Below are 48389 nucleotides of genomic sequence, written 5' to 3'. Positions count from 1 at the left end.
GTTCCGATGGCCGAGACCGGTTGTCTGCGCAGTGACAGCCACGTGGGCACGAGAGCCGCTCCGAAGGCGAGTGCCCCGGTTCCGCAGGTGATCGCGCAGGCCGGCGGTGGTGTGGGACAGCAACTGCTGCCTAGTGGTCATGGATGGTCCTCCCAGGGGTGAGCGGTGCGTCCCGCGCGGTGTCCCGGCCCTGGTTGGACACCTCACTCCTTCTCGGGGACGAGCAGTACGGCGATACGCGTGTGGTGCACCACCGCGTCGGTGACGCGCGGAGAGAGCCAGGCCCCCAGGCGCGTGCGGGAGTGCGGGCCGAGGACGATCAGATCGGCGTCGTACCTGCGTGCGGCGGCGGCGATCGCCCCCGGGACGTCCGACAACAGCGCGTCGACGAGTTCGCCTTCGGCTTCGACGCCGTGCCTGCGCAGGGTCGCCACCGCCTCCTCGAGGACCTTGTGGGCGGTGGCGTCGTCCTCCATGCCGACGACGGTGTCGTAGACGACGTCCGAGGGGTCGACGTGCAGGACGCGGACCGACGCGCCGGTGCGCGCGGCCAGTTCGGTGGCGGTGCGGACGGAAAGGTGGTCGGTGCTGCTGCTGTCGACGGCGACCATGATGCGTCGGAACACGGTAGGACTCCCTGTTCGGCCCGGGCCGGTCAACGACCCTGGGCGGGCTGGACGGATTGGGCGGATCGAGCGGATCGGGTGGCGGTGGCGCCCGCGTGATCGTCGTGCCGCTGGGCGACGTGCGCCCGCTCGCGTTGGGCCAGGGCGACCACGGCAGAGACGGCGAGGAGGATCACCGACAGCCACAGTCCCTTGGCGATGCCGCCCGAGGTGTCCGACATCAGGCCGGAGATCAGCGGGCCGACCGCCTGACCGACGCTGAATGCCACGGTGAGCAGGGCGATGCCGGACGTCCAGGCGTGCGGGGGCAGTGTCCGCCGGGCGATGACGGTCACCGCGGTGGGTCCGGCCATGAAGCTGCCGCCGAAGATCACTGCCGAGATGATCGCCGCTACCTGGCCGTGCCAGAGCAGGACCGGCAGCACCCCGACGAGCACCACGGCGGAAACCGCCGCCGGGGCCAGGCCGCCCTTGAGCCGGCCGATCACGCGGCCCCACACCAGCAAGGTCGCTGCGGCCGAGGCGGCGCCGAGCACGATGAAGAACGCCGCGGTGGACCACGTCCCCAGGCCCTGGCTGTGCAGCAGGGCGATGACGAACGTCATGTACGAGACGTAGCCGGCCCCGAACAGCACGTACCAGGCGAACGTCGGGGTGAGGAACCTCAGGCCGCCACGCTCTTTGCCGGCCGCGGTCGCGGCCGCCGCGGGAACGTGCCGGGACGCCCACGCCGCCGGCCCCGTGGCGAGCAGCGCCAGGACGCCCATGAGCAGCCAGCCGCCCTGCCAGCCGGAGGCGCCCCAGGCGGTCAGCGCCGAGGGCACCACGACACCCGACAGGACGACCCCGATGCCGACTCCGGCCATGTAGGTGCCGACCATCGTGGCCGAGCGGGCCTGCTTTCCGCCGGTGTGGACCCGCGACGCGAGTGCCGATCCGACGACGAAGGTCACCGCGGTGGCCAGGCCGCCGACGAAACGGAAGACGGACAGCGCGGCGAAGCCCCCAGTGGCGGCGGACGCCAGCAGCGCGACTGCGCTGAGCGCCATGCCCCACACGAACACCCTCCGGGCACCGAAGCGCCGCGACCACCAGGCCGCCGTGCCGGCGCCGAGGATGTAACCGAGCGCGTTGGCGGTGTTCATGGCGCCTGCGGCAGCGTAACTCCAGCCCAGCGTTTCGCGCATGGCGGGCAGGAGCAGGGCGTAGGCGAACCGGGTGAAGCCGAGTGCCACCACCGGCCCGGCCGCGAGGCCGAGCGCGATGAGCGGTTCGGGTACCGCTCTGCGGGGCTGGATCGAGGTGTCGGTCATTGCACACTCTCCCGTGTGACGAAGGGGGACGTGGTGCCCGCCGCGGCAGGCGTGCCGTGGGGCGGGGGCGCCGGGGAGCGCCTGATGGGAATGTCAACCGGCCCAGTGCGCGGGCCGATGCCTGCCGGAAGGGACCACTGACCCTCGAATCGGGTCATCGCGGTGCCTGCCCGAACTCCATCCGGGGAGGGGGGGGCGCCCCGGGCAGGGCGGAGCGGACCGCGGCGAAGAGCACGGCGGCGATGAGTGGCGCCGGCGCGTACACCCACAGCCACCCGGTGTCACCCGCGAGGAGCCCGGGACCGAACTGCCGGGCCGGGTTGAAGCTGCCGCCGGCCCATCCTCCGGTGAGCAGGATCAGCACCGTCACGGCCGCGCCCGCCACCAGTGGGACGCGTGGGGCCGGGCCGGGCCGGGCGGCGACATGGGTGACCGCTGCCAGCAGCAGCGCGGTGGCCACGGCCTCCGACAGGAACACCAGGGGAACGGGGACGCCTTGGGCGGCACGGACGGCCGCGAAGTCCGGTCCGGGCCCGGCCAGTGCCCCACCCCACAGCAGCCGGCCCGCGGCCACTCCCGTCACGGAACCGGCCAGTTGCGCCACCGCGTAGGGGGCGAGGTCGCGTCCGGGCAGCGCGCCCATCAGCCAGAAGGCCACCGAGACCGCCGTGTTCATGTGCGCGCCCGAACGTCGCCCGAGCGGGGAGAGGATGAGCAACCCGACGGTGGCACCGCTGACGACGGCGTCCACCACCAAGCGGCCCCCCTGTGACGGCACCGCTTCGGCGAGAGGGCTTCCGGGACCCGCGAGCCACCGGAACAAGGTGGCCATGACGAACAGCAGAACGGCGGTCGCGGCGAACTCCGCGAGCCAGGCTTGCCAGTGCGCGCCTCCCCCGCGGGTGTCGCGGTCGGCGCGGGAGGCCATGCCGTCCTGCGACGTACCCGTGCCGTTGTCCGGCGCCCGTGCGCCCATGCGGTTCCTCCCGGTGATGCGGTGCGGGCGGGGGCGCCCACGGCTTCGCGGCCCGGCAGCGCGCCGACCGCTCGCTCCCACGATCCACCGCGGGATTGCACGGGTGTTGCACACCGCCGACCGCCACCGGGCTGCAACGCGCGTGCAAGCCGGCCGCGAGCCTGGATCCCGGGGCGACGAGCCCCACGGACCGAGCGGCGGCCGCATGCCGGTTTGCCGGCCGTGAGGAGAACCGTGGTGCCGATCTCCGCGACGCGTACGGGGAGTCGGTGATCGTGCGGCGCAAGCCGACCGCGCTGGGCATCGACCACGACGATGTGGCAGCGGTCCTGGAGGCCGAGGGCGTACGGCGGTTCACCGAATCCTGGCCGGACATGGCCAAGACCGTGCGCGCGGAGCTGGAGGAGGCCTGCTGACCGCACCGCGTGTCCCGATGCGTGGGAGGTCTGTCCCATACTCCGGTGGTGCCTGTCGCGGCGCCCGCCGAAGGTGGGGCCGGGTGGTGACGTCCCGCCGCCCGCGTTCGACAGAGAGCCGTCCCATGACTTCCACCACCCGTGCGTTCGACCGGAGGCGGTCCGCGGGCCCGATCCGTCTGCGGTTGATCGGCCCCCTCGACCTCGTGGATCCGGGAGCCGACCGACGCCCCGTGATTCCCCGGGGCCGGGCCTCCCTTCTGCTCGCTTTGCTCGGTGTCCGCCGCAACCGGGTGGTCGCCCTCGCCGAGGTCGTCGACACTCTGTGGCCGCAGGACCCGCCTCCGGCGGCGGAGCAGATCGTCGCCTCGCTGATCAGCCGGCTCCGCAAGATCACCGGTCCCTGCCTGGAACGCGTCGGTTCCGGTTACCGGCTGGACACCAGCGCCTGGCAGGTGGACGTGGACGAGGCCGCCCGTCTCGTGTCCGTGTCCGAACGTCACCTCGGGGCTGGGCAGAGCGCCGTCGCGGACGTCGCCGTACGCCGCGCACTCGAGATGCTGACCGCGGGCCAACCCCTGGAGGAGTTCCCCGCCGAGGAATGGACCGAGGAACTGGTCCGCGCCGTCTACCAGCAGTTGCGCCGCGCCCGCGAGGCCGCGTGGCTCGCCGCCGCGCGGCTCGGCGACCACCGGCGCTGCGCCGAGGTGGCGTGCGCGGCGATCGCTGTCGACCCGTACGACGAACCGGCCTGGAGGGCGCTGATGGCCGCGGAGTACGGCCAGGGCTCGGCCGGTGCCGCGCTGCGCACCTTCGACCGGCTGCGCCGCAGGCTGCGCGCCGACCTGGGCACCGACCCCGATCCGCGGACGGCCGCCCTGCACGAGGCGATGCTGCGCGGCGGCGAGACGATGTGCCTGCTGACCCGGCCCCCGGTCCGGTCCCTGGGCGTGACTGCGCCCCGGGGCCGGCTCGTGGGGCGCGACGCCGAACTGGGCCGACTGGAGCGGGCCTGGCGAGCCGCGCTGGGCGGCCGGCCCGCGGCCCTGGTCGTCCGGGGCGCCTCGGGCATGGGCAAGACCGCACTGATGGCGGCGGTGCGCCGGCATGTGGAGGACCACGGCGCCGTCGCCCTGACGGCCGCGCACCCCATCGCCGGGCAGGCGTCGGAGGCACCCGCTCTCGTGCGCGCCGTACGGGCTCACTGCCTCACCGCCCCGCCGGAGGAGGTACGCGCCGCGGCGGCCGGTCTGGAACGGCCGCTGCGCCGGTTCCTTCCGGAACTGGACGTCCTGCTCGACGGCGGCTGCCACGCCTTCGCCTCGGGCTCCCAGGCGCCGTCCCAGGACGAGGCGAGGCTCGAGGCCGTCGCGTCCTTCGTTCTTCGCATCGCCACCCGACACCCGGTGCTGCTCGCGCTGGACGACGCGCACCATGCCGATCGGGAAAGTATTGAGGCCGTCCGGCGCCTGGCCGGCGCGACGCCGGTGGCCGGCGTGCCCCACCGTCTGATGGTGCTCCTCACCATCGGCGCCGAGCACCGGCCCCCGGGCACGGTTCCGCTGCTCGGGTACCAGGCCGAGCAGCTCAGTCTGGAGCCGCTCCTCGCCGCCGACGTCGGCGAACTGGCCTGCCACCGCGGGTTGCCGAGCACAGCCGCTCACGTCCATCGGCTCACCGGCGGACACCCGGGGCTGGTCACCGAGGCCCTCCGTGCGGCCGCGCGGGGCGCCGACCTCACCGGACGCGGGCGGCTGCCGGTGAGCCTGGTCGAAGCGGCACTGGCCCTGGTGGACCGGGCCGGGCACGCCACCGCCGAGTTCCTCCGCTTCGCCGCGCTCGTCGGATCCCGGTTCCGCCTGCGGGAGGTCCTGGCTGTCAACGCCTTCGACGGCCGGGACGCCGCGGCCCACGTGGACGCCGCCTTGCGGGCCGGGCTGCTGGCGGTCGACGGTGACGATCTTGTCTTCACGGCCCCCGTGGTGCACGCCGCGCTCCGCACGACCGTACCCGCTCCGGTGAGGGCGGCACTGGACCCGTCACGGCAGGGCCGGGGGTGCGCCCGTTGCGGGGCACCGGCGGACCTGCTCGCGGGCTGAACGCGAGCGGGCGCTCGCGGCAGTCCGCCTGCCTCGGGCGCCTCGGGCCGCTCGGGTTCGGACGGTGGGCGCGGCGCGGCGGCCGGGACGTCGCCGCCCGCCGCGATGCCCGGTGGGAGGCGTGCCAGGACCCGGTCCGCCCGGGCCGTCACCTCACGCAGGCACTCGCCGCGGCGATCCGTCGGGCGCAGAGCGCGGTTCCCACGGTCGTACCGCATCGGAGCACCTCGCGGTCCTCGTCGGCGCTGTACCCCGCCTCGTACGCCGTGGCGCCGCCACGCAGCACCACTCGACCGCACCGGGGTCGACGTCCGGCCGCGCGCCGGCCAGTCGCGCGGTGGCGCCGGCTCGGACGGCCGGGCCGCACAGGACGCGCGCGTGGCGTCGTCCACCGCGGTGCGGGCACGACCGCCCTGTCGCGTGCCCGGGCGGCCGCCCGGTCTCGTCCCGCTGTACGGAGCGCCGCCCGCGGATCGCCTCGGTGCCGAGTGCGGCAAAGGGCGGTACCGCCTTCCGGCCGGTACCGCCCTTGACCACGGACCGCCATGGCTGCCCATGCGGCCTCGCGCGCCCTCGTCACGGCGCCGGGTCCTCGTCCAGCAGCCGTGTGAGTCGCGTGAGTCCGAGGACACGGCGCACCGGAGCGGACGCCGCCCCGATGGTGAAGCGGCGTCCCCGGTGGGCGGAGAGGGCCGCCGCCGCGACCAGGGGCCGCAGCCCGGAGCAGTCGATGAACACCAGGTCCCGCAGGTCGACGGTGATGTGCTCGCCCCGGTCCGCGCAGTCCTGCAGGACCGCGTGGACCCGGGGTGCGGCCGCCACGTCGAGCTCGCCGCACACCATCACCAGCGCACGGCCGTCGTCGTCACGCCGCACGGCGATCCCCACTTCCTGCAGTCGCGTGTCCGGCCCGAGTCCGGCGGTGTGCCGCACGGCCTTCGGGGACTGCGTCGGGGAGGGACAGTGCGTGGTGCTCATGGATGGCCTTTCCTGGAGGTCTGACGGTTTCGGCGCGGTGCGCCTACGCGCACCGCTGGACCGTTTCCAGATTCCGGTACGAAAGCATGTGAACCGTCAATCACCAGAGCGAATCACCTCGTAGTCCGCGGGGATGAGACGCCGGTGGGCTCCGCCTTCGGAACGGTGCCGTCCTGTGCGCGAGGGCCAGAACGCCCGGTGTCCCACCAGGGCCGTCAGCGCCGGGATCAGCAGCCACGACGTGACGAAGGTGGCAAGGAGGACGCCCATCGCCACCGGAAGCCCGACGGAGGCGGTGGAGCTGCTGAAGCCGAGGACGCCGAAGCTCGCGGCGAGGATGACGCCCGCGGCGGCGACCGAGGGGCCGGCGTGGGTGACCGCGTAGCGGGCCGCCTCTCGTGGGGTCGCCCCGCGCAGCAGTTCCTCACGGAGCCGGGCGATCATCAGGATGTTGTAGTCGGTGCCGATCGAAGCGACGAAGAGGTAGACGATCAGCGGCACGGTGAAGGTGACACCTGGCTTGTGCTGGAGGTGCTGGAAGAGCAGCACCGCCGAGCCCAGCGTGGCCGCGAAGCCGAGGCCGACGGCCGCCATCAGGTACAGCGGGGCGAGCACCGCCCGCAGCGTGAGCAGCAGGATCAGGCCGATCGCCACGGCCGCGATCGGGATGATCAGCCGCAGGTCGTGGCTGACAACCTTGCCGGTGTCCGCGTACGCCGCGGTGAGACCGCCGAGGGCGACCGAGGTGCCCGGTGGGGCGAGAGCGTGGGCCCTGGGGGCGAGCACCTCCTCGTGCCCGCGCAGCGCCTGGGTACCGGTGGGGTTGACAGTGAGCACCATGTCGATCTGCGCCACCTTCGCGTCGTCGGACACCCTCACGACGCGGGCGTCCCCCACGTCCGGCAGGTGCGTCAGCCGGGCGGCGTACGGTGCGAGCCGGGCAGCGGTGAGCGTGCCCTTCTCGGCGGTCACCATGACCTGCGTCGGGGTCAGCACGCCCTCGGGGAACGCCGACCTCAGCTCGGCGTAGCCCTGGGCGGCATGACTGCCCTTCTGGTACGGCGACAGGTCGTAGTCGGCCTTGTATCCGAAGGCGAACGTGGCCAGCGCGGCCAGCAGGAGCGTCGCCGCTCCGGCCACGGCTGCCGGCGCCCGCGCGACGAGAGCGGCCACCGGCCCTGTCACGCGCGGCGCGGGAGAGCGCCGCCAGGACGGCCTGCGCGCCAGTCGCTTGCCCAGCACCGTGAACAGCGCGGGGACCAGCGTCAGCGACGCGAGGAGCATCACCAGGACGGACACGCCGAGCGCCGGGCCCAGGACCCGGAAGTCCGGCATCTGCGAGGCGAGCAGCGCCACGAAGGACACCGCGACCGCCAGGGCGGAGGACACCACCGCTTCGCCCACCCTGCCCACGCCGCCGGCCATCGCCGGGCGGTGGTCCTGCCCGGTGCGCAGCCGCTCGCGGTAGCGGTGGAGCAGGAAGACGATGTAGTCCGTGCCGACGCCGAAGAGCACCACCGGCAGCAGTTCGGTGGCCGTCTTGCCGATCCCCACTCCGGCGAAGTGGGCGCCGATGGTGAGCAGCCCGGTCACACCGAAGCCGACCAGGGCGATCGTCACCAGGCTCAGTACGGCGATGAGCAGGCTCCTGAACAACGCGATCAGCAGCACGAACACCACTGCGATCATGGCGTACATGACGATGGCGCTCATCCGCGAGTCGTCGGCCGTCGCGGCGGTCTCGCCCGTCAGATGACCTCGCAGTGGGGTGCCCTCGGTCGCCTCGGTGACGTCCCGGTCCAGGTCGGTCGCCGCTTTCTGGGCCGCCTGGTCGTCCGACGGTTCGCCGAACACGGCCTCGGCCAACAACACCCTGTGGTCCGGCGACACCTGTCCGGGACCGGTGTCGACACGGACGGCGGCTGGGCGCGTACGCCGCGCGGCCCTCCGGTCCAGTCGCTCCACAAGGTGCTCGGCGCTCGCCACGTCCGCCCGGGTCAACGGGCGGTCGTCGGCCCTGGTCAGGACCAGGGTGGCCCTGCCGCGGTCGTCTGGCTTGCCGAAGGCCCGGTCGGCGATGCTCTGGGCCCTGGCCGATTCGTACTGGGCGGGCAGGCCGCTGCTCTGACGTGCGTCGTTGGTGTCGTTCCAGTGGTGGGCACCGGCGTAGCCGACGCCCACACCGGTCAGGGCCAGCAGCACCGCCGCCCAGGCAAGGATGACGAGGACGGGCCGCCGGGTGACGGCACCGCCGAGACGGTCGAACACGGAAGTTCCCTTCGCGGGGCTGGTACGGCTCCCGCGCGCCGCAGGAACCACTGTGGTCAAGCCTTCGGCCGACGCACGCCACGACCGTCGGTCGCGGTGCGGAACTCCCCGGTCATCAGCGCGAGGGAGCACGTTGTTCCGCTCGGTCCGAGGGACGAGCACAGACCCCGGCCCGGCACGGCCGCGCTCCTCCGGAGGGATGACAGCACTGCGGATGACAGAGGCCGCGGAACCTCGTGATCGGTGCCGAGGTGGCCCGGACCGGCGCGGACTACGGTGGGTTCATGACCTTCTTCGACGCGATCGCCAGGCGGCGGGTGCCGAGCTCCGTGATCGACACGGTGCTCGCCGTCCTGCTCGTCCTGGGGTCGCTGTCGACGGTGGTCAACACCGTCACGCTCCCGGGCGGTCCCGGCACGGCCCCGCTGGGGATCGCGCTGGCGGTGCTCACGGGACTGCCACTGGTCGTGCACCGGCGGTGGCCGGTCCCGGTGCTGGTGGTCGTCTCACTCGCGGCCGCAGCCCTCCAGGGGATGGCGTACGTACCCCAGCCGGTCGGGGGGCACGGCGTGTCGATCGGTCCCGTCTACCTCGCCGTCGCCGTGACGGTCTTCCTCACCGCGCTGCGGGTCCGCCGGTCGTCCTCGTTCGCGCTGCTGGCCGGGGTCGTCCTGGCGGCCAGCCTCGCGGAGATCGAACTCGACCCGGGGTACCGGCTCTCCGCTGCGGTCACGATGAACGTCCTGCTGGTCGCGGCGTGGGCGCTGGGCGAACTCGCCCGCGCCCGGCGCGCGATCGCCTCCGACATCGTGGAGCGCGCCGCCGCCGCGGAGCGGGAGAAGACCGCCAACGCACGCGCGGCCGTGGCCCAGGAACGCGCCCGCATCGCCCGCGAGCTGCACGACATCGTCGCGCACAACGTGAGCCTGATGATCGTGCAGACCATCGCCGCCGACCGTTTGCTCGACCGCGATCCGGGCAAGGCACACGAGCTGCACACGGGCGTGGAGCAGACCGGCCGGGCCACCGTCGTCGAACTGCGCCGGCTGTTGAACGTCCTGCGCACCGAAGAGGACGAGGAACCCGCGCGACGCCCGCCGCAGCCGCACATCGACGAGATCCCCGGCCTGCTGGCGGCGGTCGGCGACGCCGGACTGCGCGTGCGGTCCACCACCCTGGGCGCCCCGCGCCCACTGCCCGCGGGGACGGAGCTCACGGTCTACCGCATCGTGCAGGAGGCGCTGACCAACACCCTCAAGCACGCCGGCCGCACCCGCGCCGGCGTCACCCTGGACTGGCGGCCGGAAGAACTCGTGGTCACCGTCAGCGACGAGGGGCGCGCGGCGGACGCCGGCCTCGTCGCGACCGCCGCGTCGGCCGACGGCGGTCACGGACTGGTCGGCATGCGCGAACGGGTCTCCGCCGTCGGCGGGCGCTTGGAGACGGGCCCTCGTCCCGGCGGCGGATTCCTCGTCCGCGCCGTCGTACCCGCCCCGCTGAGGGAGGAAGGCTGCGAAGCCGAGGAAGGAACGGTGCGCCATGGGCGCAATTCGCGTACTGCTCGTCGATGACCAGCCGATGATCCGTACCGGGTTCCGGTTCATCCTGGAGGCCGAGCCGGACCTCAATGTCGTCGGCGAGGCGGGCGACGGGGCGAGCGCCGTCGAGGACGCCCGCGCCCTGCAGCCGGACGTCATCCTCATGGACATCCGCATGCCCAGGATGGACGGCGTCAAGGCGACCCGGACGATCGTCGCGGCCGGGCTGCCCACCAAGGTCATCATCCTCACCACGTTCGACCTGGACGAACACGTCGTCGACGCACTGCGCGCCGGCGCCAGTGGCTTCCTCGTCAAGGACGGCCCGGCGGCATCCCTCATCGAAGCCATCCGCGTCGTCGCCTCCGGCGAGGCCGTGATCGCCCCGCGCGTCACGCGACGGCTCCTCGAGCGCTTCGCCCGGCTCGACGACGGCACCGCGGACACCACGCCGCCGAGCCTGGAGCGGCTGACCGGCCGCGAACTGGACGTGCTGAGAGCCCTGACGCGGGGCCTGTCGAACGCCGAGATCGCCACCGAACTGGTGGTCAGCGAGGCCACCGTGAAGACCCACGTCGCACACATCCTGGAGAAGTTCGACCTGCGCGACCGGGTCCAGGCCGTGATCCTCGCCTATGACGCGGGCCTGGTCACCCCCATGGCCGACCGCTGACCGGACCACCCGCCGGGGCCGGTGCCCGTACCCCTCAACGACAGGCCGAGCCCGCGTCCTGCCCACACATCCGGTGCGTGCACGGCCTCGGAATGTGCAGGCAGCACCGCAGCAGCCGGTGCGCCCCCGCGCCGGCCACCGCGCCGGCCACCGCGCCGGCCATCGGGGCGAGCAGATGCGCCCACAACAACCCTGTCCCGTCGGCGAACAGAGCCGGGCCGAACTGCCGCGAGGGGTTCACCGAGGCGCCACTGCGCCCGCTCGGCACGGTGGTGATCAACGCTGTCACGGCCCCGACGGCGTAGGGCGGCAGCCGGCTCCGAGCGGGGCGGGCCAGGAGAAACCCCACGAGCACCACCTCCTCGACGATCTGGAAAGCCCAGTGCCCGGCCTTCGCCCGGCGTCCTCGCCCCCGTCCCGCACCGCTGGCGGTGGCACCTCGTACCGCTGGTCGACCCCACATGCGGCTGTTCGGGGCCAACCCTAGGCTTTGGTTAGGGCATCACGTGAGGCCGGGAGGTGGGCCTGATGGCGACGGTTCTTTTCATCGTGAGCGGTGCGACGTACTGGGTGCTCAAGGACGGCACCAGGTATGCCACCGGGTACTGGGCCGAAGAGTTCGCGGTGCCGTACAAGAAGGTCACGGAAGCCGGGCATGACGTGGTCGTGGCGACGCCGGGAGGTGTCGTCCCGAACGTCGACATGATGAGCCTGCGCCCCTCCATGGCGGGTGGCGAGGAAGGCGCCCTGGAACTCGAGGCGATCATCCGTTCCGCGGAGGTCATGCGGCGTCCGCTGGCGCTGTCGCATGTCCGCCTCGAGGATTACAACGCGGTCTACCTTCCGGGCGGCCACGGCCCGATGGCGGACCTGGCGTGGGATGCCGACGCCGGCCGCCTGCTGTCGGCGCAACTCGCCTCGGGCAAGCCGCTCTTCATCGTCTGTCACGCCCCCGCCTCGTTGCTGGCCACCCGGATCCACGGGGAATCACCCTTCAGGGGTTACCGGGTCACGGGCTTCACCAACGAGGAGGAGGAAGCGGTCGGACTGGCCCCCAAGGCGACGTGGCTGCTTGAGACAGCGCTCAAGGAACAGGTCGGCGTCGACTACAGCCGCGGCCCGATCTGGGAGCCCTACATGGTCGAGGACCGCAACCTCGTCACAGGCCAGAATCCTCACTCCGCCTCGGTGCTGGCCGACCGGCTTCTGGAAGTTCTCAAGTGAAACGACTGCGCGCGGTGCGGCGAGATCGCTGAAGCGAGAAAAGCGGCGCCGTCGTTGTCTCGGTTTGCTCGAGGTCCGACAATCCAGGAGGGCGGGCAGATGGACCCGCGTCACGCACTGGCGCTGTTCGACCTGGATGGCACCCTCGTACGCCGGCGGACGTCCTTCGTCGACGCGGTGACGGCGTTGTGCCTGGAGCACGGCTTCGGCACGGAGATCAGGGCCTGGATGCTCAGTGAACTCGCCGACCGCGCCAATGCCGACGACTTCGTGCGGCTGCGCCACGAGTACGCACTGGACACCGGGGTCGGGCCGTTGTGGGACGAGTTCGTCGACCGGATGGCGGGCGCCGTCACCTGCGACCCCGCGGTTCTCCGAGGACTGGAGCGCCTGCGGGCGGACGACTGGAGCATCGGCATCGTCGCCAACGGGGCCTCCGACGTGCAACGCGCCAAGATCGGCGCGACAGGGCTCGCCGACCTCGTGGACGGAGTGGCGGTCTCGGGCGACATCGACGTCCGCAAGCCCGACACCAGGCTGTTCGCCCTCGCGGCCGGACGCTGCCGCACGCCTCTGTCCGCCGAGGCGTGGATGACGGGCGACAGCCCCACCGCCGATGTCGCCGGCGGGCACCGGGCCGGCATCCGCACCATCTGGGTTCGGGGACGTTCGTGGCCCGAAGGCCTCCCCACCCCGCACCACACCGTCGACGGCGTCACCGACGCCATTGATCTTCTCCTGGCGCGCCAGTAGGCAAGGCCGGTTCGAGCGACAGCGCGACGCGCCGCATTCCTGGCCGGCCCCTCTCCCGGGGGCCGGCCGGGGACACTGGCCTGGAGCACTTCCTTGTTGCGGCTCGCGGTGCCGGCACGGAAATTCAGCCTGATCCGCCGAGCCGGCGTCAGACCGCCGACAGGGCTTGCGTCGGGGGCAGCCGCGAGGCGCGCAGTGCCGGGTAGACGCCCGCCACGGCGCCCACGACGATCGCGCCGGCCAGACCGCTTCCGAGCGCGAGGGGTGGCAGGACCGGCGGCCACGACTGCCACATCGCGTAACCGGCCGTCCCCACGGCGCCCAGCACGGTGCCGCTCAGTCCGCCCAGGACGGACAGCACGACGGATTCCGTCAGGAACTGCCCCCGAATCTGACGGCGGTTGGCGCCCAGGGCACGGCGCAGACCGATCTCGCGGCGTCGTTCCAGGACGGACACGAACATGGTGTTGGCCACTCCGATACCGCCGACCAGCAGGGCGACCCCGGCAAGACCGAGGAACAGGGCGGAGAAGGTGTGCTCGGTGGCGCGCTTGGCGGCCAGGGCGTCGGAGGGCCGGCTGACCTGGACGAGTCCGGGCAGCTCCGGATTGACGGTGGCGGGCAGGACGGCGCGTACGGCCTCGATCCGCGACTCCCGCGCCTTCACGTAGACCACGGTGGGGTGGCCGTCGAAGGCGAGTACGTCGCGTGCGGCGTCCCAGCCGACCAGTACGGAGCTCTCCAGATCGGGCGTGAGCGGCATCGGCCCGAGAACGCCGATCACCGTGAACCGGCGGGTGCCGATCGTCACCAGCGGCTCCCGTCCCGGGGTGACGCGGTCGATGCCCAGTCGCGCCGCGGAGCGCGCGCCCAGGACGGCCGTGGGGAAGCTCTCGGTGGCGTGGTCGAGGAACCGGCCGGATCGGATGGTGCCGCCGACCGTGGTCAGCAGATTGGTCCTGGCGGCCAGCACGCTCAGCCCGATCGAGTCATTGGGGTCGGCCAGGTCGGAACGCCGCACAGTGGTGTGGGTGTTGGCCACCGCGGTGGCGCTGGTGACGGGGCCGATCCGGGCCGCCATGGCGTCGGCGGCCTCCGGAAGAAGTGCCTTCTGTTCGGCGTCGGGCTGCGGCTGCGCGCGGAGCATGTTGGTGCCGAGCGCCGACAGCTCGTCCATGAGGGCCCGCTGGCTGGAGGCGGGGATGCCGGTGACGACGACCAGGGTGGCGATGCCGATCGCGATGCCCAGTGCGGACAGCGCGGCACGGGTCCTTCGGGTGCGCAGGCCGAGCAGGCCGAGCCTCAGGACGTCGAGGGGGGACAGTCTGATCGGTCGGTTCATGCCGGGCTCCAGGCGTCCGCGCGGGTGGCGCTGTCCGAGGCGATCCGGCCGTCGTGCAGTCGGATCCTGCGTGGCAGACGGGCCGCGATGTCCCGGTCGTGGGTGATGACCGCGATGGTGGTGCCTTCCTGGTTCAGCCCGGTGAGCAGGTCGAGTACGGCGCGCCCGTTGGCGCTGTCGAGGGCCCCGGTCGGTTCGTCCGCGAGGACCAGGGCGGGTTCGTTGACCAGTGCGCGGGCGATGGCGACGCGTTGCCGTTCGCCGCCGGACAGTTGCTGAGGGAGGTGGCGGGTGCGGTGCGCGAGGCCGACCCGGGCCAGCGCCTCTTCGGCGCGGGGGCGGCGCAGCCGTCGTGGGACGCCCGCGTAGAGCAGGCCGGTCGCCACGTTCTCCGTCGCGTCGAGGCCGTCGGTGAGGTGGAAGTGCTGGAAGACGAAGCCGAGCAGTCGGGCGCGCAGCGCGGACAGGTTCCGGTCGGACAGTCCGGCGGCGGCGTGTCCGGCGATCTCGACCGTGCCGCTCGTCGGCCGGTCGAGGGTGCCCATGATGTGCAGCAGCGTGGACTTCCCCGAGCCGGAGGGTCCCAGGATGGCGAGGAGTTCGCCTTCCTCGACGGTGAGCGACACCTCGTCCAGGGCGGTGACGTCTCCCGCGTAGGTCTTGGTGACCTCATGGACGACGAGGGCGGGGGCCGGCCCTGCGGTGTTCATGAGGCGGTCACCACCGTCATGCCCTCGCTGAGGCCCGCGCCGCTCACTTCCACCATTCCGTCGGCGAACACCCCTGTGTCCACCGGGATCAGGGAGGCATCGGGGCGCTGCAGTGCGTAGCCGCCTTCGCTCAGGGCGAGGAGCGCGGTGACCGGGACGGCCAGGACGCCCCTGCGGTCGGTCGCGGTGAAGCGGACCTGGACGGAGGCGGAGTCCAGCCCCTTCACGTCGGCGGCGTGCCGCGGCGTGATGGTGACGGCGACCGTGGGAGGTCCTGCCTGCGCGGTCTGGTCATCGGCGGAACCGCCCTGGACGGCGCGTGCGACGGTGGTGACCGTGCCGGGGATCTCCCGGCTGTCGGGCAGGGTGATCACGACGCTCTGCCCCTTGCGGAGGGCGCCGACCTCGGTGGCGTCCACGCTCACGGCCACCGACTTCGCGGTGGTGGTGTACGTCAGCACCTCACCTTCGACCGGGTCGCCCGGGACGGCGGTCACGGTGTTGACCCTCGCCGGTCCCGGCAGGACGAGCGCCCGGCCAGGTGTGAGCGTCCCCGTCGCCTCCTGGCCGGTGTCGCGCTGCCACCGCTTCAGGGCCGCGCTCAGCTCGGGTGTGAACTCGGTGACGCCGGGCGCGGGCGCGCGGCCCGCGGTGTGCCCGGTGCCGTAGCCGAGGGCCCGCAGGTTGTCCGCCAGGACGGTGACGTCCCGCCCGCGCAGCCCCGGCTTGTCCAGCGCTCTGAAGAAGGGGGTGTCGCCGAGGAAGACGGTCACGGGCTGGTCGTTCACCCAGTACAGGGGCTTGCCCCGGACGGCCTTCGCGCCGGGCGCCGGCAGCTTGGTGAGCACTCCGGAGCCCGTGCCCTTGAGGGTGCGCGGCGGGCCGTAGCCGAGCGTGCCGGGCAGGGTCCTGTCGGTGGACAGGTCGGTCCTGATGACCTTGACGGTGTCGAGCCGGATCGGGTGTTCCGGCGCGGTCTGCGGGCCGCCCTGCCGCGCGCTCCAGGCCGCGGTGGCCCCTCCGGCGCCGCCCGCGGTCAGGAGAACGGCCAGGGCCACGGTGAGCCGGCGCCGACGCCGCCTCGGGAGGCGGTGATCAGCGGTTCTTGTCACCGAAGGCCTCCATCGTGCAGCTCTTGTCGGCCTTGGTCTGTTCGGTGTCGCTCATCGTGGGCTGGCCGTCGTAGGTCCAGCCGGAGTTGTCGGGCAGGGCGACGACCTTGAGTCCGCGGTCGTTCAGGCACGTGATGTAGGCGCGGTAGTCGTCGTCGTAGTGCGGGTTGGAGTCGCGCCGCAACTCCGATGGCTGGAGGGGTAGTTTGCCCGCGCACGTCTTCCGGGCGGCCTTGGCGGTGGGGCTGTTGTCGTGCTGGTCGACGGAGTAGGGGCCGCGGGCCAGGATCATCTTGTGACCGTGGTCCTTCAGGCAGGCGGCGTAGGCGTTCCAGTAGCGGTCGCGCTCGGCGTCGGAGCTGTCCAGGCGCAACTGCGGACGGCCCTGCTCGCTGTCGGCCGGGGGCGCGGCGGACGGAGATCGCGGCGCGGCCGAGGGGGTGCCGGTCGCCACGGAGGCCACGTCGCCCTCCCCGGACTGCTTGCCGGACGCCGCGCCGGTGCCCCCGGCGGAGCCGCCGCAGCCGGTGAGCAGGACGGCACAGAAGACCGCGGCGGCCGTGCCGAGCACGCGGTACGGAGGGTACGGATGGGTCATGCCGCCTGATCATGGCCGGTGAATGTCGGAAACCTGTCAGGAAGCGGTCGGCCTCCCGTGGTCCTGCGCGGGCGGCCCGCCGAAGCCGCAAATACGCCACTTGGCGTACTTATACTCCCGGCCATGAGCGCACACATACTGGTGGCCGAGGACGACGAGAAGCAGGCACAGCTGCTGCGGGTGTACCTCGAGCACGAGGGGCACTCGGTCACCGTCGTCCACGACGGCCGCGCCGCACTGGAGGAGCTGCGCCGCGACCCACCGCACCTGCTCGTACTGGACGTGATGATGCCGAAGGTCGACGGGCTCGACGTCTGCCGCATCCTGCGCCGCGAATCCGAGCTGCCGGTGCTGATGCTGACCGCCCGCTGCACCGAGGACGACCTCCTGCTCGGCCTGGACCTGGGCGCCGACGACTACATGTCGAAGCCGTACAGCCCGCGGGAGCTGACCGCCCGGGTGCGCACCCTGCTGCGCCGCACCCGGCCCTCCGGACCGCCCGCCCCGGAACCCGACCCGACGCTGACCGTCGGCGGACTGCGCATCGACCCCGCCCGGCACGAGGTGATCTGCGACGGCACCACCGTGGACTGCACCCCAGGGGAGTTCCGGCTGCTGGAGACGCTCGCCGCCCAGCCGGGCCGGGTCTTCACCCGCGAGCAGATCCTCGGGCAGCTCCATGGCACGGGGCGCTACTTCACCGTGCGGACGGTGGACACCCACGTCATGAACCTCCGCCGGAAGATCGAGGCCGATCCCGCCCGTCCGGTGCGGCTGCTCACCGTGTACGGGGTCGGCTACGTCCTGTCCGACTCCGCATGAGCCGCCGCTTCCCCAGCAGCCTGGTGGTGCGGCTGCTCGCGCTGTCGGTGCTGGTCTCCGTGTGCTCGATCGCCGCCACCGCCTGGCTCGCGGTCCGTACGACCACCCGGGCGATCCGGCAGGAGCAGGGCCAGGCCATCTCCGAGGACGCCCGGATCTACGAAGCCCTCCTGGGCCGGGCCGCCACGCACACCGACTGGCGGGGTGTGCAGCCTCTGGTGGACCGCCTCGCCCGCGAGACCGGGCACCGCGTCGTCCTCACCACGCAGGATCGCCGGCCGATCGCCGACTCCGCCGACGCAGCCGGGGCCGGCCACCGGACCCCGCTGCCGGACCGGGCGTCGGCGACCGTGGACCCGCTCGCCGTCGACGCCGGCGTCTCGCGAACCAGGAGCGACGACCGCATCGACTCCCGTGCCGCCGGCCCCTTCCGTCTGACCCGGGCGGAACGGACACGGCTGACCGCCCTCGCGCAGCGCCGCGTCACCTGCCTTCGCAGCCTCGGCCTGCCCGCCGCCGTCACCACGGCTCCCGGCGGACGGCCGCACGTGGACTCGCCGGGCTACACCGGCGACCGCTGCGCCGACGAGGTACTGGACCGGCCCACCCGCAGCGAGTCCCGTGCGCTCGCCCGGCTCGACGCCCTGGTCGACGCGTGCCTCGGCCGGCGGGGCAGCGGACCCGTACAACTCGCCCTGGATCTGACATGGAGGGCCACCGCAACCCGCGACCCCGTGAACGAGGCGCTGGTCTCCTCCTGCCTGGACAGCGCACGCCGCGAGCAACTCGCCCCGTACGTGGCCCCGGCCGCGCTGCTCTTCATCGGCTCCCCGGACAACGCCGCCGCCGCGTCCCCGTTCGATCTCTCCGCGCCCAACCGGCTCCGCATGGCCGGGGTTGTGGGAAGCGTGCTCCTGCTGACCGTCGCGGTCACCACCGGCCTGGGTCTGCAGCTGGTCAGGCCACTGCGCGCCCTCACGGCGGCCGCCCAGCGCGTGAAGGCGGGCGACGTCGCCGCTCGCGTACAGGTGACCGGCAGGGACGAGATCGGGCGCCTCGCGGAGGTGTTCAACGAGATGTCACAGCAGCGAGCCAGGCTCGAACGGCTGCGCACCGAGATGGTGGGCGACATCGCCCACGAGCTCCGCACGCCACTGAGCAACATCCGCGGCTGGCTCGAAGCCGCCGACGACGGCGTCGTCCCGGCCGACGGCGCGCTCGTCGGCTCGCTGCTGGAAGAGGCACTGCTCCTTCAGCACATCGTCGACGACCTCCAGGACCTCGCGGCCTCCGACGCCGGAGCGTTGCGCCTGCACAAGGTGCCGTGCGACGTCGGGGAACTCCTCCAGCAGGTCGCCACCGCCCACGGCGGACGCGCCGACCACGCCGGCGTCGCCCTGTCCGTGGACATCGCCGACGGCATCGGCAGCGTCGTCGCCGACCCCGTACGCCTGCGCCAGGCCGTCGCCAATCTCGTGTCCAACGCCGTCCGCCATACCCCGCCCGGCGGCGCGGTCACGGTCACGGCACGCCGGGAGGACGACGCCGTCGTCATCGCCGTCGCCGACACGGGCGGCGGCATCCGGCCGGAGGAGCTGCCCCGGGTGTTCGACCGCTTCTGGCGTGCCGAGAAGTCCCGCAGCCGCAGCACGGGCGGCAGCGGTCTCGGCCTCGCCATCGTCCGCAATCTCGCGCACGCCCACGGAGGCACCGTCACCGCCGAGAGTTCCTATGGTGAGGGGGCTTTGTTCACCCTGCGGCTGCCCGGCGAAGGGCAGGGCCGGGAACAGGCGTCGTCGCGTCGCGGAGCACCGCGCTCAGGCGGGGTCTGAGCCCGGGGCGCAGGCGGGGCCTGAACCCGGGCCGGCTCCGTGAACGCGCCAGGCGCCGACTTCATCCGCGTCCGAAAGTGACGCGACCCCGGCCCATGCCGAAAGGGCGGCGCCCCCTCGGTTCGAGGGGGCACCGCCGTTGGGGATCAGCCTGCCCTGGTGGCGGCGCCGTGGAGGGGGCCGTGGCCGTCCCGGAGCGCGCGTGGTGGTGTCCGGGACGCATGTCCTGGACACCACCACAAATGCCGTGCGGTGCCGTGTGTCAGCGGTGGCTGTGAGGATTGGCCGGGTTCTGGGCGCTGACGTCGCCCTCGTAGACCAGCGCGGTGCGGTGGTTGTACTGGATCGTGTACATCTTCCTGGCGCCGAAGACGACCTTGCCGTCGCTCTTGAAGTAGTCGTCGGTCAGCGCCGGCGGCGCGGTGGCGACGTACGCCTGGCCGGACGGGATGTCGTACATGCTCAGCGGGGCCTGGGTCGAGGCGCCGTAGCCGGCCGGGTACTCAGAGGCGTCCGGGTAGCTGGAGCCGTACACCTTCACCGGCGGGGTGTCGGAGGTCCTGCCGCTCTTGACGATGGTCACGCCGTGGGCGGGGATCGTGTTCCGGCCCTTCGGGTTGTGGAACCACACCTTGCTGCCGCTGAACCAGATCGCGGTCCAGGCGCCCTGCTTGCCGGCGACGACGAACTGCTGGCCGGCCTGGGCGGTGCTGCCCCAGTCGTTGATCCGGGTGGTCCCGGCGGCGCCGGGGTGGATGGACTGTTCACCGAAGAGCGGCGCGGTGTCGCTCGGCGCGGTGCGCAGGTAGACGAAGTTGGCGGGCTGCTCGAGGTCCGTGCAGGCAGGGGTGGCGCCGGTCGGGTCGTCGGACGGGCAGATCCGGACGGTCTGCCGGTTGTCCGCGAAGCCAGGAGCGATGGTGACGACGCTGCCGGCCCTCCCGACGCCGTGCTTGCCGGTCAGCGGGGCGCCGACCAGGGCCATGAAGTGCTCCCAGTCCCAGGACGGTCCCGGGTCCCAGTGCATGCCCGACACCGTGGCGGACGTCGGACCGACAACGTTGTCGTGGCCGATGAGGTGCTGCCGGTCGAGCGGGATGCCGAAGCGCTCGGCCAGGTACTTCACCAGCTCCGCGGTCGCCTCGTACTGGGCCTCGGTGTACCAGGTCGCCCCGTGCGCGGCGTAGCCCTCATGCTCGATGCCGATGGAGTGCATGTTGGTCGAGTAGTTGCCCGCGTGGAACGCCAGGTCCTTCGTGGGGACCATCTGCGTGACCGCGCCGTCGGCGGACCGCATCACGTAGTGCGCGGAACTCCCGCCCGGGGTCTGGAACGTGGCTATCGCCGACTCGTACGAGGACTCGGTGTCGTGGATGACGATCGAGTCGATCCGGATCCCGTTGGCCGGACGGTCGGAGACCTGGCCGTTGGACGGGGCGGCCGGTACGAAGGTGCAGTCCACGGTGTCCGGGCACTCGGTGCCGGCCGTCGCCGCCGAGGTCAGGCGCAGTCGGTCCAGCTGGCCGGTGGCCGGCTTCACTCCCGTCGCGGCCGTCAGCGCCACACGCTGTCCGTCGGCGGTGGTGCGCTTCACGCCCTTCTTCAGCGTGGCGTAGACCCGGTCGGCGAACGCCCGGGCACCCTGCCGATGCGTGGACTGGCTGTAGCGGGCCACCGCGCCGTACCAGTCGTCCGGATCCGCGGACGCCTCACCGCCGGTCGCCTCCTGATACGACGCCAGCAGTGCGGCCCCGCCACGGATGTTGGCCTTCGGGTCGGTACGCAGGTCCTCCGCGGACAGGCCGGTGAGCTTCGCCGCCGCCTGGAGCGTGTGCAGCGCCGGGTCCGCGGCGAGTCCGGACACGTCCGCCCGGCCGGCCATGCCCGCGTCGCCGGCGGAGAGCATCGACGGCGTGACGTCCGTCAGATGCATCGGCCCGTAGCCGCCGTCCGTGCTGTGCTCCCCGGCATGCGCGTCCCATGCCGACTCCTGGTACGCCACCGCCAGCAGCAGTTGCTCAGGTACGTCGAACTCCGCCGCCGCGGCCGCGAAGTCGGCCTGCCGCGTCGATGCGCCGGAGGGCCTCTCGCCCGTCGCCTGCGCCACCACCGGCACCGCCACCGCACCGGCCAGCGCCAGTGCAGAGGCCGCGAGCAGCAGCGGCCGACGCCGTCCGGCGTGCCGCCGGCGAGCCGTTCTCTGTGTCGTCATCAATTGTTCCCGAGTGTGTCTGAGGCGGTCATGTCGCCTCGTGGGCGGCCTGACTGACACGGCATGAGCGTTCTGCGAGGCGCTCCGGAACCTCTACGGAGGTGTGCCTGCCGCCAATCGACCTGAGGACGGTCGGTGACGCTAGCAGAGAGGGCCGGACGGCATCAAAAGAAGTCGGCGCCAATGGGAGGATACTCGAAGGTTGTGAACGTGGCGTGGAAGTCCGCCATTTCGAGCCGCGCTCTCCGTCGCCGACTCCGGCGTCATGGCACAGGAATCACAAAATGTGGCACTGGCATTCCAAGCGCGGTCACGTCCGCAGCCGGGCCCTCGCCCGCCTGCCCCGCCGGCGGACCGGCCAGGCAGCCGCATCGCCCATAACGCGCGCCCCGGATCAGGGAATCACCCTGATTTCGGGTCCAGTCCGAATTCCACCTGAACATCGAAGAGACTCCGGCCGTCGATGCACCACGCACGCCCCATTGCCCTCGCGGCATCAAGTGCGCTCATTCCGGTGCGGCCGGGTGAACAGGCCGTCGGACCACACACGCGGCCCGATCCGGTACGCAGTGGCCGCGGCCGCCGGGACAGGCTCTCCGAGGGTCAGCACGCGGTGTACGTCTCCACACGCCAGGATCCGCGCCACCCTCCTTGGAGGTATCGCGGCAAAGCCGCGTCGCGCCCGGGCGGTGCTGGAGACGGTCGCAGCGACCCGGCCGACGGTGTCCAACCAACGACGGGCGGGTGGCAGTTCAGTGCGCCTCCACCCAACGGTGCCGTACGGCGTGGCCGCCCAGTTGCATCCGGGTCCGGACTCCGGCCATGTCCATGAGGTGACGCAGGCGTCGGTGCAGCGTGCGCGGTGACAGTCCCAGTTGCGTCGCGGCCGTCTGGTCGGTCAGTCCGGCGAGCAGCAGTGCGAGGATCCTTCGGTCGAGGTCGGTCGGGCCTTCCGCACCCGGCCCGACAGCGCTTTCCGCCTCTCCACCGGTGGCCGGCAGTTCGAGCGGACGGGCTGTGCGCCAGACCGTCTCGAACAGTGCGTCCAGCGCCGCCAGCAAGCCGCTGCGGTGCAGCAGCACAGCCCCTGGCTCTCCGGCGGGCGTGACCGCGAGCGGGACCAGGCCGAGGTCCGCGTCGGCCAGCACGAGTTTCATCGGCAACTGGTCGGCGACACGAAGTTGCACCCCATTGCGCAGTGCGTCGATCGCGTCGTTGATGATGCCCGGCTCCGCCAGCACGGCCCGGTCGAGCACCGCCCGGAATTCCACGCCGCGGCCGATGGCCTCGGGTTCGGCGGTGTTCTGGTCGGGGGGCACGGCGACGAACGGCGCGGTGATGAAGGTGCGGATCTGCGTGCGGGCCGCCTGCTGCACCTGCAGGAAACGATGGCGTATGGCATCGAGGCCCGTGACGACTTCGATCAGATCATTGATGCCGCGGCCGCTCATCGCCGCCCGGTGTTCCTCGGTCAGGGTCACGAGTGCCTGTTCGGCCCTGCGCAGCCCGTCCCGCTGCCGGGTGATGAGTGCCCCGAGCGCCATGGCCGGCGGCGCGGCGGTGAACCGGCCGTCGGCCGACTCGATCACCAGCCCCCACCCCACCAGGCGGGACAGCGCCTTGGCAACGTCGGTCCGCGCCAAAGCGAGCAGATCCGACAGCACGGTCACGGTGGAGTCGGGCCGTCCGAGCAGCACCCGGTAGACGCGCTCCTCGCCTGGTTCCATGCCCAGAACATCCAGCATCGGCGACTGGCTCCCTTCCGCTTGCCGCAGCGGGGAGAGTATGCGCCATGGCGGCAGGGGCTGAATAGTTCCTGCTGGGAGCAGGTGCGACGGGGAAGGCCCCGGGGAGTCCTCTCCCCGGGGCCCGACACTGCGGCTCATCGCAGGCCGTACGCCCGGATGATCTCGTTCTTGACGCCGAAGCCGCCGTCCGTCTCGGCGCTCGCGCGGATCGAGAGGAAACCGCCGGGTTTCTTCGCCGTGCGGAACGAACCCGTCCAGTAGCCGTCAGTGCCCTTGGTCAGGTTCACCTTCCGCCAGGTGGCGCCGTCGTCGTAGGACACGTCCAGCCGCACCGCGGTGACGTTGCCGGGCACTGTGCCGGAGTCCATCGACACCGGCTTGAGCGCGATCCGCCGGTTTGCATGGGCCTCGACGTCGCCGTGCAGGTCCGTCTCCGTCTTGTACTCCAGGTTCAGGACGGGGAACCGCTCGAAGAAGTCCGAGTCGACGGTGTCGGACATGAAGGTCCACTCGGTGTGGGTGCGTGTCGACAGGCGGAAGACGTCGGCGGGCCGCTCCGCGTCGAGGACGGCGCGGTAGGGCAGGTTGCCCGCCGGCACCTCCACCCACTGCATGTCCGTACTGCGCGGGTTCTCGTGGATCAGCGTATCGCCCTGGAAGATCCGCAGGCGGGTCGGCGTCTCCCCCCACGGCAGGTAGCCGCCGAGCCGCATGTTGTCGCTGGAGGAGGCCCATGCCTGCACGTTCCACGTCATGTAGTTCTGCCAGCGGGAGTTGTACACGCCGAAGGACTCGCCCTGGCCGGGCCTGGCCACCGGAGCGAACCAGTCCAGGCGGGTGGTGCTGCCCTTTGCGTAGGTGTTGTCGCCCGACACCATCGCCCACGGCAGGTTTCCGTCGACGCCCTGGGTGTGGAACTCCCGCCAGACCTGGCCCGGGGTCACCCATTCGGTCCGGGTGCCGGGATGCCACTCGAGCTCGGGGAGGTTGAACGACGGGTTGAGGGTGAAGTCGGACCGGTAGCCCTCCGCGGAACCGCCGCCCGTGGCCGCGTAGTAGCGGGCGTCGATCCGGGCGAGATCGGCCTTGGCCGGCTTGTAGACCAGGGCCCGGTCCGGCACCCGGCCGGGGTAGTCCCGGGTCAGGTCGTAGACGAACGGTGTGTACCGGGTCTGCTTCACCGTCAGCCTGACGTGGCCGGCCTTGGCCAGTGACACGAGGGTCCTGCCCGCGTCGCGGTGCACGGTGGCGACCGGAATGGGGCACTCGCCGACGTCCTCCACCAGGCCGCCCGCACCGTCGTTGACCACGATCAGCGCCTTCGCCCCGGCAGCGGCCGCGGCCGCGGCGCGCTCGTCGGACGCGACTTCGTCACTGCGCTCGACGACGGCCACCTTGCCCTCGGCGCCGGCCTTGGCGTAGTCGGCTGCCGCGCCCTTGCCCGCGTAGACCGCGGTCAGCCGGTCCGTGCCGGTGCCCAGGGTGCTGCCGGCCTGCACCAGCGTGTCGAAGCGGAGGCGGCCGCCCATCGCGCTCAGGCCGAGCAGCGGCTCGCCCTTGCGCCAGCGGGTGACCATCGTGAACTCGCCCTGCGTCATTGGCTTCGTGGGGGCGATGTAGACGTCGTCGTACGTCTGCGGCAGTACATAGGCCTGGCGGTAGTCCATGAACGCGTCGAAGCCGGTGTAGTGGACGTTGAAGTCGACCTTGCGCTGGCGGTCCTCGGTGCGCTGCGGCGCCTCGGTCCGCAGCAGGTGTGCCTTGCTCGCGTCCAGGACCACGTCCGCGGAGGCGTCCTTGAGCACGGTCTCCGGGGCGACCAGCACGGCCAGGCCCGAGCGGTCCGGCTTCTCGCCGGGCACGGGGAGGTGCGCCGCGACGGTGTACAGGCCGGGTGCCATGCGCATGGTGGTCGAGCCGTCCACGTAGACCGACCACGGCCAGAGGTCGCCGGCCAGGTTGATCGCGACCCAGCCGGCGGCGGGCTTGCCGTCCCGCCCGACCAGTTCGATGTTCAGGTCGTAGCGCTCGTCCTCCTTCAGCAGTGCGAGGGAGGTGCGGGTCACCGGCTGCCCGGTGGTCGCGTCGGTGCCCGTCACGTAGCCGACGTGGCGTCCGGCCGGGGCGGTTCGCGGGTCACCGGTCACCGGGACGGCTGCGGTACCGCCCGCCGGGACGGTCACCGTGGTGACGCCCAGTGTGAACGGGCCGTCGGCGTCGGTGAGCGCCAGATTCAGCGTGACGTCGGCGGTACCGGTGTTGGCGAAGGTCAGGTCCTTCGTGACGGCGACGTCGCTCGGCTCGTGCGGCCATGTGTGGTTGCCGAAGAAGAGCGATCCAGTGCCGCGAACCGTTGCCCGGACGGCGGCGGCGACGTCGACACGACCGGTGCCGACCTCGTACGGCGAGTACTGGTCGGCCAGGCCTTTCGCGGTGCTCATCAGGTGTTCCTTGAGCTGCGAGCCGGTCCAGTCCGGGTGTCGCTGGGCCAGGACGGCCGCCGCGCCGGCCACGTGCGGGGTGGCCATCGAAGTGCCGCTGAGGGTGCGGTAGAGGCCCTCACCGCCGTCGGTCATCCTCTGCGAGCGGGCCGCGGTGATGTCCACGCCGGGCGCCGCGATGTCCGGCTTCATGCCGCCGGAGTGGGCCAGCGGGCCGGTGCTGGAGAAGTCCGCGAGCTGGTCCTGCTTGTCGGTGGCGGCCACGGTCAGCGCCGAGCCAGCTGCCCCCGGGGCGGATATGCTCTCCGGCCCCGCGTTGCCGGCGGCGATGACGAACAGCGTGCCGTATTGCGCGGAGAGCGCGTCGACCATCTGCGACATCGGGTCGCTGCCGTCCGTCGCGTACGAGTCGCCGAGGCTCATGTTGACGACGGCCGCGCCGGATTCGGCGGCCCATTGCATGCCGGCCATGACCCAGGAGTCCTGGCCGTAGCCCTCCTCGCCACCGAGCACCTTGCCGACGATCAGGTCGGCTCCCGGGGCGACGCCCTTGTAGTCGCCGTCGGAGGCGGCGCCCGATCCGACGATCGTGCCGGCCACGTGCGTGCCATGTCCGTTGACGTCGGTGACGGTCTCACCCGGCACGAAGCTGGCCGCGTCGTCGACCCTGCCGGCCAGGTCGGGGTGGCCGACGTCGATGCCGGTATCGAGCACCGCGACCTTGACGCCCTTGCCGGTGAACCCGGCCGCCCAGGCCTCGGGCGCGCCGATCAGCGGCACGCTCTCCTTGAGTTCGGTCTTCACACGGCCGTCGAGCCAGAGCTTCGACACTCCCGCGCCCAACCTCGTGCCGCCCCGCGGGGCGAGGCTGGTCCAGAAGGCGCGGGTCTGCCGCTTCTCGGTGCTGAGCGCGGCACCGCGGATGCCCCTGAGCCTGCGCGTCAGCTTGCTGCCGCGGGGAGCCGTCGGCTCGGTGGCGGCGCGGGACTTCGCCTGGTCGTATGTCGCGATGAGCGGTACGGCCTTGGACTTCGTGTCGTCGTAGCCCATTGCGATGAGGTCGGTGACGTTGAACAGCCGCCGGTCCAGCTTCCCGGCGCCCAGCAGCGGCATGACCTCGTCCGGAACGACGAACAGGTCACCCCTGATCTTCCGGAGCTGCACGCCCCCGACGGCACCGTCCGGCCGGTCGACGTCGGCGGTCTGCTTGCCGTCGGCCATCGTGGTCACCGTGACGACGTCACCGGTGACCAGGGTGACCCTGTGGGTCGCCGAGGGCCCGGCGGGGATGGGTGGTTGGTTGGGAGCGGCTTGTGCGGGCACCTGCAGTGCGGTGAGACCCGTGGCCAGTAGCGGCACCGCCATGGCGGCCCAGAGCAGTCGCCGGCGCCGGAGGACGGAAAGTGGTGAGGGGGAGAACATGCCATGGATCTATAGGCCCGCGACGGCGGGGTGAAGGCCTGCCGACGACAAGTTATTGCCATGGCAATGACTTGCCTGCACGCGGGATGGGCGGGCCCCTTGCCGTGGTCCCGCCGGAAGCCGACCCGCCTGGCGCGGCGGAACCACCACCGCTGCCGGAGCGCGACGTGGCAGGCTGGTGGGCATGTGCGGCCGCTATGTCTCGACCCGACGTCCCGAGGACCTGGTGCAGCAGTTCCGGGTCACCGAGTGGAACCCTGAAACCCTTGTGGCACCCAACTGGAACGTTGCCCCCACGAACAGCGTGTGGTCGGTCGTGGAGGGCGTCGACCGGGAGACCGGCGCACTGGAGCGGCAACTGCGACCGCTGCAGTGGGGCCTGGTCCCGTCCTGGGCCAAGGATCCGGCGATCGGCGCCAAGATGATCAATGCCCGGATGGAGACGGTCCACGAGAAGCCCGCCTACCGCCGCGCCTTCTCCAAGCGTCGCTGTCTACTGCCGGCCGACGGCTTCTACGAGTGGGTCGCCGTCCCGGCCACCGAGGACAGGAAGGCGTACAAGCAGCCCTACTTCATCAGTCCGGAGGGCAGTGACGAGGGCATGGCCTTCGCGGGCCTGTACGAGTGGTGGCGGAACAAGGATGTCGCCGGCGACGACGACCCGGGCGCCTGGCTGGCCACGTGCACGATCATCACCACCGACGCCACCGACGCCGCCGGGCGGGTCCACCCCCGCATGCCGCTGACCATCGCGTCCGCCGACTACGACGCCTGGCTCGACCCCGAACACCAGGACCCCGACGAACTCCGCGCCCTCCTGACCGCGCCGGCCGACGGCCACCTGGCCGCCCGCCCCGTGAGCACGGCGGTCAACAGCGTTCGCAACAACGGACCCCACCTGCTGGACGCCCCAGCCTGACGAGGCCGCGCCGCTCCCCCGGGAGGAGGCGTGTCGTGCCGGCCGTCATGGCGTTCGTTCCGGCGAGTTCCTGGCGGTCGACTCGCCAATCGGTCACACGATGCGCCCGGGGGGGCTGCCTCCTTCGGGCCAGTTCCGGTCGCATGACCCGCGGCAGCACCGGGGGCGTTGGGCAACCACGACAGTGTCATTGAATTGCCGAGTGGGCATCCGTCCCTCGTTCCGACCGCCGAAAGGCGGCCACACATCTTGCCTCACGCCCGGCAATGCGCCCGCAGCCCGTCGCAACCGCACTGTTGATCCTGGCCCTTCCAGACAGTGTGATACGTTCATCCGGCATCGAGCACGAGGGGTACGCCGCGCACGGCGCCCAGTGGTACACCGAGGCGCAGTACCAAGCGACGGCCGACCCAGTGCGGTACTTGGCCGAGTGGTACGACATTCCGCTGAACCGTCAGCACGTCACGGCCATGGCAACGTTATGGCGCCGGCCGAAGCCGGGAGCGGCCGGCTGGACGTCGCGGCGGCAGCACGGGCCGGGGTCTTCGCGTCGGCGACCGCCTACGCGGCCCAGTACAAGGGCGGCGCCCTCCAGCGCCCGGTGACCTACACCAACGTCACCGACGCGCCGGTCGCGCTCACGCTGTCCGTCGACGCGGCGCACGCCCCGTCCGGGATGTTCCGCCTGTCGGCCTCCCACGTGGTCGTCCCCGCGCACGGCAGCGCCGACGTCACGGTGACCATCGACGGCTCCGACGGCACCGCCAAGAACCACTACTCGGGCCAGTTGCTCGCGACGGACGAGTCCGGCCAGGCCGTGGCGCACACCGCCGTCTCCCTCGGCTTCGCGACGATGCACAAGCTGACCCTGACGTTCAAGGACTTCGAGGGCAATCCCACGTCCGGCGAGGTCCAGATACTCAGGGCGGGCGACAAGAACCCCTTCGTGATTCCGGTCGGCCCCTCCGGCACCGAGGAGATCTTCCTGCCCGACGACGTGTACTCGGCGCTCTCCTACCAGGAGGTCCAGGGCGTCCACGGTCCCCATTCCAGGGGTCTGGCCTTGCTCGGCGACCCTGACGTGCTCCTGGACCGTGACACCACCGTCACGTTCGACGCGTCCAAGGCCGAGCGCATCGGCATGAGCACCCCGCAGCGCAGCGACGTGACGTTCCAGAAGCTGGGCTACAACCGTGTCATGAACGGCGTCAGGTCGGGTCTGTCCGCGGACAGTGTGTACTACGACAGCATCTGGGCGCAGCCGACCACACACGAGGTCACGCACGGGGACTTCCAGCTGACCGCCCGTTGGCGCGGCGAGAAGCCGGCGCTCGCGGTCTCCACCGGCACGACCGAGTACCCGGGCATCCTGCGTCAGGAGGGCATCACGCCGCTGGCCAGGGGCACCTACAAGTTGCCGCTGGTCTTCGCCGGCCAGGGTTCGGGGGCGGACTACGCCCAACTCGACGCACGCGGCAAGGCCGTGGTCGTCCGCCACAACGACGACGTCAGCGACATCGACCAGGCGGCCAACGCGATCGCCGCGGGCGCGAGACTCATGCTGGTCGTGGAGAACGGCTACGGCCGCCCGCTGCGCTCCTACGCGCCGCTGGGCCGGCGTCCGGTCGCGCTTGACGTCGGCCTGCTCGGTACCGAGGAGGGCGAGAAGCTGATCCGGCAGGTCAAGGACGGCGAGGCCAGGATCACCGTGGACTCCGAGACCGCGAGCCCGTACGTGTACGACCTCGCGCACGTCTGGCACAACGAGATCCCGTCGAAGATGACGGTCAAGGGCGACACGAAGAACCTGGCCAGGATCGACGTCACCTTCGCGAGCCCGAAGCCGGACGCTCCCGGCGGCGAGTTCCGCTTCGAATGGCTCGACGGCGTCGACTGGACCGCCGGTCCCGTCATGCCGGAGCCCTCGCACGGGAAGCGCACCGACTGGGTGTCCACCACCGGTGTCCGCTGGCACCAGGAGGCGTTCGCCGAGTCCATCGGGTTCGAGGAGGGAGCCAGGACCGCCTACCGGGCCGGCAGCAGGCAGTCCGAGGAATGGTTCAAGCCGATCCAACGGCCCTTCCTGAACGACACCTTCTTCAACAACCTCCCGCCCACCCGCAACGGCGACCGTCTGTACGTCGACATCCCGGCCTGGGGCAGCCGCGACCACGTCGGGTGGAACCAGGACCCGGCCGGCACCCAGCAGCAGACCCTGTACCAAGGCACCACCCAGTTGGGCCAGGGGAACTTCACCAACGTCTGGGGTGACGCGCCGAGCGCCGGCAGGCTGCCGTACAGGCTGGTCGTCACCAGTGAGCGCGACGTGGCCTACACTCCGTACTCCTCGCGCACGCGTACCGAGTGGGACTTCACGTCGGAGGCGCCGACCGACGCCGCCACCGTGGTGCTGCCGCTGGTGCAGCTCGACTACGCAATCGCCACGGACGCGGCGGGACGCGCGGGGCGGCACGACACCCTGTCCGTCACCGCCGCCCACCTGTCGCGCGCCGGCCTCGCCGGCGAGCTCGGCGCGGTCGGCCTTGAGCTGTCCTACGACGACGGCCGGACCTGGCACAAGGCCGCCTGCGGCAGCGACGGGCGGTTCCGCCTGGACGCCCCTGACAAGGCGTCCTTCGTGTCGCTGCGGGCGAGCGCCAAGGACTCGGCGGGCAACGCGGTGCACCAGACGGTGATCCGGGCCTTCGGCCTGCGCTGAGGCGCGGCCGTTCACGGCAGCCGCAACGGGTGCGGCCGGTCCGTCCGCGGTGGAACGACCACCGCGGACGGACCGCGCACACGTCCGTCACCGCCGCCCACCTGTCGCGCGCCGGCCTCGCCGGCGAGCTCGGCGCAGTCGTGGCGCTATGTGGCGGTCGGCTGCACGCGGGGCCGCAGGCGTTCACCTTGGGGCCCGTACATGATCAGGTATTCGACTGGTGCGCCGAGGCCGGCGTTGGCGACTCCATGAGGGGTGCGCGTGTCGAACTCGGCGACCTCTCCGGCGGTCAGGACGAGGTCATGGTCGCCGAGTGCCAGCCACAGCCGCCCGGACAGCACGCAGAGCCATTCGTATCCTTCGTGCGACGCCTGGCGCGGCCGTGGGGGCAGGTCGTCGATGGCCGGCAGGACGTGCTTGTGCGCGTGCAGCCCCCCGACATAGCGGGTCAGTGGCAGTACCGCCTTGTCGTCCGCCGCACGCGGCACCGGGCGGGACGGAGCAGGTGCCGGGGCCCGCGCGGTGCCCGCCAGCGCGTCCAGGGGGACGCCGTACACCTTCGCAAGGCGCAGCAACAGTTCCAGATTCGGTTTGCGCAGGCCCTTCTCGACCCGTGACAGCGTGCTGGAGGCGATCCCGGTGGCCCGGCCGACCTCGGAGAGGGTGTGTCCACGTTGCTCGCGCGCGGCGCGCAGGCGCGGCCCCATGGCGGCCAGGACCGCGGCGACGTCGTCCGCCATTCCGCTTCACCTCTCTCGCTGATCGCCCCTGACCTGCCATTTTGCCAGTTTGTCAACGCGGCTCGCATCCCCGCCCGGCCGCAGCGCATGATCGACGGGTACCGAGGTCCATGGGGAACCCGAGGGGAAGCCATGCATCAGCCCACGCCGTCCGGCGAACCGCGCCACCACACCGTCGACGCGCCTGCCGGACGGCTGCACCTGGTCGAGCAGGGCAGCGGGCCGCTGGTCCTGCTCGTCCACGGCTTCCCCGAGTCCTGGTACTCCTGGCGCCACCAACTCCCGGCGCTGGCAGCGGCGGGATACCGGGCGGTGGCACCGGACGTGCGCGGCTACGGCCGCTCCTCCAAGCCGACGGAGACCAGCGAGTACCGCATGCGCGCCCTGGTGGAGGACAACGTCGCCCTGGTGCACGCCCTGGGCGAGGAGAAAGCGGTAATCATCGGGCACGACTGGGGCTCGAACATCGCCGCCACGTCCGCCCTGCTGCACCCCGAGGTCTTCCGCGCCGTGGGCCTGCTCAGCGTCCCCTACGCCCCGCCCGGCGGGCCGCGCCCCAGCGACGTCTTCGCGCGGATGGGCGGAGACCAGGAGTTCTACGTCTCCTACTTCCAGCAGCCGGGCCGTGCCGAGGCCGAGATCGAGCCCGACGTCCGGGGCTGGCTCGCGGGCTTCTACGCCGCCCTGTCCGCCGACACCATGCCGGCCCAGGGACAGCCCGACCCGCACTTCGTCAGCGGCGGCGGAACCCTGCGCGACCGCTTCCCCACCGACCGGCTCCCGTCCTGGCTCACCGAGGCCGACCTCGACCACTACGCAGGGGAGTTCGAGCGCACCGGCCTCACGGGAGCACTCAACCGCTACCGGAACATGGACCGCGACTGGGAGGACCTCGCCGAGTTCCACGGATCCCCGTTGACCCAGCCGTCCCTTTTCATCGGCGGCACCCTGGACGCCTCCACCACCTGGTTGTCCGACGCGATCGACGCCTACCCGGCCACCCTGCCCGGCCTGGTCTCCTCGCACCTCCTGGACGGCTGCGGCCACTGGATCCAGCAGGAACGGCCCCAAGAGGTCAACAACCTGCTGATCACCTGGCTCGCGGCACTGCCTCAGCCGGCACAGAGCCGGATCGTTGCGGCCGCGCCTTCGCCTGCCTGAGGTCCGGGGGCGGAGCCGCCCGTCAACAGCGCGTCAGCCGGCCGTCGCGCGGGCACCGGGAGCCGTCGCGGCAGTCGGACGGGGCTGACGCTGGGCTCGCGCGGCGTGCTCGAGCGCTTCGGCGCGGACGCCGCACCGGGATCAGCGGCGTCCATGTGGGTCTCGGAGATGCCCGACGACCCGGTGGGCTGGCTGGCCGGGCACGGCTGGGAGGCCGACAGCCATACCCTTCGCGAGCGCGCTGCCGCCTACGGCCGCCCGATCAGCACCCCGCCGCAGCGCGAGGAGCGGCCCGGCGGGGTCATCTCGGCGGTCCGCCGGTAGAGCGCTTCCGGTTCGGCGGTGAACGATACGGTCCCTCGCCCGCCGCCCGGGATGCCCCTCAAGACGCCGGGGCCCGCCAGGGACTGTGCCTCGGCGTGGGAGCTTCGGGAGAGGAAGCCGCTTCGCCGGCCGTTGCCTTGCTCGGCCCCGTTTCAGCCGGCCTTGTCCGGGTCGAAGCCGTACCGGCGTTCGCGGACCGCAGCCACGGCCTTGGCGACCCGGGCGTCGAAGGCGTCAAGCTCTTCCGCCTCGGCCATGTCGGGAACGAAAACACGCCGGTCGCATGGGACGCCCGCTCGCCAGATCCGTTCGATGGCCCGGGTCGCGGTGATGTCGGTCAACGGGTCGCCGGACACGAGCACGAGGTCCGCGCGCCGGCCGGCTGCGACGAGACCGCGGTCGGCGAGCAAAAACACTCGTGCCGGAGCCGCGGTCGCGGCGTTCAGCGCCTGTGCGGGCGTGATGCCGCAGCGACCGAGCAGTTCCAGCTCCCGGTGGAGACTCGCCCCGAACGCCGTTCCCGGGCTGGGGGCGTCGGTGCCGGCCAGGATCGTGACGCCCGCGTCGACCAGACGACAGGCATTCTTCTCGGCACGGGCATAGGGCGGCAATCGCTGCCCACGCCGCCCTGGTGCACCGGAGGCCAGCCGCCGCACCTGTGCGTCCCCGAGTTTTCCGACCAGTCGCGGGTCTGCGACCACGGCGGCCCCGCCCGGTTCGCCCAAAAGGTTCTCGAGGGTTGCCAGCGTCGGGCCGACCGCGATCCCGGCCTCGGCCACCCGCTCGGCCAGGGCTCTGTCCAGTTCGCCGTCCACGGGCACATGCGCGATGACGTCGACGCCCGCAGACACGACCTGGCGCATCCCGGCCACGGAATTGACGTGCGCGACGACCACGAGCCCGCGACCATGGGCAGCCTGGGTCAGCGCGGCGATCGTCTCCAGATCCAACGACGGCGTCGCCCACGGACCCGCTGCGCCCGAGGGTCCGAAGATCTTCACATAGTCCGAGCCTTCGGCGACCCGTTCCGCGACGAACTGCTCGGCCTGTTCGGGGCCGGTCAAGGTCGGGAACGGGTCGTACATCATCGAAGGATGCCCGCCCGGCGCAGTGGCGCCGATCCCCGCAGAACGCACATCGGCCACGTCCGACCGGGCGCCGGCCTGTTCCTTGGCCACGGCCATCGCGCCGGCCTGGCTGAACATGTCCAGTGCCGTGGTCACACCGAAGGTGAGCCCCTGCGCCAGGGCGCCGGGCACGAGGTGGATGTGCGAGTCGATCAGCCCCGGCAGGATGGTGCCGCCTTCCGCGTCGATCACCACGTCGCCGCCTCGGGCAGTGGGACCGGTGGCGCAGTCGGTGATGATGCCGTCGGCGAACCGGACCGACGTCCAGTCCCGCAGCCGGGTGCCGTCAAAGACTTTTGCGTTGACGATCGCCGTTGCCTTGGGCACGAGGCCCCTCCCGAACGAATACACTTGATGGTCAGGGGCGGGACGGTACAACGTCACGCGAGGTCAGGCCAATGCGCGCCTCCCGGCCGGGGAGGGGCTCCCCGTCCATGGCGCCAGGGGTCGCACCCGCGCGCGGCACCGGCGACTTCACGTGGACGGGGCCCCGAACGTGGCCACGATCAGGGCCATTTCCGTGGAGTTCATGGTCCCGCCCTTCGCGTCCGTGGCACCGACGTTCATCACCATCGTGCGGGACAGGTCGCGGGTGGCGGCGATCACGCTGGTGTAGCCGTACCGGCTGCCCGTCTTGCCCCAGACCTCGCGGCCGCCGAGATCGATCCTGGACAGCCCCGCGCTGTAGGAGGCCGGGGCGCCCGAGCCGTACTCGCGCACCGACGCCCCGGGCAGGGTGAACATCTCCTCCAGTTGCGTACGGGGCACCACGCGACCGGTGAACAGCGCCCGCAGGAACCGTTCCAAGTCGGCGGTGGTGGAGATGATGTCGCCCGCCGCGTAGCCCTCCGTCTGGCCCCATATCGTCACGTCGCGGAGTTCGGTCGTGCCATCGGGGCGCGGAAAGGCCTGGTATCCGTGGTTATGGGGGCCCTTGATGCGCGGGTCGGTGCCGGGGTAGGAGGTGTTCTGAAGCCGCAGCGGCCTCAGGACGCGCCGGCTGACCTCCTCGGCGTAGGCATGGCCGGTGATTTTCTCGATCAGCAGTCCGAGCACGGTGTAGTTGATGTTGAGGTAGTGCTGCTGGGTGCCGGGCGCGAACTCGGGTGTCTTCGCGGTCGCGTTCCCGACCATGTTCTCGGGCCGGTAGACATCGAACCGGTGGGCGTAGGCCTCCTCGACGGTGTCGCCCGGCATGTCGGCCGCCGGGATGCCGCTCGTGTGGTTGAGCAACTGCCGTACGGTGACGGCCCCGTACTCCGCGGGTATCAGTGCCGGCAGGTAGTGACGTGCGGGCGCGCCCAGGTCCACCTTTCGCTCGGCGGCGAGCTGGAGAACGACCGCTGCCGTGAACACTTTGGTCACCGAGCCGGCCCGGAAGCGGGCCTGTGGATCGGCCGGGCGTCCGCTGTCCAGGTCGTGCACGCCCGCGCTGCCGCGCCAGGTGCCGTCTGTGCCGCCGACACGTACGAGCGCGGCGGTGGTGTCGGAGTCGGGCAGGGAGCCGAGCGCCGCGCACAACGCCTCGGTGTCGAGCCCGCCCGGGTGTGCGGCGCAGCTGTACGAGGACGGCGACGGGGGCGCGGTGGCCACCGCCGCCTGGGCCGTGGGGAGGGCCACGGTACTCAGGGCGAGGAGCGCGGCAAGGGCGGTACGGGTCCGGGCGTTCATCTCTTATCTCCTGACGACGGGAAACGGCGCGAGCCGTTGCCTGCCATCCTGTTGGATCACAGCCCCCGAGTGGATCACCCGCGCGAGCGGTCTTGGTGCGGAGGCCGGCTCGCCCGTGCGGGGGAGGAGGCGGGCCCGCCTCCCCCAGGCGAGGGATCGCGTGACGGCAGTCCGGCTGCGGCCGGTGCCCCCGTGGTCACGAGTCCGGTCTCGTACGCGCAGATGACGGCCTGGATGCGATCCCTGAGCCCCAGCTTCGCCAGCACGTTGCCGACATGGGTCTTCACGGTGTGCTCGCTGACTGTCAGCGCCGCCGCGATCTCGGCGTTGGACAGTCCCCGGGCGAGATGCAGCAGGGTCTCGCGTTCGCGGGCGGTCAGCACGTCGAGCAGATCCGGCACCGGCGCCCGGGCCGGGCCGGGCCGGCGCCTGTATTCCTCGACCAGTCGGCGCGCGACCGAGGGGGCGAGCAGGGAATCGCCCTCGGCCACCACCCGCACCGCGTGGACCAGGTCGTCGCGCCTGACGTCCTTGAGGAGAAAGCCGCTCGCCCCCGCGTGCAGCGCCTCGTACACGTACTCGTCGGAGTCGAAGGTGGTGAGCATGATCGTTCGGCAGTCGGTCGCCGTACTGATGGCCCGGCACGCCTCGATCCCGTCCGTGTCCGGCATTCTGACGTCGAGGAGCGCCACGTCCGCGCCGTGGAGCCGCGCGGCCTCGGCCGCCTCGGCGCCGTCAGCCGCCTCGGCCACCACCTCGATGCCGGGTTGGGCGTCGAGGATCATGGCGAAGCCGCTGCGCACCAGTTCCTGGTCGTCGGCCACCACCACCCGAATGGTCACCCGTCCACCTCCATGAAGTCATCAGCCAGCGGAAGCCGCACTCTCACCCGGAATCCCCTGCCGTCCGGGCCGGGGCCCGTCTCGGCGGTCCCGCCGTGCGCCGCGGCCCGCTCGTGCAGCCCGATCAGTCCGTGCCCCGTGCACCCGCCCGGCCGGCTGCCGGTGCCGACCGCGGCCCCCCTGCCGTTGTCGGTGACCGTGACCTCCACGGTCTCGACGCCCAGTTCCACGCGCACACTCGCGGATTCCGCGGACGCGTGCCTGACCACGTTGGTCAGCGACTCCTGCACGATCCGGTAGACGGTCGCCTCGGTGGCCGGCGGCAAGGACCCCGGAAGGCCCACGGCCACGTAATCGACGGCGAGGCCGCCCGAGGCCACCTGTTCCACGAGCAGCGGAAGATCGGCCAGAGCGGGCAGGGGTTTGCGGAGCGCGGGTTCGGGGGCCTTCATTTCCTGCCTGAGCACTCCGAGCATCCTGCGCAGCTGTGCCATCGCGTCACGCCCCGTCTCGGAGATGGCCTCGAACGCCGCCTCGGCACGCTCCGGCGCCGTACGGACCGTGACGGGGCCGGCCTCCGCCTGCACCACCATCAAGCTCACCGCGTGCGAGAGGATGTCGTGCATCTCCCGTGCGATCCGGGCCCGTTCAGCCGCCGCCGCCTGCTCTCCCTCGATGCGGTTCGCCCGTTCCAGCTGGGTTGCCCGGTCCTCCAGGGCAGCCGTGTAGGCCTTCCGGGTGTGCGTGAGGCGGCCGAACCCGTACGCCGCGCCGAAGAGGAACAACGAGAACAACAGCTCCCTGGCCTCACCGGAGTTGAGCGCCACCGACGGGAAGATCAGCGCCAGCGTCCCCGCGCCCACGGGGATGCGCCACCTGGCCGGGGTCAGCTCGGCGACGGTGTAGAGCGCCACCAGAGCGTTGTACGGCAGGGGCTGCCCCGGCCCGTCGAGCGTGAACCGGTAGAGCATTTGCGCGGCAAGGACCGCGGCGAGCACGGTCACAGGCGCCCGGCGACGCCACAGCAGGGGCACCACACCGAGCGTCGTGAGACCGTACGACGCCCAGGTGGCGGGCGGCAGTGACGGCGCGCGCGGCACGACGAACGGAATGGTCTCGGCTGCCAGCACGAGCAGCATCAGCCCCGCGTCCACCGTCCAGGAGTTGGTGAGCGGCTGACGGAAACGGGAGGCGAAGCGCCTCAGGTGGTCGGCCGGCATCAGGGTTTTCTGGCGACCAGGCCGAACTGCGCCACCTCCGGACCCTGTTCGGCCTGTCGGTCGGGACGCCGCCGCTCACCGCTCGCCGTGCCCTCGCTCAACTCTGCCAATCCGCACCCCCTGCACCGTGAGTCTCGCTCCTGACCTTGCCAGGCTCCGGCCCGGTACGTCGACTCTGCCCGGTGCCGATCGCGGGTGGGCAGTCATCTCCCCGCCCTTGAACTCGCGAAGGAGCTCGGCTCCCATGGCTCGGGCGGCTCTTCCCGGGGCATCAGCGGGAAAGGCCGATGCGCCGGGAGATCATGGGCCTCGGCTTGGCCGGAGTAGGCACCCGCGGCGGAATACTTCTCCAGCCGGTCGGCGGCGGTGCCGCTCCACTGTGCTCGCCCACCTTGCAGCGGCCGCCTTGGCCTGGTCGGTCCACGTGCACGCGGATCCAGCGCAGGCCGCCCCGGACACGGACCGCGACGCACCCCGGATGCTCGCGCTGCTTGCCGCCGATGTGGTCCACGTCCTCTGCCTCGACGTCCCCGAGATCGCCCTCCCTCTGGTCCTGGTGACGCGGCTCCAGGTGTCCCCGGTGGGGCCGGCAGCCGTCTTCGTGGCCAAAACGGTCCTCATGTCCCGCTTTGCCCGGCGGACCGTGCCGGCACTCTCCGGCGTGGTGCCGGCCGCGTCCTGCCTCGGTTTCCTCGCGGCCACCTCACTGGGACACGGCTGGGGTATCCCGGCCATCGCCGCGGTATCCGTGATCTGCACGATCGGCGAGATCATCTAGACAGGCAGCGCCACCGCGCTCGTCACCGCACTCGCCCCGGCCCATGCCCTCGGACGCGCCCTCGCCCGCTTCCAGCTCTCCACGGGCTTCGCCCTCGCCCTCTCCCCGGCGGTCGTCACCACGCTCGCACCACACGGCCCGGCCGCCCTCCGGGGTGGCCTGGCCGCCGCGACGCTCCTGTCCGCCTCCGCTGTTGCCACCGAGAAGGGAGGAGGAACGCGGCAGCGCAGGATCCGGCTCGGATGGCCCGTCGCCGCCGACGAGCGCCGCGACGGGACCGGACGGCCACACCGTGAGGGAGGACGTTGTGAGGCTTCGCGGGCCCGGTCCCGGCGTCCGAGCCGATGGCGACATTGGCGCCGTGCTTGTGCAGGTTGCCGTAGACGTCCAGGACGGATGGCACGCGTTCCGGCACTGCCGTCTTGCGTGCCTTCGGAGCCAGGCGCGGCCCGGCAGGAGGCGGAACACCCCTGGGGCCGGTGTGCCGGCCAAGGGATCCGGTACCGGCGGTCCAGGTCGCCCTTACGGCGCTACCGGCGGCTCCTCGCCGCGGCGGTGGCGCGGTAGGGGGCGAGGAACGTGGTGAGCGCCGCCAGCAGTTCCTGCGGGGCCTCCTCGGCAACCCAGTGGCCGCTGCCCGGGATGACCAGGGACTGCACGTCGTCGGCCGCGAGCCTCATGGTGGTCGCCACACCCTCTCCGACGCTTCGCGCTCCACCGATCGCGAGGACGGGGATGGTCAGGTGTCGCTTCACACGGTCGGCGTTCTGCGTGAACGTGGTGTCGAGGGCGCGGTACCAGCCGAAGCTGCCGCTCAGGGCGTGACGGTGGGAGGTGAGGGATTCGATGTAGTACCGGATGGCGTGGTCGGGCAGCTTTCGCGCGGCCTTGGTGTCGAGCTGCCAGCCGAAGTAGACGTCTTCCCGGCCCGCGACCAGGAGTTCGTTGACGTCGTCGAGCCGGTTGAAGGGGAAGTGCCAGAGCATGTTGTTGGCCTGGGCCGGGCCGAGCAGCGGCGGTGAGGGCGTCACGCCGGGAATGACGGCTTCCGCGACGGCGAGACGGTCGACGCGGTGAGGGTGGTCGGCTGCGAGCGCGTAGCCGATCGGCATGCCGGTGTCATGGCCGACGACCGCGAACCGCTCGTGACCGAGGGCGTCCATCAGCGCGGCCAGATCCGCCGCGAGGGTGGCGGTGTCGTAACCGTCGCGGGGCTTGTCGGTCAGCCCGATGCCACGCTGGTCCACGGCGATGACCGTGTGGTTCCGCGCCAGCGCCGGCATGACCATGCGCCAGGCGTACCAGTTCTGCGGCCAGCCGTGTATCAGGAGCAGGGGCGGCCCGTCGCCGCCGACGACGGCGTGCTGACGTATGCCACCGGCCTGGATGAGCCGGCTGGTGAACGTCCGACGAAACCCTGCGGGCAGCCCGGGGACACCGGACACGGAGCCGAAGCCCTTCGGCATCTGCCCGGGAGCGGCCGTGGCGGGCGGAGCGGAGAGACCGGTGAGCGCCAGACCCGCAGCGACGGCTGCCGCGCCGCCGACGAAAGCGCGGCGGGAAACCGGGCGCCGCGCCTGGGCCGGGTGCGATGACGGCATGCCGGGACGGTCCTGGCCGGGCGGTTCGACAGGGGAGGTGTTCATGCTCGGTTCCTTTCGCAATGTTGATCAAACGGCGCAGCGGTGCCGGGCGCCTGGAGGCGAGGCGTGCGCGAACTGGTGGATTCGCGGGTTCGCGGGGCCTGGAGACGGGGTGCGACCCGTGGCCGATGCCATGAGGTTGCGCCTACGTGAGCCACCTTGCAGCAATAAGAGCATATGCTCCTACTTTGGGAAGGGCAACGCGGTGCGCTCTGGATCATCCTGGAGGAAGGCCCCGGCGCCGCACGGCACGAAAGGCGCGCCTCCCCTTTACCCTTCCACAATAGGAGCATATGCTCTTAAATGAGAGACGGCACGCCGAGGCCACCCGAAGAGAGCGGTCAGCGCGCAACTCAGCACCTTCCCCGGCTCCACGCCCCCTGAGGCCAGTCCCCGTGCCTGCCGAGCTCCGCCTCCGATCATCGCAACCGCCGATGGATCGCCGACCCCGCATCGCGAGAAGGAACACATCATGACCCTTGTGAAGGCAGCAGCCGTCCAGATCAGCCCCGTGCTCTACAGCCGTGCGGGCACGCTCGCCAAGGTGGCGGAGAAGATCCGGGAGCTGGGACAGAAGGGTGTCCGGTTCGCGGTCTTCCCGGAGACCGTTGTCCCTTACTACCCCTACTTCTCCTTCGTGCAGCCGCCCTACATCATGGCCAAGGAGCACCTGCGGCTGATGGAGGAGGCGGTGACCGTGCCCTCCGCCGACACCGCCGCGATCGGCACGGCGGCCCGCGAAGCCGGCGTGGTCGTCTCGATCGGTGTCAACGAGCGTGATGGTGGCTCCCTTTACAACACACAACTGCTGTTCGACGCCGACGGCACGCTGCTCCAGCGCCGCCGCAAGATCACGCCGACGTACCACGAGCGCATGGTCTGGGGCCAGGGCGACGGCTCCGGGCTGCGTGCCGTGGACAGCGCCGTCGGTCGCGTCGGCCAGCTCGCCTGCTGGGAGCACTACCAGCCGCTCGCCCGCTACGCCCTGATCGCCGACGGTGAGCAGATCCACGCCGCCATGTTCCCCGGCGCGTTCGGGGGTCCGCAGTTCGCCGGGCAGATGGAGGTCGCCATCCGCCAGCACGCCCTTGAATCAGCCGCCTTCGTGGTCAACGCCACCGCCTGGCTCGACGCCGACCAGCAGGCCCAGCTCGCGGCGGACACCGGCGCCCCGGCCGGCGTGTTCTCCCAAGGGTTCTTCACCGCCATCGTCGACCCCGAAGGCGGCATCATCGGCGAGCCGCTCACCTCCGGTGAGGGAGAGGTGATCGCCGACCTGGACCTCACGCTGATCGACCGGCGCAAGCGCCTGATGGACGCCCGGGGACACTACAGCCGTCCTGAATTCCTCAATCTGCAGATCGACCGCACACCCACCGCCCCGCTGCTCGACCGCAGCACCCAAACGCCGGTCCAGCCCGTCCACATGCCCGACGACGGCCTGCACTCCGAAGCCTGAGGCCATGCCGCGTCAGGAGGCGTTGCCCCTGGGGGGCACACCTCCTGCCCGGCGCCACGGTACGTCGGGACCGGCCGGCCTCGAGGTGTCACACGCGCGCAAGCCCAGGAATCGGACCGTTTGTGTGGTTTTCACGTGGGCAGGCGTGGGGTGCCCTCACGAAACGGAGGAGAACCATGGCGACAGGTGAGACAGGATTCAAGGACGTCGCTTACGACCTGGTGTCGGTCCAGTACCACTCATTGAAGGCTGGACATGACTACGGGCAGTACGTCCGGGACGCGAAGAACGCCGGGGAAACCGAGATCGCGGACTTCTTCCAGGACGTGATGCGGGAGGACTCCGAGCGCGCCGCTCGCTGCCACGACTTCCTGACGGAACTGGCGGAGAAGGGCGACATCGGACCGGCCGCGTCCTGACCGACCCCCTCACGCACCTCTGCAGCCGAGGACGGGCCCCTGCGACGTCGCGGGGGCCGACCCCGGTGACCATCCCCGGCTCACGAGCCGCCGCCCGGGCGGACAACCCCTACGTCTGAACCCCGGCTGGAGCGCCGCGCTCGCCGCGCCAGGAGCAAGAACCGGGTGGCGATGCCGGCCGGAAAGCCCAAGCAGGACAGCGCCCCCCGCGGGATGCGTGGTCAGCTCATCGCACCCAGCCGGGCGAGCCGCTTGATGGGCGGACCTCGGGCGGCCCCGCCGTGGACAGGGCGGTGAACGCCGGCGGGGCCGCGCGAGGCGCCCGCCCGGTCCTCACCACGTAACCGGACGGGCTGCTGTGGGGCTTACGGGCTGCGCTCCGCGTGGGCGGGTCGGGAGGCGGAGGAGCCTGGTCGGGGCACGTGCTCCTGATCACCGTCCCGGGCCGCCTGTCTGCGGGGAGCTGCGGAAGCCGCCTCCGCGGTTTGCGGTCATGCCCTGGCTTCGGTCGAGGCGGCTGCCGGGACGCATCGACGCCGCGGCAAGCGCGAGCATGAGGCCGATCACGCCGACGATCACGTTGTTGGCGATGGTGCGGGTTGTGCTGACGTCGCCGGCGACGCACCAGGGCGAGATGATCACCCAGAGCGCGATGATGGCGGATGCCCAGGCCTTGGAATGGGTGCGGTCGAAGCCTCGCCCGACGCCACCCATGAACAGCGCGTAGGCAATGCCCGCGATGAGTGTGCTGACCGTGATCGACGACAGGCCGTTGAAACCCACGATCCACGGTGAAGCGGCCAGGTACGTGCCGGTGACCAAGCCCATGGCTTCCGTCGCCTGGCCCCGGTTGGTAGCGGTCGCCCGCTCGTACTCGTCCCGAAGTTCCAGCAGATCAGGATGCTGCTCGATACCAGGTCGCGTATGAGTCATCCAGACCATCTCCCGTCAGACATTTGCCTGGTAGCGGCTACCCGCGGTCGTCGAACGGCCGCGATCGGGGCCGAGTGGGGAGGGGCCCCGATCAAGGGCGCCGATCACCGAGGGGCGAGGGCCCTTCGGGGAGCCACCGTACGGGCAGGGTTGCGGCGCTCCACGAGGTCGCCTTACCGCTCGTGAGTCGCCGAAACCCGCGTGGCTGTGATCCTCATGTCGCGTCCGACTCCGGCGGCGCGACGATACCCACGCGCAGCGGACCAGGCCGTCGAGCCGGCCGACGAGCATGCTGCTGTCGAGCCCGCCCACGCTGGGGCCCGGGCCTTGTGGAAATCGCACCCGGTCGGGCGGACACTTGCGGCGGCTCCTCCAGTCAGCGAAGGACGCAGACGGGGCGGCAGTCGTCGAAGGTGCGCCCGCTTTCGGCACTCGCCGAGGTTCCCCACCGCGCCGCCCGCTGCGGTGGGAACCTCTTGGGCCGACCCAGAGCTGCGAGCCGTGCTGGAGCACGCCCCCGCTTGGGCGACGTAGGCAGACGCGGGGGCCGCAGGACAGGATGCGGGGGAAGCCTGGTGGGAGCACGCTGGACAACGCGAGTCGGGTGGTCGTCCCACCGGCGACGAGCGGTGGCCGACGCGCGGGAGGGCTCTGGGAGTGGCCCTCCGGTGATCCTGCGGCGCGTCGGCCGCGAGAGCGGCAGGACCAGGAATACGCTCACACCGTTGTCTACGGCCACCTCTGCGGACACGGCCCAAGGGCCTCGCTGGCGACGCGGGGCCCTTCTTCATACGGTGGGCGGTGCCGCTCGAGGTCCGGCGATGACGGGGCGCTGTGACCGGGCGGCATTCCCAACGGCGCACGGCGGGCCACCGCTACGGCGACAGCACCTTCGGCACATGCCGGCGAGCAGCGGACCCACGCCGGACCCACCAGCGCGGGCTGCCGGAGTGAGGCCGACGCGCGCGCTGACACGACGGGCGGCCTCGTGGCGGACCTGCCGCGGCCGAGGTACGTGCGAAGAGAGCGAATTGCACTTCGGGTCGTGGAGCTCACGCGGCAGGAGATCGTCCGAGACCTCGCGACGGACGTTCACCGGCGTGAGTCCGCGGATGCTCCGCCGCCAACGAGATCGAGGTGCGTCAGCGGCGGTCGGGACGAGCAGCAACCCCGGGAGTCTGCACCGCGAGCGTCAGCGGACGACGTCAAAGACGTTCTTCTGCAGGCCGTTCGCGTAGACCTCGTGCTCGACCAGCTTCAGCTTCTGCGTGTCCTTGTCCGTCGCGCTGAACAGGCGCTTGCCCGCACCGAGCAGCAGCGGGAAGACCAGCAGGTGGTAGCGGTCGATCAGACCCGCGTCCGAGAGGCTCTGGTTCAGGGACGCGCTGCCGTGGACGATGATCGGCCCGCCCTCGGTCCGCTTCAGAGCCGCGACCTCGTCGAGCGAGCGCAGGATCGTGGTTTCGCCCCAGTTCGACACCAAGTCGTCTTCGGCAAGAGCGGTCGAGACGACGTACTTCGGCATGGTCTTGTACTCGGCGAACTCCACCATGTCCGGCCACACGGGGCTGAACGCCTCGTAGCTGACCCGGCCCATCAGGATCGCGGCCGCCTCGCTCTGCTCGCGCCCCTTGATCTCGTATGCCTCGGGCACGAACTCGACGTCCTTGAAGGTCCAACCGGAGTTCCGGTAACCGGGTTCGCCACCCGGGGCCTCCATGACTCCGTCGAGGGAAATGAAGGCGGTGCTGATCAGAGTGCGCATCACGGCTCCTTGGTCTCTCATGTCGGGTGTTCGATCGCTTGGTGCCCATTCAGCCACCCTCGGGCGGCAGTTCGCCACAGGCCGGGTCGACTTCTCAACCTCGATCCCGGTGTGTTCCCAGGATCCAACCGACAAAAAATTTTGTCAAGGCAAATCGAGTTGTCGGTTTGCCTCGACCGGGACACGTCTCGCAACGCCTCGTTACCGCGCCGGGCCCGGTGCGCCAGCCGACACGAGCTCTGATCGCGGTTCCCGGCGTCAGGATGGCTCCCGCTTCGTCCGCGTCCTCTGTGTCGGCACGCTGCTGGAGGACGTCAGTACTCTCCGTGTCGGTACGTGTCCAGGCCACGCAGACCTCCTCCGTGGGGGTCAGCGGAAGGCGCCCGGGTCGAGCCGGCACGCAGCCGATCACTGACCCGTTGTCGCAGCCGGCCAGATCACATAGGGTCCCCCACGTGAACACCGGAACGGCGCAGAGCCACGCACGGATTGGCCACCCGGTGGACGGCTGACCGCACCCTGGGTGCGGAAAAGGCACCCGACTTCGGCACGCGGACCTCCCAGTGCTCCCGCACCACGAGTCCCGTTTTCCGTGCCGAACGACAGCGAGGCCAGCCACATGCCAGTCACGTTCAATCACACCATCATCGCCGCCAAGGACCGAAACGACTCGGCTCGTTTCTTCCGCGAGCTGCTGGAACTTCCCGAAGCACCCTCCTGGGGCCCGTTCACCAACATCCAGCTCACCGACGGCGTACTGCTTCAGTTCGCCGAACCGCCGGTGGAGATCCAGATGCAGCATTACGCGTTCCTGATCGACGACGAGCTGTTCGACCGCGCGTACCAGCGGCTGTGCGATCGCGGCATCGAGCACTGGGCCGATCCGCAGATGCGGCGTTCAGGCGAGATCAACTACGAACACGGCGGTCGAGGAGTGTACTTCAAGGATCCCGCCGGTCACGCGATCGAGCTGATCACCCGCCCGTACCTGTAACCGTCGCTGTGCCTGGCCGGGCACCTGGAACACGGCGGCCGGCCAGGCAACCACCGTGCCCGGACTCTCATCCGGGCTCGGCAGCACGTCCAGGAAGCGATTGGGCCGCCCCGGAGAGGGTGGCCTGCGGACGGTTCAGCGGCCCACTCCGGCTCCGCGAAGTCGTCACCGCAGTTCCTCATGAACTCGTCGTGGAGCACTCGCGTCCAGACGGCGAACGGCGACTACACCCTGTCACCGGACGTCAGAGATCCGTCCACGGGTGGACACGGAAGTAAGCGTAGAGGCAGGCCCTTTCAGAGCCCTTCGCCAGGCACACGTCGAGGGTGCGACCAGGGATGCCGAGGGCTGCCGCATCCGGTACCGCTGACGGCCTGACGTCGCCGGGGATGTCCTGCAGATGCGAGCCGGGTGGGCGAAGCCGATGCTGGAAACAGGGGGTGCCTTCCCACGGCGCACCCTTCCCATGAACGACAGGTCGCAGCGGGGGCCCGGGCGCCCACGCCAGGGAGTACGAAACGATCGACGAGATGCCTCCGGGCAGGCCCACGTGCATCCGCTGCCGCAATGGACCCGACTGCCGTGACCGCAGGCACCTTCGGCCTGGAGCCCGCGCCGGCTGGGCGGGCGAAGGAGAGACAATGACGGGCAACACTCAGCTCACGGCCAGGGACATCATGTCCGGCGGTGTCCAGTGCGTCGGCGCGCATCAGTCGCTTCGGCAAGCGGCAAGGATGATGCGCGACCTGAACGTCGGATGCCTGCCCATTTGCGGGGACGACAACAGGCTCACGGGTATGATCACCGATCGCGACATCGTCGTCCAGTGCGACGCGGAGGGCATCGACCCCGCAACGGTACAAGCGGGAACTCTTGCCGGTGACCTGCAATGGATCGACGCGGACGCCGGTGCCGACGAGGCACTGCACGTGATGGAGCAGCATCAGATCAAGCGCCTGCCCGTGATCGACACGAAGCAGGGTCACCAACTGGTCGGCATGATCAGTGAGGCCGACCTCGCACGCAATCTGACGGATACTCAGATAGCGGAGTTCGTGACCCGGGTGTACGTCAGCACCTGACCGGGTGGGCCTGGGCCGCGGACGGGGCGGCCGTCTTCCTGAGCTCTGACGTCCATGCCGGCCGGGCAGGCCTGCACGCCCGTCGCGATGAGCGCCACGCCGCATCGGGGCGGATGCTTCGGGGGCGTGTCACCTGCCTCGGCGGTTCGCGCGTCGGCGCGTGGACGGCGCCGCCCACGGTCAGGCGCGGGCCGCCGCGGATGCCAGTCGTGCCGATGGCGGTAGCGGCGCGAGGTGATGGCAGGCCTCGAGCGCCTGGATCACCAGGCTCGCAAAGCGGCGGGGCCATGACCTGGCGGGATCGTTGGTGCCTTGCGTCCTTCGACAGACTGAACCCGAACGGTCGGGTGGTGGCCGTGGGTGCTGTCGCGGGCCGGCCGCCCGCGGACTTCGGCACGAAGATCATGGCGGCGTTCCGGAAGTCGCTGTCCTTCGCCGCCTTCAGCGCGGCTGCCCCCCAGGCCGACCTGCGTGCCGTACGCAGCGAGCAGTTCCCGCAGCCGGTGAGATCGCAACGGTGGCACATGAGGTGCTGCCGCTGGACCAAGCCCTGCCGGCGCACCAGAAGATGGCCACGGGTGAGGTCTTCGGCAGGCTCGTGCTGACGCCGTAGCCGGCGGCCGCGGACCGCCTCGCTCTCCTGAGCCGTCCGGAATCACGGGCGTGCCCCTCCCGGCCGCGTACGGTGGACGAGGAATCCACACGGGGGGCCGAGGCCCCTGACGTCCTTGGCCGAGCCGGTGACGTTCCGCACGACATCCGGCACCGTCTGCGGTTACCCCCCAGGGCCGCGTTGCGGGTGTCCCGCGGTCTCCGGTTCGCGTTGCTGCGGATATCCCACAGTTCCCACCCAGTGGCAGCCATCGGTCGACATGCGGATTTTACGGTGGATTCAGAAAGGGCTGCCGGAAAACGCCGGCCAGACGTGCCAGGCGAGCCCAGGCAGCCCGTTCCGGAGGGCATCGTGATCGAAGCATTCTGCACAGACATCCAACCACCCGCCGAGAGGGCCGAGTACTGGGGGGACGCCGTGCGCAGGGCGTTCACCCGGCTGGAGATCCGCACCCAGGGTGCGGCAGGGCTCCACGGGGAGATCCGCCGGGCGTGCGTGGCCGGCGTCCAGGTCGGCTCCCTCGAAGCGAGCCCGCAGCAACTGGCGCGCACTGCGCCCCTCATCGCCGCCGACGGCGACGCCTCACTGCTCGTGAGCCTGCAGCACACCGGCGGCAGCATCGCGGTCCAGGACGGCCGGGAGACACTGGTGGCCGCCGGCCAGCTCGTCATCCTCGACAGCCGAAGGCCCTACGCCCTGGCCTTCACCGGCCCGGTGCGACAGCACCTGGCCACGGTCCCGCGGCAGATGCTGGACCTCCCCGACTCGCTCCTGCGCCAGGCCACCGGCCGCACGTACTCCCGCCGCGGGATCGGCGGGATCCTGGCGTCCTATGTGAACAGTCTCGTCACCGTGACGGACCACTGCGTCTGCGCGA

General features: G+C 71.4%; 36 protein-coding genes and 4 pseudogenes. 19 read left to right on the top strand and 21 right to left on the bottom strand.

Annotation, left to right across the window (positions count from 1 at the left end):
* Window positions 1-203: 203 nt before the first annotated feature.
* The 3 genes from ACRWNP_RS31050 to ACRWNP_RS31040 form a co-directional block, all read right to left on the bottom strand.
* The gene (locus ACRWNP_RS31050; protein ID WP_431967250.1) at window positions 204-626 is read right to left on the bottom strand and encodes a universal stress protein; all 423 of its coding nucleotides are present in this window, start codon (window positions 624-626) and stop codon (window positions 204-206) included.
* Window positions 627-655: 29 nt separating this feature from the next.
* The gene (locus ACRWNP_RS31045) at window positions 656-1939 is read right to left on the bottom strand and encodes a YbfB/YjiJ family MFS transporter (protein WP_431967248.1); all 1284 of its coding nucleotides are present in this window, start codon (window positions 1937-1939) and stop codon (window positions 656-658) included.
* 154 nt (window positions 1940-2093) lie between these two features.
* Window positions 2094-2915: an MIP/aquaporin family protein gene (locus tag ACRWNP_RS31040; protein ID WP_431967246.1), complete on the bottom strand. Its 822-nt coding sequence runs from the start codon at window positions 2913-2915 to the stop codon at window positions 2094-2096.
* A 275-nt stretch (window positions 2916-3190) separates the two neighbouring features.
* Here ACRWNP_RS31040 and ACRWNP_RS31035 point away from each other — a divergent pair, with 275 nt between their 5' ends.
* The gene (locus tag ACRWNP_RS31035; RefSeq protein ID WP_431967245.1) at window positions 3191-3331 is read left to right on the top strand and encodes a hypothetical protein; all 141 of its coding nucleotides are present in this window, start codon (window positions 3191-3193) and stop codon (window positions 3329-3331) included.
* Window positions 3332-3456: 125 nt separating this feature from the next.
* Window positions 3457-5430, top strand: coding sequence for a BTAD domain-containing putative transcriptional regulator (locus ACRWNP_RS31030; protein ID WP_431967243.1), 1974 nt, complete (start codon window positions 3457-3459; stop codon window positions 5428-5430).
* A 576-nt stretch (window positions 5431-6006) separates the two neighbouring features.
* On the opposite strand, the gene ACRWNP_RS31025 is transcribed toward ACRWNP_RS31030, so the two are convergent.
* The gene (locus ACRWNP_RS31025; RefSeq protein WP_431967241.1) at window positions 6007-6408 is read right to left on the bottom strand and encodes an STAS domain-containing protein; all 402 of its coding nucleotides are present in this window, start codon (window positions 6406-6408) and stop codon (window positions 6007-6009) included.
* Window positions 6409-6504: 96 nt separating this feature from the next.
* The gene (locus tag ACRWNP_RS31020) at window positions 6505-8676 is read right to left on the bottom strand and encodes an MMPL family transporter (RefSeq protein ID WP_431967239.1); all 2172 of its coding nucleotides are present in this window, start codon (window positions 8674-8676) and stop codon (window positions 6505-6507) included.
* Window positions 8677-8960: 284 nt separating this feature from the next.
* Between ACRWNP_RS31020 and ACRWNP_RS31015 the strand changes: the two genes are divergently transcribed.
* Both ACRWNP_RS31015 and ACRWNP_RS31010 read left to right on the top strand, forming a co-directional pair.
* Entirely contained in the window at window positions 8961-10247 is a 1287-nt protein-coding gene (locus ACRWNP_RS31015) for a sensor histidine kinase (RefSeq protein ID WP_431967237.1), read from the top strand.
* The gene (locus ACRWNP_RS31010; RefSeq protein ID WP_431967235.1) at window positions 10216-10887 is read left to right on the top strand and encodes a response regulator; all 672 of its coding nucleotides are present in this window, start codon (window positions 10216-10218) and stop codon (window positions 10885-10887) included. The genes ACRWNP_RS31015 and ACRWNP_RS31010 overlap by 32 nt, the downstream gene beginning before the upstream one ends.
* A gap of 34 nt (window positions 10888-10921) precedes the next feature.
* Here the strand turns inward: ACRWNP_RS31010 and ACRWNP_RS31005 are convergent, their stop codons facing one another.
* Entirely contained in the window at window positions 10922-11236 is a 315-nt protein-coding gene (locus ACRWNP_RS31005) for an aquaporin (RefSeq protein ID WP_431967233.1), read from the bottom strand.
* Between the two features lie 179 nt (window positions 11237-11415).
* Here ACRWNP_RS31005 and ACRWNP_RS31000 point away from each other — a divergent pair, with 179 nt between their 5' ends.
* Both ACRWNP_RS31000 and ACRWNP_RS30995 read left to right on the top strand, forming a co-directional pair.
* On the top strand, window positions 11416-12111 hold the full coding sequence (locus ACRWNP_RS31000) for a type 1 glutamine amidotransferase domain-containing protein (protein ID WP_431967231.1): 696 nt from the start codon (window positions 11416-11418) through the stop codon (window positions 12109-12111).
* 99 nt (window positions 12112-12210) lie between these two features.
* Window positions 12211-12864 (top strand): HAD family hydrolase, encoded by a 654-nt coding sequence (locus tag ACRWNP_RS30995; RefSeq protein ID WP_431967229.1) that lies wholly within the window; start codon window positions 12211-12213, stop codon window positions 12862-12864.
* Window positions 12865-13012: 148 nt separating this feature from the next.
* Here the strand turns inward: ACRWNP_RS30995 and ACRWNP_RS30990 are convergent, their stop codons facing one another.
* Genes ACRWNP_RS30990 through ACRWNP_RS30975 form a run of 4 tightly spaced genes read right to left on the bottom strand, consistent with a single transcriptional unit; the run spans window position 13013 to window position 16626 of the window.
* Complete coding sequence (locus ACRWNP_RS30990) at window positions 13013-14206, bottom strand: ABC transporter permease (protein WP_431967227.1); 1194 nt, start codon at window positions 14204-14206, stop codon at window positions 13013-13015.
* Window positions 14203-14916 carry an ABC transporter ATP-binding protein gene (locus ACRWNP_RS30985; protein WP_431967225.1) on the bottom strand — a complete coding sequence of 238 codons (714 nt, stop codon included), beginning with the start codon at window positions 14914-14916 and terminating at the stop codon, window positions 14203-14205. Before ACRWNP_RS30985 ends, ACRWNP_RS30990 begins: the two co-directional genes overlap by 4 nt.
* Complete coding sequence (locus ACRWNP_RS30980; protein ID WP_431967223.1) at window positions 14913-16028, bottom strand: hypothetical protein; 1116 nt, start codon at window positions 16026-16028, stop codon at window positions 14913-14915. The genes ACRWNP_RS30985 and ACRWNP_RS30980 overlap by 4 nt, the downstream gene beginning before the upstream one ends.
* Window positions 16012-16626, bottom strand: coding sequence for a hypothetical protein (locus tag ACRWNP_RS30975; RefSeq protein WP_431967221.1), 615 nt, complete (start codon window positions 16624-16626; stop codon window positions 16012-16014). The genes ACRWNP_RS30980 and ACRWNP_RS30975 overlap by 17 nt, the downstream gene beginning before the upstream one ends.
* A gap of 123 nt (window positions 16627-16749) precedes the next feature.
* Here ACRWNP_RS30975 and ACRWNP_RS30970 point away from each other — a divergent pair, with 123 nt between their 5' ends.
* Together ACRWNP_RS30970 and ACRWNP_RS30965 are read left to right on the top strand one after the other, a co-directional pair.
* The gene (locus ACRWNP_RS30970) at window positions 16750-17448 is read left to right on the top strand and encodes a response regulator transcription factor (RefSeq protein WP_431967219.1); all 699 of its coding nucleotides are present in this window, start codon (window positions 16750-16752) and stop codon (window positions 17446-17448) included.
* On the top strand, window positions 17445-19280 hold the full coding sequence (locus tag ACRWNP_RS30965) for a sensor histidine kinase (protein WP_431967217.1): 1836 nt from the start codon (window positions 17445-17447) through the stop codon (window positions 19278-19280). The genes ACRWNP_RS30970 and ACRWNP_RS30965 overlap by 4 nt, the downstream gene beginning before the upstream one ends.
* A gap of 262 nt (window positions 19281-19542) precedes the next feature.
* Here ACRWNP_RS30965 and ACRWNP_RS30960 read toward each other — a convergent pair whose 3' ends face one another.
* The 3 genes from ACRWNP_RS30960 to ACRWNP_RS30950 form a co-directional block, all read right to left on the bottom strand.
* Window positions 19543-21492: an N-acetylmuramoyl-L-alanine amidase gene (locus tag ACRWNP_RS30960; protein WP_431967215.1), complete on the bottom strand. Its 1950-nt coding sequence runs from the start codon at window positions 21490-21492 to the stop codon at window positions 19543-19545.
* A gap of 752 nt (window positions 21493-22244) precedes the next feature.
* Window positions 22245-23237: a transcriptional regulator TrmB gene (locus tag ACRWNP_RS30955; protein WP_431967213.1), complete on the bottom strand. Its 993-nt coding sequence runs from the start codon at window positions 23235-23237 to the stop codon at window positions 22245-22247.
* A 137-nt stretch (window positions 23238-23374) separates the two neighbouring features.
* Window positions 23375-27103, bottom strand: a complete 3729-nt coding sequence (locus ACRWNP_RS30950) for a S8 family serine peptidase (protein WP_431967211.1) — start codon at window positions 27101-27103, stop codon at window positions 23375-23377.
* Between the two features lie 184 nt (window positions 27104-27287).
* Here ACRWNP_RS30950 and ACRWNP_RS30945 point away from each other — a divergent pair, with 184 nt between their 5' ends.
* Window positions 27288-28022, top strand: a complete 735-nt coding sequence (locus tag ACRWNP_RS30945; protein ID WP_431967209.1) for an SOS response-associated peptidase — start codon at window positions 27288-27290, stop codon at window positions 28020-28022.
* Window positions 28023-28345: 323 nt separating this feature from the next.
* A pseudogene (locus ACRWNP_RS30940) lies at window positions 28346-30741 on the top strand (N-acetylmuramoyl-L-alanine amidase); the annotation flags it as partial.
* A gap of 146 nt (window positions 30742-30887) precedes the next feature.
* Here the strand turns inward: ACRWNP_RS30940 and ACRWNP_RS30935 are convergent.
* Complete coding sequence (locus tag ACRWNP_RS30935; RefSeq protein WP_431967207.1) at window positions 30888-31481, bottom strand: helix-turn-helix domain-containing protein; 594 nt, start codon at window positions 31479-31481, stop codon at window positions 30888-30890.
* A gap of 132 nt (window positions 31482-31613) precedes the next feature.
* Here ACRWNP_RS30935 and ACRWNP_RS30930 point away from each other — a divergent pair, with 132 nt between their 5' ends.
* Window positions 31614-32642, top strand: coding sequence for an alpha/beta fold hydrolase (locus ACRWNP_RS30930; RefSeq protein WP_431967205.1), 1029 nt, complete (start codon window positions 31614-31616; stop codon window positions 32640-32642).
* 60 nt (window positions 32643-32702) lie between these two features.
* Window positions 32703-32966: pseudogene (locus ACRWNP_RS30925) on the top strand (SAM-dependent methyltransferase); the annotation flags it as partial.
* A 152-nt stretch (window positions 32967-33118) separates the two neighbouring features.
* On the opposite strand, the gene ACRWNP_RS30920 reads toward ACRWNP_RS30925, so the two are convergent.
* The 4 genes from ACRWNP_RS30920 to ACRWNP_RS30905 form a co-directional block, all read right to left on the bottom strand.
* Complete coding sequence (locus tag ACRWNP_RS30920) at window positions 33119-34420, bottom strand: amidohydrolase family protein (RefSeq protein WP_431967203.1); 1302 nt, start codon at window positions 34418-34420, stop codon at window positions 33119-33121.
* 147 nt (window positions 34421-34567) lie between these two features.
* Window positions 34568-35764, bottom strand: coding sequence for a serine hydrolase domain-containing protein (locus ACRWNP_RS30915; protein WP_431967201.1), 1197 nt, complete (start codon window positions 35762-35764; stop codon window positions 34568-34570).
* 74 nt (window positions 35765-35838) lie between these two features.
* A complete protein-coding gene (locus ACRWNP_RS30910) occupies window positions 35839-36606 on the bottom strand; it encodes a response regulator (protein WP_431967199.1) in 768 nt (255 codons plus the stop codon).
* A complete protein-coding gene (locus ACRWNP_RS30905) occupies window positions 36603-37826 on the bottom strand; it encodes a sensor histidine kinase (RefSeq protein ID WP_431967197.1) in 1224 nt (407 codons plus the stop codon). The genes ACRWNP_RS30910 and ACRWNP_RS30905 overlap by 4 nt, the downstream gene beginning before the upstream one ends.
* A 376-nt stretch (window positions 37827-38202) precedes the next feature.
* On the opposite strand from ACRWNP_RS30905, the pseudogene ACRWNP_RS30900 reads away from it, so the two are divergent.
* Window positions 38203-38826, top strand: a pseudogene (locus tag ACRWNP_RS30900) (MFS transporter); the annotation flags it as partial.
* Window positions 38827-39134: 308 nt separating this feature from the next.
* Here ACRWNP_RS30900 and ACRWNP_RS30895 read toward each other — a convergent pair.
* The gene (locus ACRWNP_RS30895) at window positions 39135-40250 is read right to left on the bottom strand and encodes an alpha/beta fold hydrolase (RefSeq protein WP_431967195.1); all 1116 of its coding nucleotides are present in this window, start codon (window positions 40248-40250) and stop codon (window positions 39135-39137) included.
* Between the two features lie 469 nt (window positions 40251-40719).
* On the opposite strand from ACRWNP_RS30895, the gene ACRWNP_RS30890 reads away from it, so the two are divergent.
* Together ACRWNP_RS30890 and ACRWNP_RS30885 are read left to right on the top strand one after the other, a co-directional pair.
* Entirely contained in the window at window positions 40720-41706 is a 987-nt protein-coding gene (locus ACRWNP_RS30890) for a nitrilase-related carbon-nitrogen hydrolase (RefSeq protein ID WP_431967193.1), read from the top strand.
* Between the two features lie 176 nt (window positions 41707-41882).
* On the top strand, window positions 41883-42125 hold the full coding sequence (locus ACRWNP_RS30885; protein WP_089228957.1) for an acyl carrier protein: 243 nt from the start codon (window positions 41883-41885) through the stop codon (window positions 42123-42125).
* A gap of 432 nt (window positions 42126-42557) precedes the next feature.
* Here ACRWNP_RS30885 and ACRWNP_RS30880 read toward each other — a convergent pair whose 3' ends face one another.
* Both ACRWNP_RS30880 and ACRWNP_RS30875 read right to left on the bottom strand, forming a co-directional pair.
* Window positions 42558-43058 (bottom strand): SPW repeat protein, encoded by a 501-nt coding sequence (locus ACRWNP_RS30880; protein WP_431967191.1) that lies wholly within the window; start codon window positions 43056-43058, stop codon window positions 42558-42560.
* A gap of 1192 nt (window positions 43059-44250) precedes the next feature.
* On the bottom strand, window positions 44251-44823 hold the full coding sequence (locus ACRWNP_RS30875; RefSeq protein ID WP_431967189.1) for a dihydrofolate reductase family protein: 573 nt from the start codon (window positions 44821-44823) through the stop codon (window positions 44251-44253).
* Between the two features lie 619 nt (window positions 44824-45442).
* On the opposite strand from ACRWNP_RS30875, the gene ACRWNP_RS30870 reads away from it, so the two are divergent.
* The 4 genes and pseudogenes from ACRWNP_RS30870 to ACRWNP_RS30855 all read left to right on the top strand — a co-directional run.
* Window positions 45443-45817, top strand: coding sequence for a VOC family protein (locus ACRWNP_RS30870; RefSeq protein ID WP_431967252.1), 375 nt, complete (start codon window positions 45443-45445; stop codon window positions 45815-45817).
* Window positions 45818-46458: 641 nt separating this feature from the next.
* The gene (locus tag ACRWNP_RS30865) at window positions 46459-46899 is read left to right on the top strand and encodes a CBS domain-containing protein (protein ID WP_431967187.1); all 441 of its coding nucleotides are present in this window, start codon (window positions 46459-46461) and stop codon (window positions 46897-46899) included.
* 320 nt (window positions 46900-47219) lie between these two features.
* Window positions 47220-47512 (top strand): annotated as a pseudogene (locus ACRWNP_RS30860) (zinc-binding dehydrogenase); the annotation flags it as partial.
* Window positions 47513-47863: 351 nt separating this feature from the next.
* Window positions 47864-48389 (top strand): cupin domain-containing protein (locus tag ACRWNP_RS30855; protein WP_431967185.1); only part of this gene is annotated, 526 nt, incomplete at its 3' end.

Origin of the sequence: Actinacidiphila sp. bgisy160, from assembly GCF_965342435.1 — a bacterium.
GTDB lineage: Bacteria > Actinomycetota > Actinomycetes > Streptomycetales > Streptomycetaceae > Actinacidiphila.
This window is presented reverse-complemented; position numbering and strand designations above follow the sequence as displayed.

Bases quoted from the DNA above. Each gene is read 5' to 3' on its own strand.
- ACRWNP_RS31030 (WP_431967243.1), top strand. From the start codon at position 3,457: ATGACTTCCACCACCCGTGCGTTCGACCGGAGGCGGTCCGCGGGCCCG.
- ACRWNP_RS30970 (WP_431967219.1), top strand. From the start codon at position 16,750: ATGAGCGCACACATACTGGTGGCCGAGGACGACGAGAAGCAGGCACAG.
- ACRWNP_RS31045 (WP_431967248.1), bottom strand. From the start codon at position 1,939: ATGACCGACACCTCGATCCAGCCCCGCAGAGCGGTACCCGAACCGCTC.
- ACRWNP_RS30975 (WP_431967221.1), bottom strand. From the start codon at position 16,626: ATGACCCATCCGTACCCTCCGTACCGCGTGCTCGGCACGGCCGCCGCG.
- ACRWNP_RS30930 (WP_431967205.1), top strand. From the start codon at position 31,614: ATGCATCAGCCCACGCCGTCCGGCGAACCGCGCCACCACACCGTCGAC.
- ACRWNP_RS30995 (WP_431967229.1), top strand. From the start codon at position 12,211: ATGGACCCGCGTCACGCACTGGCGCTGTTCGACCTGGATGGCACCCTC.
- ACRWNP_RS30865 (WP_431967187.1), top strand. From the start codon at position 46,459: ATGACGGGCAACACTCAGCTCACGGCCAGGGACATCATGTCCGGCGGT.
- ACRWNP_RS30960 (WP_431967215.1), bottom strand. From the start codon at position 21,492: ATGACGACACAGAGAACGGCTCGCCGGCGGCACGCCGGACGGCGTCGG.
- ACRWNP_RS30945 (WP_431967209.1), top strand. From the start codon at position 27,288: ATGTGCGGCCGCTATGTCTCGACCCGACGTCCCGAGGACCTGGTGCAG.
- ACRWNP_RS30875 (WP_431967189.1), bottom strand. From the start codon at position 44,823: ATGCGCACTCTGATCAGCACCGCCTTCATTTCCCTCGACGGAGTCATG.
- ACRWNP_RS30950 (WP_431967211.1), bottom strand. From the start codon at position 27,103: ATGTTCTCCCCCTCACCACTTTCCGTCCTCCGGCGCCGGCGACTGCTC.
- ACRWNP_RS31040 (WP_431967246.1), bottom strand. From the start codon at position 2,915: ATGGGCGCACGGGCGCCGGACAACGGCACGGGTACGTCGCAGGACGGC.
- ACRWNP_RS30985 (WP_431967225.1), bottom strand. From the start codon at position 14,916: ATGAACACCGCAGGGCCGGCCCCCGCCCTCGTCGTCCATGAGGTCACC.
- ACRWNP_RS30965 (WP_431967217.1), top strand. From the start codon at position 17,445: ATGAGCCGCCGCTTCCCCAGCAGCCTGGTGGTGCGGCTGCTCGCGCTG.
- ACRWNP_RS30895 (WP_431967195.1), bottom strand. From the start codon at position 40,250: ATGAACACCTCCCCTGTCGAACCGCCCGGCCAGGACCGTCCCGGCATG.
- ACRWNP_RS30915 (WP_431967201.1), bottom strand. From the start codon at position 35,764: ATGAACGCCCGGACCCGTACCGCCCTTGCCGCGCTCCTCGCCCTGAGT.
- ACRWNP_RS30955 (WP_431967213.1), bottom strand. From the start codon at position 23,237: ATGCTGGATGTTCTGGGCATGGAACCAGGCGAGGAGCGCGTCTACCGG.
- ACRWNP_RS30905 (WP_431967197.1), bottom strand. From the start codon at position 37,826: ATGCCGGCCGACCACCTGAGGCGCTTCGCCTCCCGTTTCCGTCAGCCG.
- ACRWNP_RS30935 (WP_431967207.1), bottom strand. From the start codon at position 31,481: ATGGCGGACGACGTCGCCGCGGTCCTGGCCGCCATGGGGCCGCGCCTG.
- ACRWNP_RS31015 (WP_431967237.1), top strand. From the start codon at position 8,961: ATGACCTTCTTCGACGCGATCGCCAGGCGGCGGGTGCCGAGCTCCGTG.
- ACRWNP_RS31010 (WP_431967235.1), top strand. From the start codon at position 10,216: ATGGGCGCAATTCGCGTACTGCTCGTCGATGACCAGCCGATGATCCGT.
- ACRWNP_RS31000 (WP_431967231.1), top strand. From the start codon at position 11,416: ATGGCGACGGTTCTTTTCATCGTGAGCGGTGCGACGTACTGGGTGCTC.
- ACRWNP_RS30880 (WP_431967191.1), bottom strand. From the start codon at position 43,058: ATGACTCATACGCGACCTGGTATCGAGCAGCATCCTGATCTGCTGGAA.
- ACRWNP_RS30870 (WP_431967252.1), top strand. From the start codon at position 45,443: ATGCCAGTCACGTTCAATCACACCATCATCGCCGCCAAGGACCGAAAC.
- ACRWNP_RS31025 (WP_431967241.1), bottom strand. From the start codon at position 6,408: ATGAGCACCACGCACTGTCCCTCCCCGACGCAGTCCCCGAAGGCCGTG.
- ACRWNP_RS30890 (WP_431967193.1), top strand. From the start codon at position 40,720: ATGACCCTTGTGAAGGCAGCAGCCGTCCAGATCAGCCCCGTGCTCTAC.
- ACRWNP_RS30990 (WP_431967227.1), bottom strand. From the start codon at position 14,206: ATGAACCGACCGATCAGACTGTCCCCCCTCGACGTCCTGAGGCTCGGC.
- ACRWNP_RS30885 (WP_089228957.1), top strand. From the start codon at position 41,883: ATGGCGACAGGTGAGACAGGATTCAAGGACGTCGCTTACGACCTGGTG.